Here is a 42,881-nt window from a genome sequence, read left to right on the forward strand (position 1 = left end):
GGCACCCTCATGGCGCTCGGCTCGTACGACGAGGCACACGCCCTGTTCGACGCGGTCTGGCGCGCCTACGTGGGGCTGCTCGGCCCGGAGGCACCCCGCACCCTCTCCTCGCGCCACAACCTCGGCTGCGTCCTGGCGCTGCTCGGCCGCTACGAGGAGGCGCTGGTCACCCACCGGGAAGTGCTCGCCTACCGGGAGCGCGAGCTGCGCGCCCGCCACTACCTCACCCTCAACGCCGCCGCCGCGCACGCCCGGACGCTGCGGCTGCTCGGCCGCTACCGCGACGCCGGCTCCAGCCAGGAGCTCAACGCCCGGCTGCACCTCCAGGTGATGGGGCCGCACACCCCGCAGACGCTGCGCTCGGAGCACGACCTCGCGCTGTGCCTGCGCCGCTCCGGCGAACCGGCGCGGGCCGGTGAGCTGATGGCCGACCTCGTCGAGCGGTCCCGCCGGGTGCAGGGGCCCCGGCACCCCGAGACGCTGAGCGTGCGCGCCGACTACGCGAGCTTCCTGCGGGAGCACGGCGACCTCGGGCAGGCCCGGGACCTCGCCGACGAGGTCGTCGAGGCGTACCGCGCGCTGGTCGGCGACGCCCACCCGTACACCGCCGGCACACTGGGCAACGCCGGGCTGGTGCGGGCCGAGTTCGGCGAGCTGTCGGAGGCGCTGGAGGCCGCCGAGCGCGCGTTGGACGGGATGAACCGGGCGGTCGGCCCGGACCACCCCTGGACGCTGGGCTGCGCGCTGAACGCCGCGGCCGCGCGCAGCCGGGTCGACGACGAGGACGGCGCGGTGGCGCTGGGCCGCGACACCCTGGAGCGGGCCAAGGTCATGCTGGGGCAGACCCATCCGCTGACGCTCTCCGCCAAGACGGCGCTCGCCGAGGACCTGCGCGCCCAGCGCCGCGGCCAGGAGGCGGCGAAGCTGGAACAGGAGGCGATCTCGCAGCTGGCCGAGACGCTGGGCGCCGACCATCCGCACACCCTGTCCGCCCGGCGCCGCCGGCGCCCGTACTGGGACTTCGAACCGCAGCCGGTGTGACGCCCGCCCGTCGCCCGGCCACAGCCCGAAGGGCCCGTCCCCACCGAGGTGGGAACGGGCCCTTCGGGCTGTGCCTCAGCTACGCCGTACTGCTCAGGCGTCGAACACCTCGGCCACCAGCTGGGCCTGCTCGGCCTGGTGGCGCTTGGCCGAGCCGACCGCCGGCGAGGAGCTGTGCGGCCGGGAGATCCGGCGCAGCCGCTCACCGTGCGGGACGTCGGCGCCGACGGCCAGGTCCAGTGCGTCGATCAGGTTGAGGCCGAGGAACGGCCAGGCACCCTGGTTCGCCGGCTCCTCCTGCGCCCACAGGTACTTCTCGGCGTTCGGGAACTTGGCGATCTCCGCCTGGAGTTCCTTGCCGGGCAGCGGGTAGAGGCGCTCGATGCGGACGATCGCCGTGTTGGCAGCGGCAGCGTCGTTGGCGCCGCGCTTGGCGCGCTCCGCCTCCAGGTCGTAGTAGACCTTGCCGGAGCAGAAGACGACCTTGCGGACGTCCTCGGCACGAACCGTGCTGTCGCCGATGACCGGCCGGAAGCCGCCCGTGGTGAACTCCTCCGTCTTCGACGCCGCGGCCTTCAGACGCAGCATCGACTTCGGGGTGAAGACGATCAGCGGCTTGTGGTGCGGGTTGTGGACCTGCCAGCGCAGCAGGTGGAAGTAGTTCGACGGGAGCGTCGGCATCGCGACCGTCATGTTGTTCTGCGCGCACAGCTGGAGGAAGCGCTCGATCCGGGCCGAGGAGTGGTCCGGACCCTGGCCCTCGTAGCCGTGCGGGAGGAGCAGGGTGACGCCGGAGGTCTGGCCCCACTTCTGCTCGGCCGAGGAGATGAACTCGTCCAGCACCGTCTGCGCGCCGTTGGCGAAGTCGCCGAACTGCGCCTCCCACATCACCAGCGCCTCGGGCCGCTCCAGGGAGTAGCCGTACTCGAAGCCCATCGCCGCGTACTCGCTCAGCAGCGAGTCGTAGACGTTGTAGCGGGCCTGGTCCTCGGTGAGGTAGAGCAGCGGGGTGTAGTCCTCGCCGGTGGTGCGGTCCACCAGCACCGCGTGGCGCTGGCCGAACGTGCCGCGGCGGGAGTCCTGGCCGGCGAGCCGGACCGGGGTGCCCTCCATCAGCAGCGAGCCGATGGCCAGCGTCTCGCCCATGCCCCAGTCGATCGTGCCGTCCTCGATCATCGCCGCACGGCGCTGCAGCTGCGGCAGCAGACGTGGGTGGACGGTGACCCGGTCGGGGATGTTGACCTGGGACTCGGCGATCCGCTTGACGACCTCCTGGGAGACCGCGGTGTCCACATGGACCGGGAACTCGGCCTGCGGCTGCGGCACCTCGGGCGCGACCGGGGCGGCGGTGGCGTCCCGCACCTCGGTGAAGACCTTCTCCAGCTGTCCCTGGAAGTCCTGCAGCGCCTGCTCGGCCTCTTCCAGCGTGATGTCGCCGCGACCGATGAGGGACTCGGTGTACAGCTTGCGCACCGAGCGCTTCTTGTCGATCACGTGGTACATCAGCGGCTGCGTGAACTCGGGGTTGTCGGTCTCGTTGTGACCGCGACGCCGGTAGCAGATCAGGTCGATGACGACGTCCTTGTTGAACGCCTGGCGGAACTCGAAGGCCAGCCGGGCAACCCGGACGACGGCCTCGGGGTCGTCACCGTTCACGTGGAAGATCGGCGCCTCGATCATGCGGGCCACGTCGGTGGCGTACATCGAGGAGCGGGCCGACTCCGGGGCGGCGGTGAAGCCGACCTGGTTGTTGATGACGATGTGGACCGTGCCGCCGGTGCGGTAGCCGCGCAGCTGCGACATGTTCAGCGTCTCGGCAACCACGCCCTGGCCGGCGAACGCCGCGTCACCGTGCAGCTGGACGGGCAGGACGGTGAAGTCCGTGCCGCCCTTGCCGATGACGTCCTGCTTGGCGCGGGACACGCCCTCGACGACCGGGTCCACGGCCTCCAGGTGGGAGGGGTTGGCGACCAGCGAGACCTTGATCTGCTCGCCGTCCAGGCCGGTGAAGGTGCCCTCGGCGCCCAGGTGGTACTTCACGTCGCCGGAGCCGTGCATCGACTTCGGGTCGAGGTTGCCCTCGAACTCCCGGAAGATCTGCGCGTAGGACTTGCCGACGATGTTCGCCAGGACGTTGAGCCGGCCGCGGTGGGCCATGCCGATGACGACCTCGTCCAGCCGCGACTCGGCCGCGGAGTCGATGACCGCGTCCAGCAGCGGGATGACGGACTCGCTGCCCTCCAGCGAGAAGCGCTTCTGGCCGACGTACTTGGTCTGCAGGAACGTCTCGAACGCCTCGGCGGAGTTCAGCCGGCGCAGGATGCGCAGCTGCTCGTCGCGCTCCGGCGACTTGTGCGCGCGCTCGACCCGGTCCTGGATCCACTTGCGCTGCTTGGGGTCCTGGATGTGCATGAACTCGATGCCGGTGGTGCGGCAGTACGAGTCGCGCAGCACGCCCAGGATGTCGCGCAGCTTCATCATGGACTTGCCGGAGAAGCCGCCGACCGCGAACTCGCGCTCCAGGTCCCACAGGGTCAGGCCGTGCTCGGTGATGTCGAGGTCGGGGTGCTTGCGCTGGTGGTACTCCAGCGGGTCGGTGTCGGCCATGACGTGGCCGCGGACCCGGTAGGAGTGGATCAGCTCGAAGACCCGGGCGGCCTTGGTGACGTCGTCGTCGTGCGAGGCGTCGATGTCCCGCAGCCAGCGGACCGGCTCGTACGGGATCCGCAGCGACTTGAAGATGTCGTCGAAGAAATCGTTCTCGCCGAGCAGCAGCTGGTTCATGATGCGCAGGAACTCGCCGGAGGCGGCGCCCTGGATCACGCGGTGGTCGTAGGTGCTGGTCAGCGTCATGACCTTGGAGACACCCAGCTTGTTCAGGGCGTCCTGGGAGGTGCCCTGGAACTCGGCCGGGTAGTCCATCGAGCCGACGCCCATGATCATGGACTGGCCGGGCATCAGGCGGGGCACCGAGTGGACGGTGCCGATGCCGCCGGGGTTCGTCAGCGACGCGGTGACCCCGGTGAAGTCGTCCATCGTCAGCTTGTTGTCCCGGGCCCGGCGGACGATGTCCTCGTACGCCTGCCAGAACTCGAAGAAGCTCAGCGTCTCGGCCTTCTTGATGGCCGCGACGACCAGCTGGCGCTCGCCCTTCGCCTTGACCAGGTCGATGGCCAGGCCCAGGTTGATGTGCGCCGGCTTGACCAGCGTGGGCTTGCCGTCCTTCTCCGCGAAGTGGCTGTTCATCGACGGCATGGCCTTGAGGGCCTGCACCATCGCGTAGCCGATGAGGTGGGTGAAGGAGACCTTCCCGCCCCGGGCCCGCTTGAGGTGGTTGTTGATGACGATGCGGTTGTCGAAGAGCAGCTTCACCGGCACCGCGCGGACGGACGTGGCCGTCGGCAGCTCCAGCGAGGCGCTCATGTTCTTCGCGACGGCGGCCGACGGGCCGCGCAGGGTGACGTACTCCGGGCCCTCGGGGGCCTCGCCGTCGGCGGCCTGCTTGGCGGTGGGCGCGGCCGGGGCGGCCTTCGCCGGCGCGGGCTTCGCTGGGGCGGCCTTCGCGGGGGCCGGAGCGCTCGCGGCAGGCTTCGCCGGGGCGGCCGGCTTCGGCCCGTCCGCGGCGGGCGCCGCCGGCGCGGCCGGGGCCGGGGTCGATGGAACCGGTGCGGCCGGAGCGGGGGCAGCGGCCTCCGCCGGCTGGCTCGGCGCGGTGGCGCCGCCCGGCTTGTAGTCGGCGAAGAAGTCCCACCAGGCTCGGTCTACCGAGTTCGGGTCCTGGAGGTACTGCTGGTAGATCTCGTCGACGAGCCACTCATTGGGACCGAACGCGGCGGCAGGGTTCTTCCCCTGCCCCCCTTGATCGGTCGAGACACTCGCACTGTTGGGGGACTGTAGCGACACGGCGGCAACCGCCCTCTTCCGCTTCCTAAGGTGGTGGACAGCGGGAATAAAGGCTACGCCTCTTGTGACCATTGGTGCAGTCCGGGAGGGTCACTCGTCGCGCACGTCACATTCACCGAAGGGTTTCACGGCATGACTTGGCGGGAAACACCCGGGGTTTGCCCGCATGCGGGTAGCACTCATCGCCGTCGCACTCCCGGAACGAGTGCTCCCACCACCGACCCTACGTCAGCGGCCGTCAGCCCCGGGTTGACTCCAGCCCCGGAAGGGTGACCCGGATCCGGCAACCGCGGGGTGACTCGGCCACCCCGATGCGCCCGCCGTGCAGATCCACCGCCCAGCGCGCGATCGCCAGGCCCAGTCCGGTGCCGCCGTCGGTGCCCGGACCCGAGGGGCCCGGCCCGCCGCGGTTGAACCGCTCGAAGACCCGGTGCCGCTCCGACTCGGGGATGCCGGGGCCCTCGTCCTGCACCTCCAGCTCCAGGCTCTCCGGCCCGTCGCCGCGGCGCGCGCGCACCGTGACCCGGCCGTGCCGCGGGCTGTGCTTGATCGCGTTGTCGATGAGATTCGCCACGACCTGGTGGAGCCGCTCGGCGTCCGCGTACGCGGTCAGCTCCGGGGGCGACACGTCGAGGTGGAGATGGACGTCGGCCCGCGTATGGGTGCCGGAGCCGGCAAGGCCGGAGAGCCCGGAGAGCGTGGCGGCGCCGCGGCTCATGTTGGCCTCCTTGAGCACCCCGGACAGATACGGCCAGACCTCGAAGCGGCGGGCGTGCAGCGGGACCACGCCGTTGTCCAGCCGCGACAGGTCCAGCAGGTGCTCCACCAGCCGGCCCAGCCGCTCGGTCTGCTTCAGCGCCGTCCGCATGGTCTCCGGGTCGGGCTCGCAGACACCGTCGACGACGTTCTCCAGCACCGCGCGCAGCGCCGCGATGGGGGTGCGCAGCTCGTGCGAGACATTGGCGACCAGCTCCTTGCGGTGGGTGTCCACCGCCTCCAGGTCGGCCGCCATGCGGTTGAAGGCGTCCGCCAGGTCCCCGAACTCGTCCCGGCGGTCCGCGCGCACCCGGCGGGTGTAGTCGCCGTGCGCCATCGCCCGGGTCACATCGGTCATCTCGCCGAGCGGCGCGGTGAGGCTGTTCGCCACGAACTGGGTGATCAGCAGCGAGGCGATGATCGAGAAGATCGTGATCACCCGCAGTTCGGTCGCCGAGTGCATCGCGACGAACACCAGGAGTGTGGTGATGATCACCGAGACGATGACCAGTGCGCCGAGCGCCGCCTTGACGGAGCGGTACGGATCGAGGGGCCGCAGCCCCTCCCAGACCCGCTGCCACAGTCCGCGCGCGCTCGGCCGCCACCGTCGCGTCATGCCGGCGGGGTCTCCAGGGCGTAGCCGACGCCGTGGACCGTGCGGATCCGCTCGGCGCCGATCTTCCGGCGCAGCGCCTTGATGTGGCTGTCGACCGTACGCGTCCCGGAGGCGTCCGCCCAGTCCCAGACCTCGGCGAGCAGCTGCTCGCGGGAGAGCACCGCGCGCGGGGTGTTCGCCAGGCAGACCAGCAGGTCGAACTCGGTGGGGGTCAGGTGCACATCGGCGCCGCGCACCCGGACCCGGCGCTGCGCGTGGTCGATCTCCAGCTCGCCCAGCCGCAGGATGCCGCTGCGCGGGGTGTGCGCGGCCAGCGCGGCGCGCTCGACCCGGCGCAGCAGCACATGCACCCGGGCGGCCAGCTCCCGCATGGAGAACGGCTTGGTCATGTAGTCGTCGGCACCGACCCCGAGGCCGACCAGCATGTCGGTCTCGTCGTCCCGGGCGGTGAGCATCATCACCGGCACCGGGCGCTGCGCCTGCACCCGGCGGCACACCTCCAGGCCGTCGAAGCCCGGCAGCATCACGTCGAGGACGAGCAGATCGGGCTGCCACGCCTCGGCGGTGTCCACCGCGGCCGGGCCGTCGGTGGCCGTCTGCACCTGGAAGCCCTCGGCGCGCAGCCGGGCCGCGATGGCGTCGACGATCGTCGGATCGTCCTCCACGACCAGCACCCGGCGCTGGGCGCCCGGCGTGGCCGCGGTGGTGCCGCCCTGGGTTGTCTGAGTCTGGTCCATCGCCCGCCCCTGCATGTGCCCTGCGTGGTCGCGTCTTGCTGGGCAGCAGCGTAAGGGCATGATGTGACCGTCGGCTACGCGCCCTACGCGGACCGGAGCGCCAGGTGGACGACGTCCGGGACGCCTCGGGCAACGGGGATCTCTTCCGTCCGTACCCCGTCGAATCCGGCATTTCGCAGGGCCTGTTCGAACTCCGCGGACGGCTGCGCGGACCACACGGCGAGCACCCCGCCGGGCGTCAGCCGGTCCCGGCAGGCGGCCAGCCCGGCGGGGGAGGAGAGGCTGCCGTTGTCCTCGGTGACGGTCCAGTCCGGGCCGTTGTCGATGTCCAGGCACAGGGCGTCGTAGGCGAGTTGGCCCGCGCCCTCGTGGAGGTACGCCACCAGGTCGGTGTGCAGGATCTCGGTGCGCGGATCGGCCAGCGCCGCCCCGGAGACGGCCGACAGCGGGCCCGCGCGGTGCCAGTCGATCACCGCCGCCTCGCGCTCGGCCACCGCGATGCGGCCCCAGCGCGGTTCGGCGGCGGCCCGGGCCAGCGAGAAGCCGACGCCCAGCCCGCCGATGAGGACGGAGGGATGCGCGCGACCGGTCGGCAGCGCGGCCAGCGCGGCGTCGATCAGCAGCCGCTCGGAGCGCCCGTCGGAGGTGTCCATCAGGAAGCAGCCGTTGGCGATGATCTCGTAGACGGGCCCGCCGGACCCGGGCGCCGCAAGGGTTCCGGGGCCCTCGGGGGCCGGGTCGCGCTGCCGTAGCACCACCTCTCCGTACGGGCCCGCGCGACGGTCGAGGGTGCGTGCGGCCGGCTCGGGACCGGCGGTCGGATGCCAGGGGTGAACGGGAGCCATGCGGCCATCTTGACCAACGGCCGGTGCGCCGGTCCAACGGCGGGCGGGCGGTGGCGGGGACACCGGAGCCGACAACGTGGTGTGCTCCACAAAGGTTGAGAGATGTGACTGATCTCACGTACACAGCTGGTTCATGGGTTGAACGGGCACAGTGGTCACGGACGTTGTGCAGGGCGGTGGAGCGGCGGGTCCGCCGGGAGCGGCGGAACCGCGGGAATCCGCGGGAAAGGGGCCTTGGGCAGTGAGCACACTGGAGACGGCCGGGGGTGTGCCGGTCGAGGACGGGCCGGGTGCCGGCCCGCCGGCCGGCGGCGCGCCGGTGGTCCTCCCGGGGATGCCCCGGCAGCGCGGCGACGCGGCGGCGGTGGCGGCGATGACGCCGGCCGCGGTGACGCCGGACGCCGCCGGCACCGTGGCGCCGGACGCCGGCACCCGCCGCCCCTGGACGGGACTGCGCCCCTGGCGGCTGCTGCCCACCCCCACCGGCACCCCCTTCACCTTCTGCTACGCGCTGCTGCTCGTCGCCACCTCGCTCTTCGCCGACCACGGCGACCCCGCCCTGGTCGCCTCGCTGCTCCAGGGCTCCAGTACGGACGTGACCCATCTCGCGCGGGACCCGCTGCTGGTGCTGGTCGCCAGCGCGCTGTGGATAGCGGGCGGGCTCGGCTCCTCGTTCGCCCTGCTCTTCCTCGTCGTGGTGACGGCCCTGGAGCGGCGGATCGGCGGGCTGCGCACCGCCGCGGTCTTCTTCGGCGGGCATGCGCTGGCCACCCTCGCCACCGAAATGCCGGTCGGCTTCTCGGTGTACGCCGGCAAGCTGCCGGACAGTGCGCTGCACCGTCTCGACTACGGCATCAGCTTCGGCGTGATGACCTGCACGGGAGCCCTGGCGGGCCTGCTGCCCGGCTGGCTGCGCTGGCCCCTGCTGGCCGCCGTCGGCTACGTGGGCGTCACCGATCTGCTCACCTCTGCCGACCCGATGACCGACTGGGGACATCTGCTCTCGCTCGCCCTGGGCGTGGCCGCCTGGCCGCTGCTCCGCCGCTGGCGCGACCAGCACGACGGGCCCGCGCCGCTCCTGGGGGACCTGGGGCACCCCGCGCTGCGCGCCCCGCGTACGTACTGAGGGGGCCCAGGCAGGTACTGAGGCGGCCCGCGTACGTGGTGAAGCGGCCCGCGCGCCCGGCTCCGCCGCTTCCCGGCGGGGACCGCCGCTGCTCGGCGGAGACGGCCGCTGCTTTGTTGGCGGAGAATGGTGCCCTTCGCGGGCGCCACGACCGAGCGCGCCCGCCGGCCGCAGGAGCAGAGAAGAGCCGTGCCGCACGAGCGCCGCCCGCCCAAGGACCGCGAACCGTCCCCGCAGCAGTCCCCGGACACCGCCCGGCTCCCGCTGCTCTCCGACTGCGGCAGCTGCTTCGGGCTGTGCTGTGTGGCGCTGCCGTTCGCGGCCTCGGCGGACTTCGCGGTCGACAAGGAGGCCGGGCGGCCCTGCCCGAACCTGCGGACCGACTTCCGCTGCGGGATCCACACCGACCTGCGGCAGCGCGGCTTCTCCGGCTGCACCGTCTTCGAGTGCTTCGGCGCCGGCCAGAAGGTGTCCCAGGTCACCTTCGCGGGGAAGGACTGGCGGCAGGCGCCGGGGACCGCCCGCGCGATGTTCGACGCGTTCGGCGTGATGCGGCAGCTGCACGAGCTGCTCTGGTACCTGGCCGAGGCGCTGACGCTGCCGGCGGCGCGCCCGGTGCACCGTGAACTGCGGGCCGCACAGGAGAAGACCGAGCGGCTGACGCTCGGCAGTGCCGAGGAACTGGCCGGCGTGGACGTGGCCGCCCACCGGGGCGAGGTCAACGGCCTGCTGCTGCGGGTCAGCGAGCTGGTCCGGGCGCAGGTGCCGGGCCGCAAGAAGGAGCGCCGGGGCGCCGACCTGATGGGCGCCCGGCTCAAGGGCGCGAACCTTCGGGGCGCCAACCTCCGCGGGGCCTACCTGATCGCCGCCGACCTCCAGGGCGCGGACCTGCGCACCGCCGACCTGATCGGGGCCGATCTGCGGGACGCCGATCTGCGCGGGGCGGATCTGACGGGCAGCATCTTCCTGACCCAGGCGCAGGTGAACGCGGCCCGCGGCGACGCGGCCACCAAGCTGCCGCCGGGGCTGCGCCGCCCCGCCCACTGGTAGCTCCCGTCTTCTCCCCTCTACTCCTTTCCTCTCCCCTCTTCGCTCCTTTCCCCTCCCTTCCGGGCCCGGCCGCTCCTCCGGCGGTCGGGCCCTTCGCGCGTGCGCCCGCGGTGAGTTGACCGTGCTGATCGCTCACAGCGAACGCGCGCCCGGGAACATCCGCGGACGCCCTGGCATTGAGTGGGTAAAGCTCAACTTGCTTGCCGAAGGGGAGATCATGACTGAGTCGCCGGCATCCGCATCGCTCACTCTGCCCGTGCTGCCCCTCGATGACGAGGTCGTCCTGCCCGGCATGGTGGTGCCGCTGGACCTGTCCGACGCCGACGTACGGGCGGCGGTGGAGGCCGCGCAGGCCGCGGCTTCCTCCGGGCCTGCCGGGCCTTCGGGTAACAAGCCGAGGGTGCTGCTGGTGCCCCGGGTCGACGGGACGTACGCGGCGATCGGCACGCTGGGGCGGATCGAGCAGGTCGGACGGCTGTCCGACGGCGACCCCGGGGCGCTGATCCGGGGCCTGGGCCGGGTGCGGATCGGCTCCGGCACGACCGGGCCGGGGGCCGCGCTGTGGGTGGAGGGGACCACCGTCGAGGAGAAGGCGCCCGAGCCCCTCCCGGGAGCGGTCGCCGAACTCGTCACGGAATACAAGGCGTTGGCCACCAGCTGGCTGCGCAAGCGCGGGGCCTGGCAGGTCGTCGACCGGGTCGCCGGCATCGACGACGTGCCGGCGCTCGCCGACAACTCCGGGTACCTGCCGTTCCTGACGACCGAGCAGAAGCTCCAGCTGCTGGAGACCACCGACCCGGTCGCCCGGCTGAAGTACGCCACCGAGGTGCTGCGCTCCCATCTCGCCGAGCAGGACGTGGCCGAGTCCATCGCCAAGGACGTCCAGGAGGGCGTCGACAAGCAGCAGCGGGAGTTCCTGCTGCGGCGGCAACTGGAGGCGGTCCGCAAGGAACTGGCCGAGCTGAACGGCGATCCCGAGGACGAGGGCGGCGACTACCGCGCCCGGGTCGAGGCCGCCGACCTGCCGGAGGAGGTCCGCAAGGCCGCCCTGAAGGAGGTCGACAAGCTGGAGCGGGCGAGCGACCAGAGCCCCGAGGGCTCCTGGATCCGCACCTGGCTGGACACCGTCCTCGAACTGCCGTGGAACGAACGGACCGAGGACGCCTACGACATCGCCGGCGCCAAGCGGGTCCTGGACGCCGACCACTCCGGGCTGGGGGACGTCAAGGAGCGGATCACCGAGTATCTGGCGGTGCGCAAGCGGCGGTCGGAGCGCGGGCTGGGGTCGGTCGGGGGCCGCCGTGGAGGGGCCGTGCTGGCTCTGGTGGGACCGCCCGGCGTCGGCAAGACCTCGCTCGGCGAATCCGTCGCACGGGCCATGGGGCGCACGTTCGTCCGGGTCGCGCTCGGCGGCGTACGGGACGAGGCGGAGATCCGCGGCCACCGGCGGACGTACGTCGGCGCGCTCCCCGGCCGGATCGTGCGGGCCATCAAGGAGGCCGGTTCGATGAACCCGGTCGTCCTCCTCGACGAGATCGACAAGGTGGGCTCGGACTACCGGGGCGACCCGGCCGCCGCCCTCCTGGAGGTGCTGGACCCGGCGCAGAACCACACCTTCCGGGACCACTACCTGGAGGTCGAACTGGACCTGTCCGACGTGGTGTTCCTGGCCACCGCCAACGTCCTGGAGTCCATCCCGGAGCCGCTGCTGGACCGGATGGAGCTGGTCCGGCTCGACGGTTACACCGAGGACGAGAAGGTCGTCATCGCCCGGGACCACCTGCTGCCGCGCCAGCTGGAGCGGGCCGGCCTGGAGCCCGGAGAGGTGACGTTGGAGGACGCGGCGCTGCGCAAGCTGGCGGCCGAGTACACCCGCGAGGCGGGCGTACGGAATCTGGAGCGGTCGGTGGCCAGGCTGCTGCGCAAGGTGGCGGCCCAGCACGAACTGGGCGAGCGGGAGCTGCCGTTCACGGTCGGCGTGGAGCAGCTGCGCCCGCTGATCGGGCGCCCGCACCACACCCCGGAGTCGGCCCAGGACCCGGCCGAGCGGCGGACCGCGCTGCCCGGTGTGGTCACCGGTCTCGCGGTCACCGGTGCCGGCGGCGACGTGCTCTACGTGGAGGCGTCGCTGGCGGACCCGGAGACCGGCGGGTCGGGGCTGCAACTGACCGGCCAGCTGGGCGAGGTGATGCAGGAGTCGGCGCACATCGCGCTGTCCTTCCTGCGCTCGCACGGCGCGGAGCTGGAGCTCCCGGTCGGCGACCTCAAGGAGCGCGGGGTGCATCTGCACGTACCGGCCGGTGCCGTCCCCAAGGACGGCCCCAGCGCGGGCATCACGATGACCACCGCACTGGCGTCGCTGCTCTCGGGCCGCCAGGTGCGGCCGGATGTCGCGATGACCGGCGAGGTCTCGCTCACCGGGCGGGTGCTGCCGATCGGCGGCGTCAAGCAGAAGCTGCTGGCGGCCCACCGGGCGGGCATCACGACGGTGATCATCCCCAAGCGGAACGAGGCCGACCTCGACGACGTCCCCGAGGAGGTCCTGGCCAAGCTGGACGTCCACCCGGTCTCGGACGTCCGCCAGGTCCTGGAATTGGCCCTGACCCCGGCGGTCGCGGAGATGCCCGCCGCGGCGTGACGGAGGCGGTGCGGCTCGGGCCCTTCCCCCGGACGGGCCCGAGCCGCGGGCGTGTCCCGGGTGTCGTGCGTATCGTTGGGACAGACGGCTGCCGGGACGATCGGCGGCGGCGGCGACGGCACGGTGACTGTCATCGACGAGAAGACCGTTATGTCCGACAGCGACGAGCTGAGCTTGGACGACATGTTCGAGCTCCTGGAGCAGATCATCCCCGAGGGCTACCTGGTCGAGATCGTCGGGGGAAACATCAGCATGTCGCCGCGGCGGAATGCGCACTACCAGAACATCCGCAGGATGACGCGGGCCATCGAGGACCATTTCGGCCTGGACGTGAAGCTGACCTCGGACGTGCGCATCGACTTCCCGGGAGCGAAGAACGGCTTCTGTCCCGATCTGGCCAAGCTGCGCGACGACGCCGACCAGGACGACGCGGGCCGCTGGCGGTACCAGGACGTCGAGTTCGTGGCCGAGGTGATCTCCAAGGACACCGCGGCGAACGACTACGGCCCGAAGAAGGACGTGTACGCCATGGCGGGCGTTCCCGTGTACCTCATCGTGGACCCGTACAGCGGCGAGTGCCATCTCTTCACGCTGCGCGAGGACCGCACATACGACGACGGGCGGACCGTCAAGTTCGGCAATCCGGTGGAGATGACCGACACGGTCATGGGCATGGTCCTCCCCACTGACCGCTTCGTCCGCCGCTGAGGACGGACGTGCGGTTGCCCCGGGCCGAGCCACCGCCCGGGGCAACCCGCGCGCTCACCCGTTGGCCAGCGCCCGGAGGCGGTTCATCGACCCGTTGAAGCGGTTGTGGTCACCGACCGCCCGGCCGGTCGAGGTGTACTGCCAGATGGTGTGGAAGCCCCAGCCGGCCGGGAGTTCGCCGACCGAGGCGCCGTAGCGCGGCAGCCACAGCGGGTTGATCCGGCCGAAGGCCGCGGAGTTGCCGGTGCACCGCTTCCACCAGTCGGTGGAGGTGTAGAGGACGGCGTCCCGGCCGGTGCGCGCCTTGTAGGTGGCGAACCAGTCCTTCATCCAGTGGAGGAGACCGGCCGCGCCCATCCCGTAGCAGGTCGCGCCGTACGGGTTGTACTCCATGTCCAGCGCGCCGGGCAGCGTCCTGCCGTCCTTGGACCAGCCGCCGCCGTGGGCGACGAAGTAGTTGGCCTGGGCGGCGCCGCCGGAGGTGTCGGGGGTGGCGAAGTGGTAGGCCCCGCGGATCATGCCGGACCTGTAGGAGCCGTTGTACTGCTGCGCGAAGTACGGGCTGGTGTAGCTGGTGGACTCCGTCGCCTTGACGTAGGCGAACCGGACGCCGCTCTTCCAGAGGGCGGACCAGCCGACATTGCCGTTGTGGCTGCTGACGTCGACGCCCTCGACGGACGCGGTGAGCGAGGGCAGCGGTGGCAGGATCCCGGTGGCGCCCTCGTGCCGGGCGACCTGGGAGCCGGCCCAGTCCTGGTCGGGGTGGGTGGGTTCGGGTGCGTGCCGGCCGGCCGCCGCACCGGCGGTACCGGGCAGGCCGAGGAGGAGGGAGACGGTCGCCAGGAGGGCCCCGGCCGCGGTCGCGAGGGAGCGGGCGGGGCGGTGGGGGGTTCCGGATCTGAGCACGGACATACGTGCCTCCGTGGATCTCGGTGGATCTCGGTGGATCTCGCTGTGACGTTGTGGAGCAGTGACCTTGAGGGGGGGAACCGGCGTCACCGATTGGTGTGGCCATGCCAGAAATGACGGTACGCGCGTAGACCCCCGTGACAAAAGGGGGGCGCGGGTCTTCCGTTGGTCTAATCCTGCGAAATACTGGCCCAACTGCGGTTTCGGCGGCCCGGGAAAGAAATTTTCAGGCCGCGAAACGCGGGAATTGCCGGAAAGAGCGGAAAACGCGGGAAAGGGCGCTGACGTGCACAACACCGGAGCCGGCGGTACGGCGGACGGCGAACCGATGGGCGTGGATCACGTATTCCTGGCCCTGGAGCGCGAGTTGGCCGTATTCCTCCGCCGTGCCCGCGCCTCGTCCGGCGAAATGTCCCGCGAGGTGCATCCCGACCTCGAATCGGCCGCCTACGGCCTGCTGGTCCGGCTCGCCGACGCCGGTGCCCAGCGCGCCACCGACCTCGCCGGCTTCTTCGGAGTCGGCAAGGCGACCATAAGCCGCCAGCTGCACGCGCTGGAACGGCTCGGGCTGGTCGCCCGGGAACCGGACCCGGCCGACGGCCGCGCGGTCCTGGTGCGGATCACCGACGAGGGCCGCGAGCGCTTCGACCGGGTCCGCATCGCCCGCCGCGCCCGCTACGCCCGCCGGCTGGCCGCCTGGGACCGCGCCGAGGTCGCCGAACTCGCCCGCCTGCTGCACCGGCTGAACGCCGAGCAGGAACAGGAACAGGAGGGGGAGCAGGAGTGCGAAGGCGAGACGGAAGGGGAGTGCGCGCCGGGGGAGGCCGGCCGGGGGCGGTGGCAGTAGCGGCTGCCCGGCACCGACCCGACGGACGGGCCCCGGCCGAAGCCGCCGTCCGGCCGCGGTGCGGTCACGGGGCCACGTGGACCACCGCCGCGTCGTCCCGGGCCTTGCCCCGGGGGTGCGCGATGCCGTCCGGGTCGGCGGCCTCGGCCGCCCGCACCCGGTCGATCAGCTCCTGCGGGCCGGACGCCGCCACCAGCGCCACGCAGTCCGCCCAGGAGCCCTCCCGGAAGACCTCGACCCAGCGGCTCGCGCCGTCGCTGAGCGCGGTCAGCGAACGGAGCCGCGCGCGCGGGGTGCTGCCGGTGACCGCGCGGGCGGCGACGGCCGGGTCGGCGGCGGCGGTGAAGAAGCCGCCCTCGGCGTTGCGCAGCGCCTCGACCGCGCGGACGTAGGCGCCGGCCGCGGCGGCGCGTTCGGCGGAGCCGCGCGGCAGCGCCCGTACGGCGGCGCGCTGTTCTCGGACGGCGGGCGGAAGTTCGCCGAGCCGGGTGTCCTGTACGGGATGCACCGAGCCGTCCGCCTTCTCCAGAATCAGGACGGAATCGGAGAGCACCAGGTGCTCGACGACGCGGTCGGACCAGCGCGCGGCGACCACCGTCGCCTGCGGCGTACGCGGGTGAGAAAGGTCACAGGTTTCCCGATGCTTCTCGGCCGTCTTGGAGATGGCCGCGGCGAGGACCTCAGTGAGCGTCATATCCCGGTGTGAAACCGACAGTTCGAGCATTGCGCCGCCGAGCCGCGCGGTGAACCACGGCACGGAGTGGACGCACCCGACATCCCCTTCGGGCGGTGTCACGCCGTCCAGCAGGATCAGGACACCGCCCTGGCCGGAGGCGGGCAGGGCGACGGACGCGTAGTCCTCGTTTGGGCGTTGGGGATCGCCCGGCTCGGTGGCGAGTGCGATGCGCATGGCGGAAAGTCTGCCGGAGGTGGCCGGAACACGACGGCGGCCGGGCGCTGCCGGGGGTGGTGGCGTACGGCCAGGTCAGCGGGGCGCGGACGGGCCGGGCGGGTGGGGTGGCGGGCTGCGGGCGGGCATCCTTCCAGGACCGGCACGCATCTCCAAACCCGTCCGGGGGTTGCGCGAGGTTGCGGCGAGAATCGGTGCCGCGCGGGAGTTGATGGTCAAACTCCGTTTGATGTTCACTCGTTCAGGTGGCCGGGCATGTGTTGCCGAGCCACTGCGCGGCGCCGATGGAATGGTCACTTCCCGGATCAAATGGGGTGGGCCGGGACGTTCGTCGCGACGCGCACAGCCGGACTGTTCCCCTTCGCGGAATGAGTGCGCTGCCGCGGTTCTCGCGCAGGTCCGCCCCGCGAGCGGGGAGCGATCCGGGTCCGCGACGCCGGCACGGCGTGGGCAGGCGAGACAGGAATGCGAGCAGCGGTGCGGAAGATGCGGCTTCGGGGCGGCGCGGGGAAGCCGGGATCACCGGCCGGTTCGGTCTCGGTACCGGGTACGACGGTTCCCGGCACGACGGGCGGTGGCGCGGACGGTACCCAACGGCGCCCGGCGCGGGTGCGCAACCGGCTCATGGGAGCGGTGGCCGTGGTCGCCGTCGCCGTCCTCGGAGCCGGCGCCCCGGGCCTGATGACCGTCGCCGACAACGCCGACACCAGCCAGCAACTGGTCGATCTGGCCGGGCTCGACGCGCACGCCATCACCCTGGCGCACGCCCTCGCCGACGAGCGCGACGCGATGACCGCGTACGTCGCCGCCGGACGCACCGGCGGCAATCTCAGCGCGGCCCCCACCTCCTCCCAGCGCGCCCAGGTGGACCGGCAGATCGACGAACTCCGGTCCGACGCCCAGGGATCGGCCGGCACCACCGCGTTCGCCGCCGCCGACAAGCTCCTCAAGGAGCTGCCGCAGACCCGCCAGAAGGCGCTCGCCGGGACCGCCACCGCCGAGCAGGTCCACGACGCCTACAGCCGGGTCGTCCAGGCGCTCGGCGCGATCAGCGACGACATCGCCCGCGGGCTGCCCGGCCGGGCCGACCCGGCGGACGCCGACACCCGCGCGCTGCCCGCCCTGGGCCGGGCCGCCGACCAGGCCGCCAGCACCCGCGCGCTGCTGATGGCCGGGCTCAAGGCGGGCGGTGCGCAGCCCCGGCTGACCGCCGCCGCCCAGGTCGCCCACATCCGCGAGCAGGGTGCGCTGGACGACTTCAACCAGGCCGCGAGCCAGGGCGGCCGGGACCGCTACCAGCGCACCGTCAACGGCCCCGACGTCGACAGCGCCGAGCGCTATCTGACCCAGCTGACCGGCCACCCCTATCTGGACCCCGCCGACATCGCGCTGAGCCGGAGCCGGGTGCAGGCCGCGCTCACCGCCCGGATCGGGCTGATGCGGGGCACCGAGTCCGCGATGGCCACCGCCGAAGTCCAGCGCCTGGGCGCGCTGCGCGACGACGACGTGAACCAGCTGGAGATCCGTATCGCGCTGGCCGGGGCCTGCCTGCTGCTGGCGGTCGGCGCCGGTGTCTGGGCCGCCCGCACGATGACCCAGCCGCTGGCCGCGCTGCGGCTCGGCGCCAAGCGGGGGGCCGCGGACCCCGCGCACGAGGAACCCATCGGCTACAAGGGCCGCAACGACGAGTTCGCCGCCGCCGTGCGGTCCGTCAACGCGCTGCACGCGCAGGTCGCCGAGGCGGCCCGGCGCACCGCCGAACTGGACGGCGAGCGCAAGCGGCTGGTCGGCGGCCGGCAGCGGCTGGTGGCCGAGCGCGAGGTGCTCCAGGAGCAGGCGGAGACCCTCAAGGAGGAGATCGCCGAACTCCAGGAGCGGCTGGCCGCGCTGCGCACCGGCGTGCACGGCCGGTTCGTCAACCTCGCGCTGCGCACCCTCGGCCTGGTCGAGCGCCAGCTCGCGGTCATCGAGTCGTTGGAGGAGAGCGAGCAGGACCCGGAGCGGCTGGAAACCCTCTTCAAGCTGGACCACTTCGCCGCGCGGATGCGCCGCAACAGCGAGAACCTGCTGGTCCTGGCGGGCAACGAGCAGCACGGCGGCAACCACCCCGGGCCGGTCCCGCTGCTGGACGTGCTGCGCGCCGCGGTCAGCGAGATCGAGCGGTACGAGCGGGTGCGCATCGGGTCGCTGCCGCCGCACTCGCAGGTCGCCGGGTTCGCCGCCGACGACATCAGCCACCTGGTCGCCGAACTCCTGGAGAACGCCACCGCGTTCTCGCCGCCGGACGCCCATGTCGAGCTGTCCGGCTGGCTCCTGGAGAGCGGCGAGCTGATGCTCTCGGTCCAGGACGAGGGCATAGGGATGACCGCCGACCGGATGGCGGAGCTCAACGAGCGGCTCGCGCACGCCGGGGCCGCCGCGACCTCCGAGACCGTCGACCAGGCGCTGGGCCTGGGCCTGTACGTGGTGGTGCGGCTGGCCGCCCGGCACGGCGTACGGGTCCAGCTGCGCGCCCAGAAGGAGGGCGGGGTCGCCGCCGTCGTCGTGCTGCCCGGCTCGATCCTGCCGACCCGTCCGGCGCCCGGGACCACCGCCGCGCGCGGAACGGGCGGCACCGCGTACGCCCCGAGCCTGCCGGGCTCGGTCGCGGAGGCGAACTCCAACGCCCTCCAGACGCGGCTGAACCGGCCGGACCTCACGCCCGTCGGGCCCTCGCCCGTCGAGCCGTCCGAGCCGGCGCCCGCCGAGGGGCTCGCGGTGCAGGAAGCGCCGCGGCCCGTTGCGCAGGACGCACCGCAGTCCGCACCGGTGCAAGCGCGCCAACCGGCCGCCGCCGAGGACCCGTTCGTGGCCGCGGCGGAGCGCGCCATCGACGCGGCCGGGCTCGGCACCCCGGCCGAGCCGGAGCCGGAGCCGGCCCGCCCGGCCGCCGCCGTACCGCCCGCCGCCGCGGAGACCGCTCCCGCAGCCGCCGGGCCCGAACCGAGCCCGTACGGACCGGAGTCGTCCGGCCCGTACGCCACGGCCGCGCCCGCGGGCCCCGGCGGCACCGGCGACGAGCACACCCGCACCGAGGACACCGCGTCCCCGGCCGACGGTGCCCCGGTACCCCGCAAGGGCCGCCACGCCGCCCCGGCGCCCGCCGCCCCGGCCGCGGCCACCCCGGATACGGCCACCGACCCCTACGCCATCGGCCCGGACCGGCACAGCCGTCCGGAGCCCGGCCCGGCGCCGACGGAGCAGAGCGCGGCCCCGGAGCAGGGCGCGGCCCCGGAGCAGGGCGCGGCCCCGGCGGCACCGGCTCCGGCACCGCGCCGGACCACCTCGACCGGGCTGCCCAAGCGCACGCCCAAGGTCGTCGCGCAGCAGCAGGCACCCGCCGCGCCGCGCAGGACCGGAACGTCCCATGCCGAGGCGCTGCGCCGCCGGCTCGGCGGATTCCAGCAGGGGGCGCGGGACGGCCGGCGCGATGTGGCGGCCGAGATCGCGGAACGTACAGCGGAGCAGACCATCCCTCAGACGGACACCGACGGAGCGGGGGCCCCGGGAGAACGCCACGTTGGCGAGGAGGCACGCGATTGAAGGCGCAAGCGCCCACTGCGCACGGACAGGGCCTGAGCAGTCAGGCACGGAATCTGCACTGGCTGTTGACCGACCTGGTCGACGAGGTCCCCGGCATCCGCTCGGTGACGGTGGTCTCCTCCGACGGCCTGATGCTGCTGTCCTCCGACCCCGGCAGGGCCACCGCCCCGAAGGCACGTCCGGGTGACAGCGACGGCCCCAAGGGCTCCAGCGCCGACCTGGCCACCATCGTGTCCGGCCTCGGCAGCCTCACCACCGGCGCGGCGAAGCTGATGGACGGCGGGGCCGTCAAGCAGACGATGGTCGCGATGGACGAGGGCAGCCTGTTCGTCATGTCGATCAGCGACGGTTCGCTGCTCGGGGTGCACGCCGCCCCGGACTGCGAGATGAACGTCATCGCCTACCACATGGCACTGTTCGTCGGCCGGGCCGGCCACGTCCTGACCCCCGAACTCCGCACCGAACTGCGCAAGTCGATGGAGAACGCCCAGTGAGCGAACGTAGCGAGCGAGCCGTCGTCAGCCGCATGCCGAGCGCGTGCGGGGCCGAGCGGAGCGGGGGATCGGCATGAGCAAGGCTCCCAAACTCCCGGTGCGCGGCGCGGACCGCAAACCCGCGCGGGTCCGCCCGTACTCGCTCACCGGAGGCCGGACGCGGTTCGGCCATGTGCTGCTCGTCGAGACGTTCGTGGCCGCGCTGGACGCCCCCGAGGAGCGCCGCGAGCTCACCGCCTCGACGGGGGCCGGCTGGCTGGACCGGGTGATGCCGGAGATGCGGGCGATCGTCGAACTGTGCCGCCGGATGCGCTCGGTCGCGGAGATCTCCGCGCTGCTCAAGATGCCGCTGGGTGTGGTCCGCGTCCTGCTCAGCGACCTCGCCGACCAGGGAAAGATTCGCGTCTACGGCACCGGGCACGGCACCGGCCGGCCCGACCGCGCGCTGCTCGAAAGGGTGCTGAGTGGACTTCACAGGCTCTGACACGATATCGGCCGGAACGAACTCGACCGCCGGTCCCGTGGGAGCGTCCGACCCGGCGGCCACCGCCGCCGAAGCCGGGCTGCAGAGCTGGCAGACGGACCGCTCGCGGGCGCCGGTCGCCACCAAGATCGTGGTGGCGGGCGGCTTCGGCGTCGGCAAGACCACCTTCGTCGGCTCGGTCTCGGAGATCACCCCGCTGCAGACCGAGGCGCTGATGACCCAGGCCAGCGCCGAGACGGACGACCTGTCCGCGACCCCGGAGAAGACCACCACCACGGTCGCGATGGACTTCGGCCGGATCACCCTCGACCAGGACCTGGTGCTGTACCTGTTCGGCACGCCCGGCCAGCAGCGCTTCTGGTTCATGTGGGACGACCTGGTGCGCGGCGCGATCGGCGCGATCGTGATGGCGGACACCCGGCGGCTGGAGGACTGCTTCCCGGCGCTGGACTACTTCGAGAGCTGTCAACTGCCGTACGTCGTCGCCGTCAACCACTTCGAGGGGACCGCGTCGTACGCGGTGGACGACGTCCGCGACGCGCTGACCGTGCCGCCCGGGGTGCCGATCGTCATCATGGACGCGCGGCGCCGGCCCACGGTGATCGAGTCGCTGCTCGCGCTGGTCGGCCACGCACTCGCGGCCACGCCCGAATAGTCTGCCTGCCACCCCCGCCACCCCTCACCCCCGAACAGCAGCAGTAGCAGAGAAGAGCCCCGCCATGCGGAAGATACTCATCGTCGGAGCCGGCCAGTCCGGTCTCCAACTCGCCCTCGGCCTCCAGTCCCAGGGCTACGAGGTCACCCTCATGTCCAACCGCACCGCCGACGAGATCCGCTCCGGCCGGGTCATGTCGACGCAGTGCATGTTCCACACCGCCCTCCAGCACGAGCGCGACCTGGCGCTCAACTTCTGGGAGAGCCAGGCCCCGCGCATCGAGGGCCTGGGCGTCTCGGTCGCCGCCCCCGGCAGCCACGAAGCCCCCGGCGGCTCACAGCGCGCCATCGACTGGGTCGGCAGGCTCGACGGCTACGCCCAGTCCGTCGACCAGCGGGTCAAGATGGCCGGCTGGATGGAGACCTTCGCACAGCGCGGCGGCCAGCTGGTCATCCACGGCGCGGCCGTCTCCGACCTGGACTTCTTCGCGAGCCGCTACGACCTGACGCTGGTCTCGGCCGGCAAGGGCGAGCTGGTGTCCATGTTCGGCCGGGACGCCGCCCGTTCGCCCTACGACGCCCCGCAGCGGGCGCTCGCGGTCTCCTATGTCCACGGCCTGGGCCCGCGCCCCGAGCACCCCGAGTTCGACGCGGTGCGCTGCAACCTCGTCCCCGGCGTCGGCGAGCTGTTCGTCATGCCGACCCTGACGACCTCGGGCCGCGCCGACATCCTCTTCTGGGAGGGCATCCCCGGCGGCCCGCTGGACGCCTTCCAGGGCATCAAGGACCCCGGCGAGCACCTGGCGAAGACCCTGGAGCTGATGAAGACGTTCCTGCCCTGGGAGTACGCCCGCGCCACCGGGGTCGAACTGACCGACGCCAACGGCACGCTGGCCGGCCGCTACGCCCCGACCGTCCGCAACCCCATCGGCAGGCTGCCCTCCGGCGGCCTGGTGCTGGGCGTCGCGGACGTGGTGGTCGCCAACGACCCGATCACCGGTCAGGGCTCCAACTCGGCCGCCAAGTGCGCCGCGTCCTACCTCGCCTCCATCGTGGAGCGCGGCGAGGAGCCGTTCGACGCGGCCTGGATGCAGGAGACCTTCGACCGCTACTGGCACACCGCGCAGCACGTCACCAAGTGGACCAACGCGATGCTGGCCCCGCCGCCGGAGCACGTGCTGAACCTCATCGGCGCGGCCGGTCGGCTCCAGCCGGTCGCCGACCGGTTCGCCAACGGCTTCGACGACCCGTCCGACTTCGAGAACTTCTTCTTCGAGCCCGACAAGGCCGGCGCCTACCTCGCCTCGCTGACGGCCTGACGCCGCGCGCCGCCTCCGGCCGGCGGACCCGGGGACGGTCCGCCGGCCGGTTCTCCTGCCGCTCAACCGCCTGTCCCGGGAACGCTGGAGATTAGCTCAACTACCCCTCTTCCAAGGCCACTTGGGGCCACCGCGGGCGGTGCCCTCCGGGTCGTACTCGTACTTCCAGCCGCGCGGCAGGCCGAGCCGCCCCACCCGGCCGGGGACCCGGCGGTAGACGTGCAGCGTCGGCGGCCGGCCGTCGTCGTTCGGCACCGGGATCTCGTACGTCTTCGGCGGCTGGCCGGTCGGGCCGACCAGGACCGGGAGGACCCGGCCGTCCAGCGGCCCGCCGACAAAGAGGGTGTTCTCGCTTCGCACCGACCCAGTGTCACACCGAGGGGCTCCGGGCGGGGCGCTGGCCCGCCCGGGCGCGTCCACCGGCCGGTGTGATAAAGCCGCAGGTCACAGCAGGTGTCCTGCCTCGCTGACGAGGGGCAGGACCCGGCGCGCCAGATCACCGGCCGGGCCCTGGGCGGTCTCCAGCCGCAGCGCCGCCGCCGTCACCCGCGCGGTCTGCGGGTCGCGGGCCGCGGTCGCCGTCAGCAGCGCGACGAAGTGGTCCACCAGCCAGTCGCGCAGCTCGTCGAGCGCCGGCTGCTTGTCCTCGTCGAGCCAGATCAGCGAGGCGGCCTCCACCGCGGTGATCCACATCCGGACGGTCATCCGCAGCCGCGGACCCGGCTCCGGCTCGCCCAGGTGCCGTAGGATCTGCCCGGCCGCGGCGCGCCGCACCTCGTCCACGATCGCGGACGTCCGGGAGGTCTCCGCGACGCTGCCGCCCTGGAGGAGCGCGCTGAACCCGGCGTCGTGCTGGTCGACGAACGCCAGGTAGCGGTCCAGCGCATGGCCCAGCCGCTGGGTGAGCGGCCCGCTCTCCGGCTCCGCGAAGCACTGCTCCAGCTCGTCGGCCGCGCTGCGCAGCGCCGCTTCGTACAACTGCTGCTTGCCGCCCGGGAAGTAGCGGTAGACCAGCGGCCGGGAGACCTCGGCGGCGGTGGCGACATCGTCCAGCGAGACGTCCTCGGGCGCGCGCTGGGCGAACAGGCCGAGCGCCGCGGCCAGCAGCTGGCTGCGGCGCTGCTCCACGCTCAGCCTGCGGTAGGCGGGTCGGGGTACTGCTGGGGCGGTGCCGCTGCCGTTCATGAACAGCAGCGTAACCGCCGGGGGTTCCGGGCCGTACAGGTGCTCGGGACGTATCCGGGGCAATCGGGCTTTCACGCCAACAGGCCCGAGCTGCGCCACAGCCGGCGGCCGGGGCCGCGCAGCACGCCGATCTCGTCGAGGAAGTCGGTCAGCCGCCGGGCGCCGTTCTGCATCACCTCGCGGCGGTGGCCGCTGGCCCTGACCTGGGCGATCGCCGCGCGCCGGTCCAGACCGACGTTGGTGTAGACGTCCGGGTTGACGAAGGCGAGGGAGAAGACCCGGGCCGCCTCGCCGGAGCTGATCCGGGTCAACTCCCGTTCCCAGCGCGGCGCGGTGACCATCTGGCGGCGCAGCTCCTCGCGGGCGTAGCGGACGTGCCGGGCCTCCTCGACGACATGGATCCGGGTCACCCCGCGCACCAGCGTCTGCACCCGCTCGTCCGGGAACGTCAGCCGCTGCATCCAGTCCAGTATCTCCTCGCCGAGCAGGGTGCAGGCGAACGAACCGGGCGTGGTGGAGACGGACTTGAGGATCCGGGCGAGGTTGTGGTTGAGCCGGGAGACCGGGTACGCCGGCGCGCCGCCCTTCTGGATCATGCGGGCGAACATCTTGGAGTGCCGGCACTCGTCGGCTATCTCGGTGAGCGCGTAGCGGACATGGGCGCTGGTCACCGGCTTGTCGTAGATGTGTCGTACCAGCAGCTGCATCAGGATGATCTCGAACCAGATGCCCAGGGAGGCGAGCGAGGCGGCCTCGTGCCGGGAGAGGTCCCGCTGCTGCTCCGGCGACATCCGTTTCCACATCGGGGTGCCGTAGAGCGAGACCAGCTCCGGCGGCCAGAACCACTTGCCCTCTTCGAGGGGCGCGTCCCAGTCGAGTTCGGTGTCCGGATCGAAGGAGTGCCGGGCGGAGGAGTCGAGCAGGCGCTCGGCGACCTGCTCCCGGTCCTTCAGCAGCCCGAGGGCGTCCCGCAGGACTTCGGTATCCGTCAGGGTCATTGCGGTGGGCGCGCTCGTCATGGCTCTGGCTACACCTCGCTCGTGGGTTACCCGCGGTCACATGCGGTCGCCTCTTATGAGACTGCTTGTCAGCAAGGACGTCAATCCCTTCCGCACGACTTATTGACCCCCGAGTAAGAGGCGTGTGAGCCTGCCAATCATCCGCCCATGAATGGCGTTCGGCGGGGTGGGAGGAGACATCGGTGTCGACCCGAGAGCTGTACACGCAGGACCCAGGAGACTCCCCGTGGGCCGTGCCGGCCGCCGGTGCGGCCCGGTTCACCTGGGATTACGACGACGGCCGCGACCGGCTGCTCGCCCTCTACCAGAAGGGCAAGGACAAGCAGTGGGACGCCACCCTGCGGATCGACTGGGACCTGGAGGTCGACCCCGAGGACCCGCTCGGCACCCCCGACGAGGCGATGTCGCTGTACGGCACCCCGTACTGGGACCGGATGACGGAGAAGGACCGCGGCGATCTCCGCCGGCACTACGCCGCCTGGCAGTTCAGCCAGTTCCTGCACGGCGAGCAGGGTGCGATGGTGTGCGCCGCGCGGATCGTGGAGTCCGTCCCGGACCTCGACGCGAAGTTCTACTCCGCCACCCAGACCATGGACGAGGCCCGGCACGCCGAGATCTACGGCCGCTTCCTCCACGAGAAGATCGGGATGCTCTACCCGATCAACGACAACCTCCAGGCGCTGCTCGCCGACACCCTCAAGGACTCCCGCTGGGACATGCCCTACCTGGGCATGCAGGTACTGATCGAGGGGCTGGCGCTGGCCGCCTTCGGCATGATCCGCGACACCACCGACAAGCCGCTGCCCAAGCAGATCCTGGCCTACGTCATGCAGGACGAGGCGCGCCATGTCGCCTTCGGCCGGATGGCGCTGCGGGACTACTACCGGCAGCTCACCGACGCCGAACTCCGCGAACGCGAGGAGTTCGTCATCGAGGGCTGCTACCTGATGCGCGACCGACTGCGCGGTGTGGAGGTCCTGGAGAACTACGGCATCCCGCGCAAGGAGGCCGCCGAGTTCACCGAGCGCTCCGAATTCCTGCACCTCTTCCGGAAGCTGCTGTTCAGCCGGATCGTGCCGTGCGTCAAGGACATCGGCCTGTGGGGCGAACGCCTCCAGCGCGCGTATCTGGACATGGGCGTCTTCGAGATGGGCGACGCCAACCTCGATCTGCTGATGACCCAGGACGAGGAGGTGGCGGAGAAGCTGGACGCGGAACGGTTCGCCGCCGAGGAGGCGGCCCGTACGGCGGAGGTCGCGGACGCCATCGCCGAGGGCGCGTCCGCGGAGTGAGCGGGGCCATCGCGCGCGCCGTTGCCGGGGCTGCCCCCGGGAACTGCCGGAGCGGGGCGCGGGGTTGTGCGCTCACTCCGCCAGGAACCCGGTGACGAGGCGGTCGAGCTCGGTCACCTCGCTCTCCGGCATCGCGTGGTGCCCGACCCCCGCCAGGGTCTCGATCCGCGCGCCGGCCAGCGTCCGCTCCGCCTGCGCGGCGACCCGCCGCGGATCGTGCGCCCTGCTGCGCCCCGCCAGCAGCACCAGCGCCGGCGGGGCGGCGCTGCCCAGCCGCGCCACGTCCGGCCGCGGCCCGGTGACCGCCTTCGCACCCCGGAAGTCCCGGGCGCCCAGCCCCATCAGCCGCACCAGCTCGGGCGCGACCGGCCGGCCGCCCCGGGTCTCCCACGCCAGGAACCGCCGGGTGCTCGCCTCACCGGGCCGCAGGAACAGCGGCGCGGCCCGCAGCAGATACGACGCCCGGTAGCCCGCGAAGCACTGCGTCGGGTCGAGCAACACCAGCCGCGCCACCAGCTCCGGTGCGTGCACCGCGTACCGCAGCGCGATCCAGCCCCCGTACGAATGCCCCAGCAGCGCCGCCGAGTTCAGCCCGAGGCCGTCCAGCACGGTGTCCAGCCAGGCCATCAGGTCGTCCGGGGTGCGCAGCGCCCGCCCCGCGGGCACGCTCAGCCCCGGCGCGCCCATGAGGTCCACGGCGTACACCCGGTGCGTCCGCCCGAACCCGGCGGCATGCGCGTACCAGGCGGCCGAGGTGACACCGCCGCCGGAGAGCAGCACCAGCGGCGGTCCGCCGGCCGGCCCGCAGGCGTTGACGCGGGTGGTGCCGAACTCCCCGCCGACCTCCAGCCGTTCGACCGGGACCGGCCAGAGTGCCATGGCCTGCCCGTACGCGGCACGGAATGCGGAAGTGGCGGTGGACGTCGCGGTCATCGGTGGCCCCCGTGGCGAGAAGAGAGAAGTGGACGCGCCGGTAGGTATCCTGCCGGACCGCGCCGGCGGCGCCACCGCAACCCCCCCTGGAATCCCAGGGCCAGGGCCAGGGCCTGGCCCATCGGACAGACCCTAGTTCCGGCCCGACCGCGCCAGCCAGCGCCCCTCGTACCGGGACACCTCGATCGGCCGCCCGAAGCAGGCCGTCATCCGCTCGCCGGTCAGCACCTCCGCGACCGGGCCGCGCGCCTGCACCCGCCCGTCGCGCAGCAGTACGGCGTGGCCGATGGCCGGGGACAGCTCCTCCAGGTGGTGGGTGACGGTCACCGTCGCCAACTCGGGCCGGTCCAGGGCGAGTCGGTGCAGCGCGTCGATCAGGTCCTCGCGGGAGGGCAGGTCGAGCGCGTTGAAGGGCTCGTCGAGCAGCAGCAGCGAGGGGTCGGCCATCAGCGCGCGGGCGATCAGGATCCGGGCCCGCTGGCCGCCCGAGCAGACGCCGAACGGGCGGTCCGCCAGCTCCTTGCAGTCCAGTTCGGCCAGCAGCCGGTGGGCGCGCTCGCGGGTCGCCGCGTCGTACTTGCGCCACAGCGGCTGGACCGTACCGGTCGCGCCGGTCAGCACCACGGTGTGCCCGGTGGCGTCCTGGGGGACCTTCTGCGCACCGGAGACCAGCCCGATGACGGCCCGCAGTTCCCGTACGTCCACCGCGCCGAGCCGGTGGCCGAGCACCTCGACGGTGCCCACGGTCGGGAACATCAGGGCACCGATGAGGCGCAGCACGGTGGTCTTGCCGGCGCCGTTGGCGCCGAGCAGCGCCCAGTGCTCACCGGACCGCACGGTCCAGTCGATGCCGTCGAGGATGATCTGGCCGGTGGTGTAGCGGCGGACACCGACGCCGTCCAGCGCGGCGATCACCCGGCCCGCGTGAGGACTTGGGGACCGCGGCTGCGAAGTCTGCGGAGGAGTCATCGCGGCAGACTAGCTGCGTACGGCAGCTTTCCGTGCGGGCGTCCGGTGGGTGGAATCCGGCGGCGGCATCCGGGGCAGGCGGCAGGCGGAATACGGCGGCGATTCAGGCCAGGCCCAACAGGGCCCGTACCCGGGCGTACTTGGCACGCAGCCGCTCCCGGGTCGGCGCGTCCAGGACGGCCAGCCGCACCGGATCGGCGTTGTGCGCGAGATCGGCCTCCTTGACCAGGAGTGCGCCGGGCGTGGCGAGGATCCGGGCGGTGTACTCCTCGACCGGCTCGCCGGCCCGCTTGGTGACGGCCCGCACCATCGCCCTGGTCGCCGGAGCGAGCGCCGCCTGATCGAGCCATTCCTCGCTCAGCGCGTCGTCCTCGACCGCGTCGTGCAGCCAGGCCGCCGCGATCTGCTCGGCGCTGCCGCCGCGCTCCCGTACGCCCGCCGCGACCGCGGCCAGATGCTCGGCGTAGGGGCGGCCGGCCTTGTCGGTCTGCCCCGCGTGCGCGCGCCGGGCCAGCGCCTCGACCTCGGCGAGCGACAGCGTCGGGGGCGCCGCGGCGGACGCGGACGGGATCTCCTGGGAAGCCATACGGCCATTGTGGCGGGGGAGTCGGGGAGTACGGGAGCGAGGGGGCCGGGCCGGGCGGCTGCGCTCCCCGAATCCCGTCTCCCCGGCTCCCGTCTCCCCTCTCCGCGGCACCCTCACCGCAGCCCGGCCGCCATCACCGCCCGTGCGATCGGCCCGGCGCTGCCGCCCCCGCTGATGTCCTCGCGCTCGGCCTCCGCGTCCTCCACGACCACCGCGACCGCGGCCAGCGGCTCATGGTTCTCCTTGTCGCGCACCCAGGAGATGAACCAGGCATACGGCGTGCCCTCGTTGCGCTCCCCGTGCTGCGCGGTCCCCGTCTTGCCGCCCACCGTGAACCCGTCGATCGCCGCCGGCCGGCCGCTGCCGTGCGCCACGACGTCGGTCATCATCTCCTGGAGCTGCTCGGCGGTGGCCGGGTTCATCACCGGCCGGGTGGGGCGGCGCGCGCCGGGGGCGACCAGCACCCCGCCCGCGTCGGTCACCTTGTCGACGAGGTGCGGCGGCGTCAGCTGGCCGTCGTTGGCGACCGCCGCCGCGACCATCGCCATCTGGAGCGGGGTGGCGGCGGTGTCGTACTGCCCGATGGAGGAGAGCGCCAGCTGCGCCGGATCCATCCGGGTGTCGAAGGTGCTCGGCACGACGGCCGAGGGGATCCGCAGCCCGCGGTCGTTGAACCCGAACCGCTCCGCCGTGGCGGCCATCTCCCGCAGCCCGACGTCCACGCCCAGCCGCGCGAAGACGGTGTTGCAGGAGAGCCGGAACGCCTCCTCGAGGCCGGCGTGTTCGCAGCCCGGCGCCGGATTGCCGAGCGAGGTGCGGGTGCCCGGCAGGGTGTACGGGTCGGGGATGTCCAGCGGGGCGTCGATGTCCCGCACCCGGCCGCTCTCCAGTGCGGCCGTCGCGGTGACGACCTTGAAGACGGAGCCGGGCGGATAGGTCTGCCGCAGCGCCCGGTTGAGCATCGGCTGCTGCTCCGCCCGGTTCAGCCGCCGCCACGCGTCGGAGACCGAAGTACCGTTGCCGGACAGCTCGTTGGGGTCGTACGAGGGGCTGCTCACCAGCGCCAGCACCCGCCCGGTCCGCGGCTCCACCGCTGCCACGGCGCCCTTCCTGCCGTCCAGCCCGCGGTACGCGGCGCGCTGCATCGCCGGGTTGATGGTGGTCTCGACCCGGCCGCCCGGCCGGAGCGCACCGGTCAGCCGGCCCCACCAGGGGAAGAGCGAGAGCCGGCGGTCGGTGCCGGCGAGGATGCCGTCCTCGGCGCGCTCGATCAGCGAGGTGCCGTAGAGCTGCGAGGAGAAGCCGGTGACCGGCGCGTACAGCGGCCCCTCGGTGTACGTGCGCTCGTACCGCAGCCGCCCGCCGCTGTCCCGGGAGCCGGTGACCGGGCTGCCGCCGACGTCCACGGTGCCCCGCGGCTGGGCGTAACGGACGATGCCGGCCCGCCGGTTGGCCGGGTTGGCGTCGTAGCCGTCGGCTTCGAGGAGCTGTACCCGGACGGCGTTGACCAGCAGCGCCACCAGCAGCAGGAAGGAGAAGGCGGCGGTGCGCCGGATGGCGCGGGTCACCGGGCGCCTCCCGGGGCGCCGGGCGCCGCCCGGTCCGGGGCCGGTCGCGGCCCGCGCGCCCGGTCGCTGATCCGCACCAGCAGCGCGACGATGATCCAGTTGGTCACCACCGACGACCCGCCCTGCGCCAGGAACGGCAGCGCCATCCCGGTCAGCGGAATCAGCCCGGTCACCCCGCCCGCGATCACGAAGACCTGGAGGGCGGGCAGCGCCGCCAGCCCGACGGCCAGCAGACTGCCGAACGGGTCGCGCAGCCCGAGCGCCGCCTGGTAACCGCGGCCCACCAGCAGCGCGTACAGCACCAGCAGCGCGGTGAGCCCGGCCAGGCCCAGCTCCTCGCCCCAGGTCGCCAGGATGAAGTCCGACTTCTGCGCGAACCCGATGAGATACGAATGCCCCTGCCCGAGGCCGGTCCCGAACATCCCGCCCGCGGCGAACGCGAACAGCGACTGCGCCAGTTGGCCCGGCCCGCGGCCCGCCGCGATCCCGGCGAACGGATGCAGCCAGTCCCGTACGCGCCCGTGCACATGCGGCTCCAGCCTGCCGACGGCCGCAGCGCCCACCGCCGCCAGCAGCACCCCGACCGCGAGCCACCCGGTCCGCCCGGTGGCGACGTACAGCAGCACCACGAAAATCCCGAAGAAAAGCAGCGAGGTGCCCAAATCCCGTTCCAGTACCAGCACCCCGACACTCATCAGCCAAATCGTGACCACCGGTCCCAGTACCCGCCCGGCCGGCAGCCGCAATCGCCCCACGGACTGCCCGGTATGCGCCAGCGCATTACGGTTCGCCGCGAGATATGCCGCGAAGAAAACCGTGATCAGTACCTTGGCGAACTCGCCGGGCTGAATGGAAAATCCGGCGGCCCGGATCCAGATCCGGGCGCCATTGACCGCGGGAAAGAAAATCGGCACCACCATCAGCAGCAGCGCCAGCGCGGCGCACCGGTCGGCGTACCGCTGGAGCGTGCGGTGGTCGCGCAGCAGCACCACCACCGCGATGAACAGCCCGACGCCGGCGGTGGACCAGACGAGTTGCGCGGGCGCGGCCGGGTCGGTGGGCGTCTCCAGGTCGAGCCGGAAGATCAGCACCAGCCCGAGTCCGTTGAGCAGAACGGCGGTCGGCAGCAGCAGCGGATCGGCGTACGGGGCGCGCAGCCGCACCGCCAGGTGTGCCAGCAGCGCCAGCCCGCCCAGCCCCGCCCCGTAGCCGGCCGCCCCGCTCGGCACCGGATGCGCCCGGGCGAAGCCGACGACCACATATCCGCAGGCGCTGAGGAGTACGGCGCCCATGACGAGGGCCAGTTCGATGCCCCGCCTTTTGGGGAGCAGCGGCGGGGACGGGGGAGTGCTGCCCCCGGGGCGCGCGCCGGCCGCCCTTTTCGACGCGGGCGCCGTCATATCTGCCATATCCGGCAACGTAGCAACCAGCAGCCAATATTTCCGTTATGTCGCATACGGCGTTCCGGGCGGCGGCCGGTACGCACACCGAACTCGCCCGGGATACGGAGCGCGGCGGGCAACCCGTCGCGCTCCGTCCCGCGTCCTAGGGGAAGAGCCAGGGGCCCCTCCGGGGTATCCCGGGGTTGTTCCGTGAACGAGGTCAACGGCAGTTTGTAAACTCGGGCGGAACGAATAGCAGAAGGCCGAGCTCGTCACGCTGATGCGGGCGACCGAACGCACCGGTCGACGTCGTGGACCTGCGCCATGACGCCGCACGCGAGGGGCTATGGCGTATGTCACATCCGTGCACGCCGAGTGGAGGTCCCGCGCCGTTTCGGCCCTCGGGGGCGGCCGGGTGCGGGCGACCGTCCCCCGCGACGAAAGGCAGTATGAGCGTCATGACGACCCTCCGTTCCCGGATCATCGCCTGGACCGGCCGGATGTATCTGGCGAGAACGAGGAAGAAGGGCTTCGACCTGTCTCGAATGTCTTTCTTGCCCGAATCCGTCCTGATGCCGTTGCGGCGCGACGGCCTGGACCCGGTCCGTGAACTCGGGGCCGTCCGCGAAAAGGAGCCCATCAGCAGGCTCCCGGTGCCGATAGCCGCAAATGTCTGGCTCGTCACCGGCTATGACGAGGTCAAGGCGGTACTGGGCAAGGCCAATGCCTTCAGCTCCGATTTCACCAACCTCGTGGGCAAGGCCGGCGCCGGCGCCGAACAGAACCCCGGCGGCCTGGGATTCGCCGACCCGCCCGTCCACACCCGTCTCCGCCGCCTGCTCACCCCGGAATTCACCATGCGCCGGCTGAGCCGGCTCACGCCCCGTATCCACGAAATCGTCGAAGAGCGGCTGGACGCCATGGAGGCGGCCGGCCGGGACGGCACACCCGTCGATATCGTCCACTCCTTCGCGCTGCCCATTCCCTCCCTGGTCATCTGCGAACTCCTCGGCGTCCCTTACGAGGACCGGGCCGATTTCGAGCGGCTGAGCGCCGCCCGTTTCGACCTCTTCAGCGGCGCGAACGCGTCATTCGGCGCCATATCCGAATCCCTTTCCTACTTCCGGGACATCGTCAAGAAGCAGCGCGAGAACCCCGGTGACGGACTGCTCGGCATGATCGTGAAGGAGCACGGCGACGCGGTCTCCGACGAGGAACTGGCCGGCCTCGCCGACGGCGTGCTGACCGGCGGCTTCGAAACCACCGCCAGCATGCTGGCCCTCGGCGCCCTGGTCCTCCTCCAGGACCCGCGGCACTTCGCCGCCCTCAAGGACGGCGACGAGGCGGTCGACCGCTATGTCGAGGAACTCCTCCGCTACCTCACCGTCGTCCAGGTCGCCTTCCCCCGCTTCGCCCGCGAGGACATGGAGATCGGCGGGGTGCGCATCGCCGCCGGCGACGTCGTCCTGTGCTCCCTCAGCGGCGCCGACCGGGACGGCGAACTCGGCCCCGGAATGGAGCAGTTCGACCCCTCCCGCAACGTTCCGTCCCACCTCGCGTTCGGCTACGGGATCCACCGCTGCGTCGGCGCCGAACTCGCCCGCATGGAACTCCGCGCCGCCTACCCCGCCCTCGTCCGCCGCTTCCCCACCATGCGCCTCGCCGCCGCCCCGGAGGAACTCGCCTTCCGCAAGCTCTCCATCGTGTACGGCATCGAGTCGCTGCCGGTCCGGCTGGACGGCTGACCCCGGCCCCCGCCGTGCCGTCCGTCCCTCCGCCACCGGCCGGCACAATCCGCCCGTGACCATTCGCCTACTGATCGCCGCCGACCAGGAGATGGTCCACCGCGGAATGCGGCGCGTTGGAGCGCCAGCCGGACATGCAGGTCGTCGCCGAGGCGGCCGACGGCGTCGCCGCGGTGGAGGCGGCACGGCGGCTGACGCCGGACGTGGCGCTGGTGGACATCCGGATGCCGCGGCGGGACGGCCTGGAGGTGACCCGGTTTGCCGGCCCTCCGACAGGCCCGGTGGGCCCCGCCGAAGGGACCTGAACCACCCCCACAGAACCCGGTGTTGCCACACCGCGCGCTCGTCGCCCACCACGCAGGCCCGGCACAACTGCCTGCCGCCGCCCGAGCTGTTCGAGGCGTTCGTCGCCACCGCCGCCGTCGGCGATGTCCTCGCGGGCGCAGACGGCGATCGCTCCCCGGTACGCGGCCAGTACCTGCCGCATCGGTAACTCGGTAACCCGGCACTCGATCACTCCGTCAAGAACTTCCTGACGGTGAATCCCAGAGTGGCCACACCGATGAACGTGGCACCTCCTGCACCCAGCGAGGTGTAGGCGGGTGCTCCCACGGTATAGAGCGTGACCGTGCCGAGCATCGCGGCGATGAGTGCACCGAGCATGATGACCGCTGCCCAGAGGCCCCGGAGTGACGGCTCGTAGGTGGACAATGCGCATCAATCCCCTCATCTGTGAATGCGCAGCTCTGCCGAAACGGGCTGCCCGACGAAGCTGCGTCCGGCGGATGGCGATGCTGACAGGGGGAAAAGTCGCAGACCAAAAAGGGGTGAGTGGGATAACTGTCGCTTGCACAGGAGAAGATCCCTGTCTGTCCGGGATCACTTCTCCTCTGTACTGCACTGGCATCACGGTTCCGCTGTGATGCCCCAGCAACCGCAGGGGAATCCCCAGCAGCGCCAAGAACCCCCGGATGCCCTACATTCCCGTGCCCCGGTCAGCCGCTGAGCCCGGGAAAGCCCGCGTGCGGCAGCAAGCACCGGCGCTCGCACCGGCCGCAGTGTCTCGCCGATCACTGCCCGCCCTCACGGCCGCCGACACGCACCCCTCGACTCGTGGCCCTCAGCCCGAACAGACCGGTGGGGCTCCGTGGCGTCTCGGCCGCGTGCCGTCGGTCGTCAGTTGCTGGTTGCACCTGCCGCGTCGCGTTCCGTTTCACCGATGAACGACCGCATCCCGTGACCCGTCCTGTTCACGCTCTTCGCATCGCGGCCCTGCCCGTCGACCCTCACGGTATGGGGGTTTCCGGAGAGGCCCGCGTCGGCTGGAGGGCGGGCAGCCGCGCTGCCTGTACTGCGGCCTGGCGGCGGACCGCGTGGCGACGTTGGAACAGGACTGGGTGCTGTTGGAGCCGGACATGATGCCGTTGGCTCACACGGTGCCGGCGGAGCATCGGTGGATAGTGCTGTCCGATGGGCGGGCGACCGTCTACGGCGTGTGCCCGCCGGATCCGTCCCAGCGGTGCCGTATCGAGCACCGGCTCGCCTGCTCCGCCCAACCGCTGCCGGATCTCTGGCCGTGGTTGACGACCCTGCGAGGCGAGAACGGCCGGCGAGCGGAGCGCCGGGCGGCGGCCCCGCAGCCTCCGGAGGAATGGCCGGACGCCGGATACCCGGACGCCGGATAAGGGGCAACGTGGTGGCGATGATCGACCGCCACCATTCCGGGGCTCGACCCGGGCAGATCCCGCAAGATCCCGTCAACGGATCGCCCGCAGGCCCTGTCCTGGGACCGCTCGGCACGGCATCCGCCCGCACATACGCAAAGACCCCGCTGACCGCTGTCCGCTGGTCGCGAGGTCTTCTGGCACTTCACTCGAAGTGCCCCCGGCAGGATTCGAACCTGCGCACACGGCTCCGGAGTGATTGTCTGATTGCACCCCTCTATACCCTGTGACCTGCGGCGGAGGCGGACCAGAGTCACGCGGCGACACAGTGTGTGTCGGAGGTGTGTCGCGAGGCGTCGTTGGAGAGAGATCGGAAGGCGCCTTCGGCACCTGCGAGCATCAGGGTCGGCTTCGCCGACGGGCTGCAACACCCCGGGTGTTGCAGCTGTCTGTGCATCGGCAGCACATGGCTCTGGCAGGAGAACAGCGTCCCGCACGTAGTGCTCGCTTCTCTCCCGGAGGATGAACCGGCTGGCGATCGTCCACATGCGCAGATCTGGAAACCAGAAAAGCGGTGCTCTTGTGGGTGGCTCGGCCGCCTACCTAGTTTCGGTGAGGCTTCAACTACTTCCGAGAGAACACGGGGGAGCCCATGTCATTGACGCACGCTGCCACACCGGCGATCTCCGCCGGAGTTAAGCCGCACGCACCCACCCGAAGGTCGCGGTGGATCAGGAGCGGAGCCGTGACTGCCGTTCTCGCGTGTGTGGGCGTCGCGGGCCTGGCGCCCACGGCCCACGCCGCACCTCCGCCCTCCATCCCTGTCGTGGTATCCGGTCCCGGCTACGTCGACTTCTACTGGACCCGTAGCGAAACCAGGACCGTCCTGGCGCCAGCAGTTCAGGGCGGCCCGGCCGCAGTGGCTGCCGCGGCCGGGGCAGTCTGCGCCGTTCCCGGCTCGGTTGTAGGTGGGGTCGGAGCTGCTGCGGGCGCCGTTTGCGGCGCTGCGGGTGCGATCTACGGCGCTGTTGAGATCGGGCAAATCAACACGGCGGCCGCTAACAACGAGTGCGTCGAGGAGCACTCCCGCTACTTGCCCTTCGCGGCGACCTGGTTCACTGCCGACAACGGTCCCAACTGCAATCCGTAGCGGCGACGGACTCCGACCCGGGGCGGCTGATCCACCGCAGGACTTGCGCGGCATGCTTGCACACGCACCCCGCGTCGCAGAATAGGCTCCGGTCGCCAAGGCCCAGCGACGCATCGCAGTTCGCGCACTTCTGTGCCCAGAGCTCCGAATCAGGGGCCACCTACTGCCTTGGTAGGTGGCCCCTGATCAGGTGTTTCACTAGTCGGGGTGGCGGGATTTGACCCCATGGCCTCTTCGCCCCGAAGCAATTCGACCGTCCGTGCGGCCAGAGCTGTCGGAGCCATTGACCTGCGGCGAAGGTGTCTGGGTGTCCGTGGTTGTCCGCTGCAGTTCGCAGCGGTTGTAGCGCAGTTAGACACTCAGTCGAGGCCGTGCTGCCGTCGGCTCGTAGCCTCACTCCGGAGTGATTGTCTGATTACACCCCTTTCGGGCGGGGACGCGGAGGGCGTACGTTCCGAATGATCCTGTGATGGTCACCAAGTAGGCCCGAGTTGGCGCGCGGGTCGGAAAGGGGCCCGGTTCGAGAAAGACGTCCCGGTCGAGTGAGGGCAGGCCACTGCCGCCTGATGGGGCCCACGATCCTGCCGTGAAGCCCACAGAGGTCAGGAAGCCGCCGCCAAGAACTCAAGAGCCGCAGCCACGTTGGACGACACGTCGTTCACGGCGTCCAGCACCAAGCGGTGATCGGTCCACGGGGCGAACTCCTCCCGCAGCCGTTCCACCGCCTCCCACCTCGGTTCCAGGAAGCCATCGATCCCGCGGGAGCGGCCTTCGAGCCGCTGGCGGTGCACTACCGGATCCGAACACACCACCTCGATGAACGCCACCGGCACACCATGACGATCCCCCAGCGACCGCCACTGCTCCCGCGCCGCTTCCACGGCGTTGACCGCGTCGGCGATCACAGTCTGGCCAAGGGCGAGCACACCGTCGGCCACGGCTTCGGCCACGACATACGCCGCCAGGCCGGTGGGCTGGTTACGCGCCACCCCCGCACGCCACATCGCTGCCTCGATCGGGTCGACAGAGACGACCGGAGCAGCCAGCCTCCGCCCCAACGCCTCGGCCACTGAACTCTTCCCCGCACCGGGCAGCCCTGCCATCACGATCAACATGACGACAGCCTCGCACCCCCAACCGCTGTCAAGGCCAGAACCGGGCAGGCATCTTCGGCCCGGTCATCGAGTCACCCTCTCATCCACAGGATTTGACAATTGCTCGCGTCGTTGGAGAGAGAACGGAAGTCGCCTTCGGCGCCTACGACTTCTAGGGTCGACTTCGCCGACGGGCTGCAACACGTGAGCGTGTTGCAGCCGTCTGTAATCGGACACCCCGGACACCTGTCACTTTGGGGTGTCCGGGTCGTTTTCGCTGGTGAGAGGCTTAACCGGACAGTCGGACACGTGGGACACTCCCTACGACGCCCTGGGGCAACCGCGGCCCACCGTGGGAAGCTGGGAGAAGCGAGCCGCTGCCAAGCGAGATCATCGAAGGGGAGGCTAGGTGCCGCAGGCCAGTCCACGAGGCACGTACTTGCAGATCTCAGAATCTCTGCGCCAGAAGATCGAGAAAGGCAAGATCAACGAGGCTCTGCCGTCCGAGGCGGAGTTGGTGAGCACCTACGGTGTAGGCCGCAGCACGATCGGCCGGGCGCTCAAGGAGCTCAAGGCGGAAGGCATCATCGAGTCGGTTCAAGGGGCTGGATGGTACGTCGTGGGGACGGGTGACCGGCGCCCGCTCGTGGAGAGGGTGACTGATCTACTTCGAGCCGACGGCGTCAAGGTCGGCGATCCCTTCCCCTCCGAGAACGAGCTTTGCGAGCGCTTCGGCGTGTCCCGCACTGCCGTGCGTTCCGCGATCGCGCAGTTGGAAGGCCGTGGGCTCATCGGCGTGGGAGCGAGCCGGAGGCGCGAGGTTCGGGCACTGCCGATTGGACAAGGGGACTCATAGCCGTGGCCACGATGGACATTACGAAGCGCGCATACGGTCTTGCCGAGGCAATGCTGTCCGAGCCATTGCCTCGGCGCTGGTCCCATTCTCTGGGAGTCGCTGAGCGCGCGCGGTCCCTCCGCTCGATCCTCGGGGAGGATGCGGACTTGATGGAGGCCGCAGCGGTGCTGCACGACATCGGCTACTCACCACGCATTGCGATGACGGGTTTCCACCCGCTTGATGGTGCCCGTTTCCTGAGGGATCAGGAGGCCGTGGATGAACGAGTCGTGCGGCTCGTGGCGCACCACTCATGCGCCCTGTTGGAGGCGGAGGAGCGTGGGCTCCGTGACCAGTTGGAGAGCGAGTTCGAGCTAGAGCGCCCGGCGCTCGTAGACGCGCTGATCTTCTGCGACGTGACGACAACGCCGGACGGCGAGCCCACTACTTCGCAGGCGCGGGTCGCTGAAATCGTGGCGCGGTACGGGCGTGACACGCTCGTGGGTCGTTTCATTCAGCGCGCTGCACCCGAAATGCATGCGGCTGTGCGACGCGTTGAAGACCGGCTTAACGCAGCTCGGGAATCCAGTCAGCCGATGTAGGGCTTGATCCGCGACTCGTCTAGGCCGTGCTCGATCCGGAGTCGCATGGACGGATGGATGTTGAGCTCGTCGAGGTCGGCCGGCGGGACCCAGCGGACCTCTTTGGATTCGGAGCTGGTGCGCAGACTGCCACTGAGCGGTCGGGCGTGGAAGCAGATGGAGAACTGCTGCCGGACCTCGCCATCGTCGTACGCGATGACGTGGTCCGGATCTGTGTAGAGACCCACGATCTCCTCGACTACGACGGTTACCCCAGTCTCTTCTTCCACCTCACGCACGACGGTTTGGGCGATGCTCTCGCCGATGTCGTGCCCGCCGCCGGGTAGGGCCCACAGGTTGTTGTCGGTCCTGTGGATGAGGAGAACGCGTCCGTCTTCGTCGCGGACGACGGCTGTCACGGCTAGCACTACCGAGTTGGCCTTGGGCGCGTTGGGGTCGTGGAAGTAGTCGATGCGGCTCATGTTCTAGCGCCTTCGTAGTCGGTGGGCGAGGTGATCTGGCGGGCTGCTTCCCATATGCGCTCCATGCTCTCGGCGTAGGTGTCGAACAGCTCGCCGCCGGGGACGCGTTGGAGGTGAAGTACGGGCGCCAAGTAGGCGGCCGCGCCGTAGACGTGTGGGTTCGCTAACAGTTCGTTGTCGGCGCGATAGATCGAGTTGTAGAGCGTGGTGTCGTGGAGCCTGAACTCCACGCCGGGTAGCCCGAAGAGTGGTGCGTAGTTCAGGAGCGCGTTGCGGATCTTCGCCGCGACGGCTGGGCCTATGCCCTCGTCGTCGCCGCGGACGGCAACGGCCGCGCTATTGGGGTCGCCGAGGAGGAACCGCACCGGTACGCCCTCGGCCGACTTCTCGCGTACGAGTCGGTGGAAGCGCGGATCCTCGGTAAGCCAGAAGCCCGCGTACACGAGCACGTCAAAGTGCGTCGTGGCCCCGGCGTACAGCTTCGTCCAGGCGTCCGGCGGCATAAGGTGGCGGTGCGGGTACAGCTTCACCAACTCTGCTTCGGTGGAGGCTGTCACCTCTTCGGCGGTCTGCTCGTCCGGCCACAGGTAGGAGACCTCCCGCCGGAGCATCGATGCCACGGCGTATTGAAACCGCTGGTAGGGCTTGCGCTTGGGCTCTGTGATCCAGCGATCGACGGTCTTCGGGGACACCCCGAGCCGTTCGGCGATCTGATCTAACGTCAGACCGCTCTCCACGATGGCGCCGCGCAGTCGCTCGTTTGCCACACGTCCTCCCCGATGCGGGACGTCCTGGGACGACTTCGACTGTATCGAGTCGGGCGCAAGTCGTACATGCGCGGAGTCCAACGTCCGCGGCTTCGCCGCCAAGCTGGTCATGTCGCTGAGCGAGGCGGCGGTTCCAACACCGAGGCCCGAGAGGGTTGACGCCGCGGAATCGGTCTGGCACGGTGGCAAACATGTAATACATGCTCCGCATGACGGCGGGGTGTGCAGCGCCGATGTACGTCCGGCGGGTCCTGCGGCTTTGCGGCCGCGGGAGCCCCTTCCAGGGGTTACCGCGCTCGTCGGAAGCGTTCGTTCCTTGACAACTGAATGGGGATCACGCCGCCTCTCCTCGGCCAAGTAGGCGGCCACGCGGGCTCCGGCCTGCGTGAGGTACAGCGCAACCCCACGTCTCGTAGCGCTTCGGCGCTGCGGCCCCGGACAGCCGTGAGGCGGCAGATCGAATCTGCCCCGGGGCGCTTCCCCGCCGCAGTCCGCGGCCGGGGCTTCTGGGGCGGCCGTCGTCTCGCCAAAGTCCTGCGGCCCCCCGGCTTCCTGTCCCACCGATTCAGGAGCTCTCATGCACGCCTACATTGGCGGCCATCAGGCCGTGAACGACCGTGATTTCGTCGAACTCGCCCTGGGTACGCCGCTTGAGCTGTGGCTTGGGGTGGAGGGCGAGACCGAGGAGGAGCGGGCGGCCCGGCTGGATGCCGCGCGGGACATCCTCGCCGAGAACCCGACTCTCCCCGACGAGGTGAGTCGGGTCGCCGCTGAGGCGATCGAGGCTTACGCGCCGGAGCTGTTCAACGTCGTCCCGCTACCGCGCGCCACGCGGCGTCGCCGCGTCTCCCGCAAGGGGGTCGCGGCATGAGGAACAACGCTCCTGCGTACGAGGACTTGTTGGACCACACCGGCAAACCTCGCCCTTCGTTCGATATGGCGCTCAGCTACGAGCAGGTGCGGCTGGGCTTGGCCTTCCACGAGGCCGGGCACGCGGTGCTGTCCATGGCCTACGGCGTCCACGTTGTGAGCAGCGAGGTCATCGCCTGGCAGCCTTCCCCTGATCGCTGGTCGGTGACCGGCAAGACCGCTTCCGAGGCGCACGACGTCTCGCCGTGGCACTACGCGGCGCAGTGCGCGGCCGGGGAGCTGGCCCACGTGCAGTACCTGCTCACGAGCGGGCTGTGGACGCCGCAGCTGGCTGCCGGATGTGCGGCCGACCATGACCGTGAGAAGGCCATCGACGTCCTGGCGCGGTTCGGCTATCGGCTCGGCCGTGACCACACCCCTCAGGGCGGCAAGTCCTGGGGCATGGTCCGCGGCATCGCGCGGCGCAAGGTGGACCGGCTGTGGCCGGAGATCTGCGCCGTGGCCCGCGCGATCGACGCGGCCGACATCGTCACCGGCGAGCAGATCGCCGACCTGACCGGCCTGCCCAATCCTCCGCACCCCGGGCCCGCATGCCTGGGAGGTGCGGCATGAACACCACGACCGAGACGGCGCGGCCGAAGGTTCCGCCGCTGACCAGGCCGGAGAAGTGGCTATTGGGTGCGGTCGCGGTGTTCGCGGCCGGGGTCGGTGGTTTGGGTCTGGCGTCGTCGTTCGAGGCGGTGTCGGCCGCGGGGGCTCGCTGGGGGTTCGCGTCCCCGTGGATGCTGCCGGTCGGTATCGACGTGGCCATCCCGGTGTTCACCGCGGCGTTCTTGCTGCTGATCCGCACGGACATGGCGTTGGGCTGGGTGCGGTTCGTGCCCTGGGTGCTCACCGGGGTGACGTGCTGGCTGAATATCGCGGCCGGGCACTCGCTGTCCGCGAAGGTGGCGCACGGCACGATGCCGCTGTTGTGGGTGGTGTTGTCCGAGGTCGCCGCGCACGTCTACGCCTGCCGCATCGGCGCGGTGACCGGCCGGAGGATGGAGAAGATCCGCCGCTCGCGCTGGCTGCTCGCTCCGCTGTCCACGTTCGCCCTGTGGCGGCGCATGACCTTGTGGGAGATCACCTCCTATACCGATGCGCTCGCTCGTGAGCGGGAGCGGCAGTTGGCCCGCGCGCAGCTGCGGCAGCGGTTCGGGTGGCGGTGGCGCTCGAAGACGCCGCGTCCTGAGCGGGTGCTGTTGAAGCTGGGCGCGCTGGCCCCGGTCAGCGAGGACGTCCCGCCCGCGTCCCTGCAGGCCCCGGTGCCGCTCGAGCAGGAGGAGCCCAAGCAGCCCCGCAAGCGCCCCGGCAAGTCCAAGGGCAAGCCCAAGGGCAGGTCGAAGCCTGGCAAGGGGCAGCGGACCGCGGCGGAACTGCTCGCCGAGGCCCGCACGGTCACCGCCGGCTGGAGCGATGACGCGATCAACGCCGAGGCGATCCGCACCACATTGCACTGCTCGGCCGCCAACTCCCGTGTGCTGCGGGACCTGTTGCTGACCGAGCGGGCAGAGGGCCGACGCCTGCACCCCATCGACGACGACGCGTCCGAGGGCGACGCCGGTGAGGGGGCTGCGGCATGAACACCCTGGCCGCGATCCTGCTCGCTGCGCTGCCGCTGGCCGCCGGGTGGGCGGTCCACGTGTGGTGGCTGACCGGCTGCCTGAAGACCGCCCGGCGTGACCCGCTCACCGGGCTGCGCACCCGCGACGGCTTCACCCGCCGCGCCACGACCCTTCTGAAGGACCCGCGCGCGGTCGTGGTGCTCGCCGACGTCGACCGCTTCAAGCAGATCAACGATCGCTTCGGGCACACAGCCGGGGACGCGCTGTTGAAGGCGACCGCGGACCGCCTGGCCCACTACGCCGGGCCCGGCGGGGTCGCCGGGCGGCTCGGGGGCGATGAGTTCGCCGCCGTCCTGCTCGACGACCACGGCACTGCAGGCGATCTGCTCGCCGTGCTGCACGGGGTGCTGGCCCGGCCGGTCGACGGCCAGGACCCGGCGGTGTGCACCACGGTCTCCCTTGGCTGGGTGCGCGCCGCGGACTTCCCCGCCGATGATCTGTCCGGGCTGCTGCGGCGGGGGGGGGGGGGGAAG

The 42,881-nt window shown here is 71.5% G+C and carries 38 protein-coding genes and 1 pseudogene; 21 read left to right on the plus strand and 18 right to left on the minus strand.

The genetic code is table 11. The features are described 5' to 3' along the window. Positions 1–1,041: FxSxx-COOH system tetratricopeptide repeat protein (gene fxsT / locus RZ84_RS41690; RefSeq protein ID WP_241777841.1), on the plus strand; the 1,041-nt coding region annotated here is incomplete at its 5' end. 93 nt (positions 1,042–1,134) lie between these two features. Here the strand turns inward: fxsT and RZ84_RS24405 are convergent. The 4 genes from RZ84_RS24405 to RZ84_RS24420 all read right to left on the minus strand — a co-directional run bounded on the left by RZ84_RS24405 (position 1,135) and on the right by RZ84_RS24420 (position 7,898). Next, positions 1,135–4,944 (minus strand): multifunctional oxoglutarate decarboxylase/oxoglutarate dehydrogenase thiamine pyrophosphate-binding subunit/dihydrolipoyllysine-residue succinyltransferase subunit, encoded by a 3,810-nt coding sequence (locus RZ84_RS24405; protein ID WP_043266081.1) that lies wholly within the window; start codon positions 4,942–4,944, stop codon positions 1,135–1,137. A gap of 238 nt (positions 4,945–5,182) precedes the next feature. Beyond that, entirely contained in the window at positions 5,183–6,316 is a 1,134-nt protein-coding gene (locus RZ84_RS24410) for a HAMP domain-containing sensor histidine kinase (RefSeq protein WP_043266082.1), read from the minus strand. Beyond that, positions 6,313–7,053 carry a response regulator transcription factor gene (locus RZ84_RS24415; RefSeq protein ID WP_043266083.1) on the minus strand — a complete coding sequence of 247 codons (741 nt, stop codon included), beginning with the start codon at positions 7,051–7,053 and terminating at the stop codon, positions 6,313–6,315. The genes RZ84_RS24410 and RZ84_RS24415 overlap by 4 nt, the downstream gene beginning before the upstream one ends. An 83-nt stretch (positions 7,054–7,136) precedes the next feature. Beyond that, entirely contained in the window at positions 7,137–7,898 is a 762-nt protein-coding gene (locus tag RZ84_RS24420; RefSeq protein WP_043266084.1) for a spermidine synthase family protein, read from the minus strand. 241 nt (positions 7,899–8,139) lie between these two features. On the opposite strand from RZ84_RS24420, the gene RZ84_RS24425 reads away from it, so the two are divergent. The 4 genes from RZ84_RS24425 to RZ84_RS24440 all read left to right on the plus strand — a co-directional run bounded on the left by RZ84_RS24425 (position 8,140) and on the right by RZ84_RS24440 (position 13,420). Next, a complete protein-coding gene (locus RZ84_RS24425; protein ID WP_052230144.1) occupies positions 8,140–9,024 on the plus strand; it encodes a rhomboid-like protein in 885 nt (294 codons plus the stop codon). Positions 9,025–9,213: 189 nt separating this feature from the next. Next, entirely contained in the window at positions 9,214–10,074 is an 861-nt protein-coding gene (locus RZ84_RS24430) for a pentapeptide repeat-containing protein (protein ID WP_043266085.1), read from the plus strand. 217 nt (positions 10,075–10,291) lie between these two features. Further along, positions 10,292–12,712: an endopeptidase La gene (gene lon, locus RZ84_RS24435; RefSeq protein ID WP_043266086.1), complete on the plus strand. Its 2,421-nt coding sequence runs from the start codon at positions 10,292–10,294 to the stop codon at positions 12,710–12,712. A gap of 75 nt (positions 12,713–12,787) precedes the next feature. Next, a complete protein-coding gene (locus RZ84_RS24440; RefSeq protein WP_347232784.1) occupies positions 12,788–13,420 on the plus strand; it encodes a Uma2 family endonuclease in 633 nt (210 codons plus the stop codon). Positions 13,421–13,474: 54 nt separating this feature from the next. Here the strand turns inward: RZ84_RS24440 and RZ84_RS24445 are convergent, their stop codons facing one another. After that, positions 13,475–14,332: a lysozyme gene (locus tag RZ84_RS24445; RefSeq protein WP_043266087.1), complete on the minus strand. Its 858-nt coding sequence runs from the start codon at positions 14,330–14,332 to the stop codon at positions 13,475–13,477. A 325-nt stretch (positions 14,333–14,657) separates the two neighbouring features. On the opposite strand from RZ84_RS24445, the gene RZ84_RS24450 reads away from it, so the two are divergent. Beyond that, entirely contained in the window at positions 14,658–15,176 is a 519-nt protein-coding gene (locus tag RZ84_RS24450) for a MarR family winged helix-turn-helix transcriptional regulator (RefSeq protein WP_078894731.1), read from the plus strand. 64 nt (positions 15,177–15,240) lie between these two features. Here RZ84_RS24450 and RZ84_RS24455 read toward each other — a convergent pair whose 3' ends face one another. Then, on the minus strand, positions 15,241–16,086 hold the full coding sequence (locus RZ84_RS24455; protein ID WP_043266089.1) for a protein phosphatase 2C domain-containing protein: 846 nt from the start codon (positions 16,084–16,086) through the stop codon (positions 15,241–15,243). Positions 16,087–16,695: 609 nt separating this feature from the next. Between RZ84_RS24455 and RZ84_RS24460 the strand changes: the two genes are divergently transcribed. The 5 genes from RZ84_RS24460 (at position 16,696) to RZ84_RS24480 (ending at position 22,619) form a co-directional block, all read left to right on the plus strand. Beyond that, on the plus strand, positions 16,696–19,668 hold the full coding sequence (locus RZ84_RS24460; RefSeq protein WP_043270733.1) for a nitrate- and nitrite sensing domain-containing protein: 2,973 nt from the start codon (positions 16,696–16,698) through the stop codon (positions 19,666–19,668). Next, a complete protein-coding gene (locus RZ84_RS24465; RefSeq protein WP_043266090.1) occupies positions 19,665–20,162 on the plus strand; it encodes a roadblock/LC7 domain-containing protein in 498 nt (165 codons plus the stop codon). The genes RZ84_RS24460 and RZ84_RS24465 overlap by 4 nt, the downstream gene beginning before the upstream one ends. 73 nt (positions 20,163–20,235) lie before the next feature. Beyond that, positions 20,236–20,646 (plus strand): DUF742 domain-containing protein, encoded by a 411-nt coding sequence (locus RZ84_RS24470; RefSeq protein WP_043266091.1) that lies wholly within the window; start codon positions 20,236–20,238, stop codon positions 20,644–20,646. A 37-nt stretch (positions 20,647–20,683) separates the two neighbouring features. Further along, complete coding sequence (locus RZ84_RS24475) at positions 20,684–21,301, plus strand: GTP-binding protein (RefSeq protein WP_043266092.1); 618 nt, start codon at positions 20,684–20,686, stop codon at positions 21,299–21,301. A 64-nt stretch (positions 21,302–21,365) separates the two neighbouring features. Beyond that, on the plus strand, positions 21,366–22,619 hold the full coding sequence (locus RZ84_RS24480) for a styrene monooxygenase/indole monooxygenase family protein (RefSeq protein WP_043266093.1): 1,254 nt from the start codon (positions 21,366–21,368) through the stop codon (positions 22,617–22,619). 96 nt (positions 22,620–22,715) lie between these two features. Here RZ84_RS24480 and RZ84_RS24485 read toward each other — a convergent pair whose 3' ends face one another. The 3 genes from RZ84_RS24485 to RZ84_RS24495 form a co-directional block, all read right to left on the minus strand. Then, positions 22,716–22,979, minus strand: coding sequence for a hypothetical protein (locus RZ84_RS24485; protein WP_043266094.1), 264 nt, complete (start codon positions 22,977–22,979; stop codon positions 22,716–22,718). Positions 22,980–23,063: 84 nt separating this feature from the next. Then, a complete protein-coding gene (locus tag RZ84_RS24490; RefSeq protein WP_198540047.1) occupies positions 23,064–23,804 on the minus strand; it encodes a TetR/AcrR family transcriptional regulator in 741 nt (246 codons plus the stop codon). 71 nt (positions 23,805–23,875) lie between these two features. Beyond that, the gene (locus RZ84_RS24495) at positions 23,876–24,802 is read right to left on the minus strand and encodes an AurF N-oxygenase family protein (RefSeq protein ID WP_043266095.1); all 927 of its coding nucleotides are present in this window, start codon (positions 24,800–24,802) and stop codon (positions 23,876–23,878) included. A gap of 203 nt (positions 24,803–25,005) precedes the next feature. Between RZ84_RS24495 and RZ84_RS24500 the strand changes: the two genes are divergently transcribed. Next, a complete protein-coding gene (locus RZ84_RS24500; protein ID WP_043266096.1) occupies positions 25,006–26,115 on the plus strand; it encodes a ferritin-like domain-containing protein in 1,110 nt (369 codons plus the stop codon). A gap of 72 nt (positions 26,116–26,187) precedes the next feature. Here the strand turns inward: RZ84_RS24500 and RZ84_RS24505 are convergent, their stop codons facing one another. The 5 genes from RZ84_RS24505 to RZ84_RS24525 form a co-directional block, all read right to left on the minus strand. Next, positions 26,188–27,048, minus strand: a complete 861-nt coding sequence (locus RZ84_RS24505; RefSeq protein ID WP_043266097.1) for an alpha/beta fold hydrolase — start codon at positions 27,046–27,048, stop codon at positions 26,188–26,190. Positions 27,049–27,180: 132 nt separating this feature from the next. After that, positions 27,181–28,017, minus strand: coding sequence for an ABC transporter ATP-binding protein (locus RZ84_RS24510; RefSeq protein WP_052230145.1), 837 nt, complete (start codon positions 28,015–28,017; stop codon positions 27,181–27,183). Positions 28,018–28,120: 103 nt separating this feature from the next. Then, a complete protein-coding gene (locus RZ84_RS24515) occupies positions 28,121–28,603 on the minus strand; it encodes an HD domain-containing protein (protein WP_052230146.1) in 483 nt (160 codons plus the stop codon). Between the two features lie 113 nt (positions 28,604–28,716). Further along, the gene (locus RZ84_RS24520) at positions 28,717–30,171 is read right to left on the minus strand and encodes a penicillin-binding transpeptidase domain-containing protein (protein ID WP_043266099.1); all 1,455 of its coding nucleotides are present in this window, start codon (positions 30,169–30,171) and stop codon (positions 28,717–28,719) included. Beyond that, complete coding sequence (locus RZ84_RS24525) at positions 30,168–31,580, minus strand: FtsW/RodA/SpoVE family cell cycle protein (RefSeq protein WP_241777842.1); 1,413 nt, start codon at positions 31,578–31,580, stop codon at positions 30,168–30,170. Before RZ84_RS24525 ends, RZ84_RS24520 begins: the two co-directional genes overlap by 4 nt. Before the next feature lie 422 nt (positions 31,581–32,002). Here RZ84_RS24525 and RZ84_RS24530 point away from each other — a divergent pair, with 422 nt between their 5' ends. Both RZ84_RS24530 and RZ84_RS24535 read left to right on the plus strand, forming a co-directional pair. Next, entirely contained in the window at positions 32,003–33,298 is a 1,296-nt protein-coding gene (locus RZ84_RS24530) for a cytochrome P450 (RefSeq protein ID WP_198540048.1), read from the plus strand. A 55-nt stretch (positions 33,299–33,353) separates the two neighbouring features. After that, positions 33,354–33,555: pseudogene (locus RZ84_RS24535) on the plus strand (response regulator transcription factor); the annotation flags it as partial. 256 nt (positions 33,556–33,811) lie between these two features. On the opposite strand, the gene RZ84_RS24540 reads toward RZ84_RS24535, so the two are convergent. After that, the gene (locus RZ84_RS24540; protein WP_157878892.1) at positions 33,812–33,961 is read right to left on the minus strand and encodes a hypothetical protein; all 150 of its coding nucleotides are present in this window, start codon (positions 33,959–33,961) and stop codon (positions 33,812–33,814) included. A 659-nt stretch (positions 33,962–34,620) separates the two neighbouring features. Between RZ84_RS24540 and RZ84_RS24545 the strand changes: the two genes are divergently transcribed. Continuing rightward, positions 34,621–34,983 (plus strand): DUF6083 domain-containing protein, encoded by a 363-nt coding sequence (locus RZ84_RS24545; RefSeq protein WP_063772700.1) that lies wholly within the window; start codon positions 34,621–34,623, stop codon positions 34,981–34,983. Positions 34,984–36,714: 1,731 nt separating this feature from the next. On the opposite strand, the gene RZ84_RS24550 is transcribed toward RZ84_RS24545, so the two are convergent. After that, on the minus strand, positions 36,715–37,227 hold the full coding sequence (locus tag RZ84_RS24550) for a P-loop nucleotide/nucleoside kinase family protein (protein WP_043266103.1): 513 nt from the start codon (positions 37,225–37,227) through the stop codon (positions 36,715–36,717). A 388-nt stretch (positions 37,228–37,615) separates the two neighbouring features. On the opposite strand from RZ84_RS24550, the gene RZ84_RS24555 reads away from it, so the two are divergent. Next, complete coding sequence (locus RZ84_RS24555) at positions 37,616–38,062, plus strand: GntR family transcriptional regulator (RefSeq protein WP_043266104.1); 447 nt, start codon at positions 37,616–37,618, stop codon at positions 38,060–38,062. 11 nt (positions 38,063–38,073) lie between these two features. Further along, positions 38,074–38,643, plus strand: coding sequence for an HD domain-containing protein (locus RZ84_RS24560; protein ID WP_198540161.1), 570 nt, complete (start codon positions 38,074–38,076; stop codon positions 38,641–38,643). Here RZ84_RS24560 and RZ84_RS24565 read toward each other — a convergent pair. Together RZ84_RS24565 and RZ84_RS24570 are read right to left on the minus strand one after the other, a co-directional pair. Further along, positions 38,631–39,104, minus strand: a complete 474-nt coding sequence (locus tag RZ84_RS24565; RefSeq protein ID WP_043266106.1) for an NUDIX hydrolase — start codon at positions 39,102–39,104, stop codon at positions 38,631–38,633. The two genes, RZ84_RS24560 and RZ84_RS24565, sit on opposite strands and share 13 nt — an antisense overlap. Further along, positions 39,101–39,871 carry a helix-turn-helix domain-containing protein gene (locus tag RZ84_RS24570; protein ID WP_043266107.1) on the minus strand — a complete coding sequence of 257 codons (771 nt, stop codon included), beginning with the start codon at positions 39,869–39,871 and terminating at the stop codon, positions 39,101–39,103. The genes RZ84_RS24565 and RZ84_RS24570 overlap by 4 nt, the downstream gene beginning before the upstream one ends. 577 nt (positions 39,872–40,448) lie before the next feature. Between RZ84_RS24570 and RZ84_RS24575 the strand changes: the two genes are divergently transcribed. From RZ84_RS24575 to RZ84_RS24590, 4 genes are all read left to right on the plus strand, one after another. Further along, complete coding sequence (locus tag RZ84_RS24575) at positions 40,449–40,742, plus strand: hypothetical protein (protein WP_043266108.1); 294 nt, start codon at positions 40,449–40,451, stop codon at positions 40,740–40,742. Then, positions 40,739–41,353, plus strand: coding sequence for a hypothetical protein (locus RZ84_RS24580; RefSeq protein WP_043266109.1), 615 nt, complete (start codon positions 40,739–40,741; stop codon positions 41,351–41,353). The genes RZ84_RS24575 and RZ84_RS24580 overlap by 4 nt, the downstream gene beginning before the upstream one ends. After that, positions 41,350–42,366, plus strand: coding sequence for a DUF2637 domain-containing protein (locus RZ84_RS24585; RefSeq protein ID WP_043266110.1), 1,017 nt, complete (start codon positions 41,350–41,352; stop codon positions 42,364–42,366). The genes RZ84_RS24580 and RZ84_RS24585 overlap by 4 nt, the downstream gene beginning before the upstream one ends. After that, positions 42,363–42,881, plus strand: a 519-nt coding sequence (locus RZ84_RS24590) for a GGDEF domain-containing protein (protein ID WP_241777843.1), incomplete at its 3' end; no start/stop codon positions are given. The genes RZ84_RS24585 and RZ84_RS24590, both read left to right, overlap by 4 nt.

It is taken from the genome of Streptomyces sp. CT34 (genome assembly GCF_000805335.1).
Classification (GTDB): domain Bacteria; phylum Actinomycetota; class Actinomycetes; order Streptomycetales; family Streptomycetaceae; genus Streptomyces.

Bases quoted from the DNA above. Each gene is read 5' to 3' on its own strand.
- lon (WP_043266086.1), top strand. From the start codon at position 10,292: ATGACTGAGTCGCCGGCATCCGCATCGCTCACTCTGCCCGTGCTGCCC.
- RZ84_RS24495 (WP_043266095.1), bottom strand. From the start codon at position 24,802: ATGACCCTGACGGATACCGAAGTCCTGCGGGACGCCCTCGGGCTGCTG.
- RZ84_RS24510 (WP_052230145.1), bottom strand. From the start codon at position 28,017: ATGACTCCTCCGCAGACTTCGCAGCCGCGGTCCCCAAGTCCTCACGCG.
- RZ84_RS24550 (WP_043266103.1), bottom strand. From the start codon at position 37,227: ATGTTGATCGTGATGGCAGGGCTGCCCGGTGCGGGGAAGAGTTCAGTG.
- RZ84_RS24585 (WP_043266110.1), top strand. From the start codon at position 41,350: ATGAACACCACGACCGAGACGGCGCGGCCGAAGGTTCCGCCGCTGACC.
- RZ84_RS24575 (WP_043266108.1), top strand. From the start codon at position 40,449: ATGCACGCCTACATTGGCGGCCATCAGGCCGTGAACGACCGTGATTTC.
- RZ84_RS24455 (WP_043266089.1), bottom strand. From the start codon at position 16,086: ATGCGCATCGCACTCGCCACCGAGCCGGGCGATCCCCAACGCCCAAAC.
- RZ84_RS24410 (WP_043266082.1), bottom strand. From the start codon at position 6,316: ATGACGCGACGGTGGCGGCCGAGCGCGCGCGGACTGTGGCAGCGGGTC.
- RZ84_RS24580 (WP_043266109.1), top strand. From the start codon at position 40,739: ATGAGGAACAACGCTCCTGCGTACGAGGACTTGTTGGACCACACCGGC.
- RZ84_RS24505 (WP_043266097.1), bottom strand. From the start codon at position 27,048: ATGACCGCGACGTCCACCGCCACTTCCGCATTCCGTGCCGCGTACGGG.
- RZ84_RS24445 (WP_043266087.1), bottom strand. From the start codon at position 14,332: ATGTCCGTGCTCAGATCCGGAACCCCCCACCGCCCCGCCCGCTCCCTC.
- RZ84_RS24450 (WP_078894731.1), top strand. From the start codon at position 14,658: ATGGGCGTGGATCACGTATTCCTGGCCCTGGAGCGCGAGTTGGCCGTA.
- RZ84_RS24525 (WP_241777842.1), bottom strand. From the start codon at position 31,580: ATGGCAGATATGACGGCGCCCGCGTCGAAAAGGGCGGCCGGCGCGCGC.
- RZ84_RS24560 (WP_198540161.1), top strand. From the start codon at position 38,074: ATGGACATTACGAAGCGCGCATACGGTCTTGCCGAGGCAATGCTGTCC.
- RZ84_RS24530 (WP_198540048.1), top strand. From the start codon at position 32,003: ATGAGCGTCATGACGACCCTCCGTTCCCGGATCATCGCCTGGACCGGC.
- RZ84_RS24415 (WP_043266083.1), bottom strand. From the start codon at position 7,053: ATGGACCAGACTCAGACAACCCAGGGCGGCACCACCGCGGCCACGCCG.
- RZ84_RS24565 (WP_043266106.1), bottom strand. From the start codon at position 39,104: ATGAGCCGCATCGACTACTTCCACGACCCCAACGCGCCCAAGGCCAAC.
- RZ84_RS24515 (WP_052230146.1), bottom strand. From the start codon at position 28,603: ATGGCTTCCCAGGAGATCCCGTCCGCGTCCGCCGCGGCGCCCCCGACG.
- RZ84_RS24490 (WP_198540047.1), bottom strand. From the start codon at position 23,804: ATGAACGGCAGCGGCACCGCCCCAGCAGTACCCCGACCCGCCTACCGC.
- RZ84_RS24420 (WP_043266084.1), bottom strand. From the start codon at position 7,898: ATGGCTCCCGTTCACCCCTGGCATCCGACCGCCGGTCCCGAGCCGGCC.
- RZ84_RS24470 (WP_043266091.1), top strand. From the start codon at position 20,236: ATGAGCAAGGCTCCCAAACTCCCGGTGCGCGGCGCGGACCGCAAACCC.
- RZ84_RS24480 (WP_043266093.1), top strand. From the start codon at position 21,366: ATGCGGAAGATACTCATCGTCGGAGCCGGCCAGTCCGGTCTCCAACTC.
- RZ84_RS24540 (WP_157878892.1), bottom strand. From the start codon at position 33,961: ATGCTCGGTGCACTCATCGCCGCGATGCTCGGCACGGTCACGCTCTAT.